Source organism: Pseudomonas sp. App30, from assembly GCF_047947025.1.
Taxonomy (GTDB): domain Bacteria; phylum Pseudomonadota; class Gammaproteobacteria; order Pseudomonadales; family Pseudomonadaceae; genus Aquipseudomonas.
In genome coordinates this window covers 4,290,530-4,347,024 of the sequence record NZ_CP133165.1, presented here as the reverse complement: position 1 = coordinate 4,347,024, position 56,495 = coordinate 4,290,530, and the positions used below count along the sequence as shown (strand labels likewise).

The window sequence follows — 56,495 nt, the reverse complement described above, 5'->3', positions numbered from 1 at the left end:
CACCGAAGGCCGCAGCGAATTCCCGCGCACCTTCAACAGCCAGTTCATCAAGGCCCAGGAAATGCGCTACGGCGAGAACCCGCACCAGAGCGCGGCGTTCTACAAGGAAGCCAAGCCGGCCGAAGTGGGCATCGCCACCGCCACCCAGCTGCAGGGCAAGGAACTGTCCTACAACAACGTCGCCGATACCGACGCTGCGCTGGAATGCGTGAAGAGCTTCGTCAAGCCTGCCTGCGTCATCGTCAAGCACGCCAACCCGTGCGGCGTGGCCGTCAGCCCTGACGCCGAAGGCGGCATCCGCCAGGCCTACGAGCTGGCCTACGCCACCGACACCGAATCCGCGTTCGGCGGCATCATCGCCTTCAACCGCGAGCTGGACGCCGAGACCGCCAAGGCCATCGTCGACCGTCAGTTCGTGGAAGTGATCATCGCCCCGTCGGTCAGCGACGAGGCCCGCGCCATCGTTGCCGCCAAGGCCAACGTGCGCCTGCTGGCCTGCGGCGAGTGGTCGGCTGACCGCGCCGCTGCCTGGGACTACAAGCGCGTCAACGGCGGCCTGCTGGTGCAGAGCCGTGACATCGGCATGATCAGCGCCGACGACCTGAAGGTCGTGACCAAGCGCGCGCCTAGCGAGCAAGAGATCCACGACCTGATCTTCGCCTGGAAAGTGGCCAAGTACGTGAAGTCCAACGCCATCGTCTACGCCAAGAACCGTCAGACCATCGGCGTCGGCGCCGGCCAGATGAGCCGCGTCAACTCCGCGCGCATCGCCGCCATCAAGGCCGAGCACGCTGGCCTGCAGGTGCAGGGTTCGGTCATGGCCTCGGACGCGTTCTTCCCGTTCCGTGACGGCATCGACAACGCCGCCAAAGTGGGTATCACTGCCGTTATCCAGCCAGGCGGCTCGATGCGCGACGCTGAAGTCATTGCGGCTGCCGACGAAGCCGGCATCGCGATGGTGTTCACCGGCATGCGCCACTTCCGCCACTGATCGAAAGCAGGCGGTTGACGCTGCACTGAATGTGGGAGCTGGCTTGCCAGCGAGCTTTTGAGGCCCTGAAAAGCTCGCTGGCAAGCCAGCTCCCACAGTACAAGTGGAACCGCCCCACACAGAATTCGAGGTTTAGCTATGAACGTATTGATCATCGGCAGCGGCGGCCGTGAACACGCCCTGGCCTGGAAAGTCGCCCAGGACCCACGCGTCGAGAAAGTCTTCGTGGCCCCCGGCAACGCCGGCACTGCCATTGAAGCCAAGTGCGAAAACGTCGCCATCGACGTGCAGGCCATCGAGCAACTGGCCGACTTCGCCGAGAAGAACGTTGCCCTGACCATCGTCGGCCCGGAAGTGCCGCTGGTGGCTGGCGTGGTCGACCTGTTCCGCTCGCGCGGCCTGGACTGCTTCGGCCCGACCAAGGGCGCGGCCCAGCTGGAAGGCTCCAAGGCGTTCGCCAAGGACTTCCTGGCCCGTCACAAGATCCCGACTGCCGAATACCAGAACTTCACCGAGATCGAGCCAGCGCTGGCGTACCTGCGCGAGAAAGGCGCGCCGATCGTGATCAAGGCCGATGGCCTGGCCGCCGGCAAGGGCGTTATCGTCGCCATGACCCTGGCCGAAGCCGAGGACGCGGTGCGTGACATGCTGGCAGGCAACGCCTTCGGCGACGCTGGTTCGCGCGTGGTCATCGAAGAGTTCCTGGACGGCGAGGAAGCCAGCTTCATCGTCATGGTGGACGGCAAGAACGTCCTGCCAATGGCCACCAGCCAGGACCACAAGCGCGTCGGCAACGGCGACAGCGGCCCGAACACCGGCGGCATGGGTGCCTACTCCCCGGCCCCCGTGGTGACTGCCGATGTGCACCAGAAGGTCATGGACCAGGTGATCTGGCCGACCGTCAACGGCATGGCGGCCGAAGGCAACGTCTACACCGGCTTCCTGTACGCAGGCCTGATGATCGACAAGGCCGGCAACCCGAAAGTCATCGAGTTCAACTGCCGCTTCGGCGACCCGGAAACCCAGCCGGTAATGCTGCGCCTGCAATCGAGCCTGGTGCTGCTGGTGGAAGCCGCCATGGCCCAGGCCCTGGACAAGGTCGAGGCCCAGTGGGACTCGCGCCCGAGCATGGGCGTGGTGCTGGCGGCTGGCGGCTACCCGGGCGACTACGCCAAGGGCGCCGTCATCGGTGGCCTGGACGCCGCAGCCCAACTGCCTGGCAAGGTGTTCCACGCCGGCACCGCACTGAAGGACGGCCAGGTAGTGACCGCTGGCGGCCGCGTGCTGTGCGCCACCGCCCTGGGCAATACCGTGGGTGAAGCCCAGCAGCAGGCCTACGCCCTGGCCGGCAAGATCGACTGGGACGGCTGCTTCTACCGCACCGACATTGGCTACCGCGCCATTGCCCGCGAAAAAGGCGAGTAAAACCCCCTGCCCTCCCCCCTGAAGTACCGGGTTTTCCCCGGTACTTCAGGCCGTTCGACCACTAGCCCTACGCTTTCTCCGCCGCGCATAGTTATACTCAGTCATTAACCTTCGAAGGGATTTCGCTGTGCGCTGGCTCAGGATCGCCATTTCATCGATAGTCAGTGTGCTGACACTGCTCTGCGCGTACCCGGCTTTTGCCGAGTCCAGCAGTGGCTGGTCAGTATTGCTCGATGAACACGCGCGCCTGCAACTGAGCGACGTGCGCTCGGACCGCTACCAGAACCAGTTCAGCCCCCTCGAGCTCAGCCAGCTGGTGCCCAGCGGCCCCAATGCCGCCCAGTGGCTGCACTACCATTTGCCCCCCGCAGCCCATGAACAGGTGCTGCGCATCTACGCCCCCGACCTTGCCGACCTGGACTTCTACGTGCTGGACGGCGACACCGTCATCCGCCAGCAACGCAACGACGCCGGGCGGCCCGGAGGCGAGCCGTCGTTCGCCAACACCGACATCCTGCTGCCCGTGCCGGTCAGCCAGAAGCCGCTGGACCTGTACCTGCGCCTGGCCTCCGAGCACCAGCTGCGCCCCAGCGTCAGCATGATGCCCGCCGTCAGCGCCGCCGCCGACCAGCGCCAGACCCTGATCATGGGCCTGCTGTTCGGCTGCCTGGGCATGCTGGTCATCCACAACCTCGCCCGCTACACCTACAGCCGCTCCAGCAGCAGCCTGTGGCTGGCCGGCGCCGAGACCCTGCTGACCCTGAGCGCCGCCATCCTGCTCAACTTCAGCGGCCCCTGGTTCGACACCTGGCATTCGCTGCGCACCACCGGCAGCTTCGTCACCCTGATGCTGGCGGCCATCTGCTGCCTGATGTTCACCCAGCGTTTCTTCGCCCCGCGCTCCACGCCACTGATCGACCGCCTGCTGACCGCCGCCAAGCTGCTGATCGGCCTGAGCGGGCTGATGGTGCTGCTGATGGACGGCCTGCCGATCAACTCCATCACCTACGCCATGATGGTGGTCGGCGGCCTGGGCATGTTGCTCACCTCCGGCTACCACTGGCAGCAAGGCTACCGCCCGGCACGGCTGTTCACCTGCGCCATGCTGTTGCTCAACCTGGGCGTGCTGATCGTGTTGCCGGCCCTGCTGGTGCTCACGCGCACCCCGCCGCAGTGGCTGGTGCTGGGGCTGATGGCGGTGGGCGCGCTGACCGGGCTGATGCTCAACACCGCCCTCAGCGAGCGCCTGCGCTTCATCAGCGAGGACCGCTTCAGCGCCAGCCGCGAGCTGGCGGCCAGCAACGCCGAGGTCAACGCCAAGTCCGAGTTCCTGGCGCGCATCAGCCACGAGATCCGCACGCCGATGAACGGCGTGCTGGGCATGACCGAGCTGCTGCTGGGCACGCCGTTGTCGGTCAAGCAGCGCGACTATGTGCAAACGATTCACAGCGCCGGCAACGAGCTGCTGACCCTGATCAACGAGATCCTCGACATCTCCAAGATCGAGTCCGGGCAGATCGAACTGGACGACGTGCAGTTCGACCTCAGCGCGCTGATCGAGGACTGCCTGAACATCTTCCGCGCCAAGGCCGAGCAGCAAAACGTCGAGCTGATCAGCTTCACCCAGCCCCAGGTGCCGCAGGTCATCAGCGGCGACCCCACGCGCCTGCGCCAGACCCTGCTGGCCCTGCTCGATCACGCCCTGAAGAAGACCGACGAGGGCGAGATCCTGCTGGTAGTGGCCCTGGACCAGCGCAGCGGCGAACCACGCCTGCGCATCGCCGTGCAGGACAGCGGCGTGCCTATCCCGCGTGACGAGCGCGAGGCGTTGCTGCACAGCGAGCTGCACAGCAAGAACCTGCTGTCGGGCAACGAGGTGGGCGGCCACCTGGGCCTGGTCATCGCCCGCCAGCTGATCCTGCTGATGAAGGGCGAGTTCGGCATCAAGAGCGGCAGCCAGCAGGGCAGCACCCTGTGGCTGACCCTGCCGCTGGACCCCGAGCGCCTGGAACACCCGACCCTGGACCTGGACAGCCCCCTGCGCGGCGCCCGCGTGCTGGTGGTGGACGACAACGACACCTGCCGCAAGGTGCTGGTGCAGCAGTGCGGCGCCTGGGGCCTGAACGTAAGCTCGGTGCCGTCGGGCAAGGAAGCCCTGGCCCTGCTGCGCACCAAGGCCCACCTGCGCGACTATTTCGACGTGGTGCTGCTGGACCAGAACATGCCCGGCATGACCGGCATGCAGTTGGCGGCGAAGATCAAGGAAGACCCCAGCCTGAACCACGATATCCTGATCATCATGCTCACCGGCATCAGCAACGCGCCGAGCAAGATCATCGCCCGCAACGCCGGGGTCAAGCGGATCCTGGCCAAGCCGGTGGCCGGCTACACGCTCAAGACCACCCTGGCCGACGAACTGGCCCAGCGCGGCCAGCACCCGGCCCAACCAGCGCCGCCGCCGTCGGTGGCGGCGACGGCGATTTCCGTGCCGGCGGACTTTCGCATCCTGGTGGCCGAGGACAACAGCATTTCCACCAAGGTGATCCGCGGCATGCTGGGCAAGCTCAACCTGTCGCCCGACACCGCCAGCAACGGCGAGGAGGCGCTGCGTGCCATGAAGGCCCAGCGCTACGACCTGGTGCTGATGGACTGCGAAATGCCGATCCTCGACGGCTTCTCCGCCACCCAGCAGCTGCGCGACTGGGAGCTGGGCACCCAGCGCGAGCGCACGCCGGTGGTAGCGCTGACCGCGCACATCCTCACCGAACACAAGGAACGCGCCCGCCAGGCCGGCATGGACGGCCACATGGCCAAGCCCATCGAACTGTCGCAGCTGCGCGAGCTGATCGAGCACTGGGTAGCCCAGCGCGAGATGGGCCAGGACCAGGCCAGCAATTCCTGAAACATTCCCCCCGTAGCAGCGGCCGCCAGGCCGCGTCCCAGGGACCGAGCTGAACCCGGGGACGCAGCCTTCGGCAGCTGCTACGGGAAATACGCGAGGGTGGTGGCTGGGCGGCCCGCGCTATAGACTTTGCCATCGCCCACCCCTGCACGAGCCCGGCCCATGCTTCAGACGTTGTTCAGCGTTTACCTCAAGATGCTGGTGCTCTACAGCCCGTTCTTCGTGCTCTCGTGCTTCATCGGCCTGTCACGCGGTTATTCGCTCAAGGAGCGCAAGCGCCTGGCGTGGAAGGTGGCGTTGGGGGTGCTGGTCTCCAGCGTGCTGCTGTACCTGTTCGGCCGGGTGATTTTCAGCGTGTTCGGCATCACCGCCGATGCCTTCCGCATCGGCGCCGGCAGTGTGCTGTTCATCTCGGCGCTGGGCATGGCCCAGGGCAAGTCAGGGGTGCAGACCGACAACGTGCAGCAGGACGTGACCATCGTGCCGCTGACCATCCCCATCACTGTCGGCCCCGGCACCATCGGCGCCCTGCTGGTGATGGGCGTCAGCCAGCCGCACTGGGACGACAAGCTGATGGCCATCCTCAGCATCGCCCTGGCCAGCGCCACCGTGGGCCTGGTGCTGTACCTGTCCAACCGCATCGAACGGCTGCTGGGTGAGCAGGGCCTGCAGATTGTCAGCCGGTTGATGGGGCTGTTCGTCTGCGCACTGGCGGCGCAGATCATTTTTACCGGGATCAAGGGCTACCTGGTGTCGTGAACGCACACTAAAGCTCGACGCACCCCAGCTTGCGCAAGGCAATGCCTTTGAGCCTGGCGCGCATTGCCTCTCTGTGCGGGGCGTAAGCTACCGGATCAAACCCGTAGATGCCGCCACTGAAGCGCATCACCAGTTCCGGCTTTTGCTGGGTGGTGAGCGGCCGTCCCTTGACCTGGATACCGAAGGTCGTGACATTTATTCCCCCCTGATCATTGATCTGGCAAGGCACGATCACCCATGACAGGAGGCGCGCTTCACCCGTGCCGTCACCCGCCAGCCAGCTGGCAACGAACTCCCGAATCCCCATGCCACCCATCACCCGCTGGGCCAGGTCAAACAGCGCCTTGGGTTCACTGTAGCCCTTGATGTTGAGCTCCAGCGAATCAAGATCCCGCTCCTTGGAAATGAACAACGGCTGCGTCGTGACCGAAGCCAGCCAACTGCACCCATGCCGCTCCAGGCAGTTGTTGTAGTACAGCCGCCAGGCATCCCAGAAGGTTTCCCGATCATGAATGCTACTGGCAGCGCGATCGCTGTCCTGCAGCAACGCCCGGATATCCGAGCGCTCCGTTGGGCCGATTCTCTGATCAAAGGCAACGACATGGTCGGCGTTATCCATCTCACTCCCCCCCGTTGCCCACACGCAGCTCCGGCCTGTCGATACGCACCAGCTCTCCTGTGGTGCGTGCCTGCAGGCGTGCAGTCATGACCTCCTGGTATTCCGGAAACTGCCAGGGATCTGGACGAGCGCTCAACCACACGGCTGCCACCTCACCCTGCAGGCTCGAACATTTGAAGATGGCCCGGGTGATGTCACCGCTCACCACCTGGCGGGTCTTGAAATGAATCAGCAGTCCATGCATGCACGCATCCGCACGAGCCACGCTCAGGAAGATGGCAACCTGATGCAACGGGCCATCGCTATTGTTCAACACCCCGAACGAGTGCTGGAAAAAATGCTCAAGGCCCAGGCTGGTCAGGGCCGAGCCGCCAGCAGGAAGCACCTGCTGAAGGTCGCCCAACTCAATGGGCAGCCCGCTGCGTACCAGGGCCTGCACTACATCGCTCAAGGTGAAGGCCAGCAGGTGCGGATAACGTTCCTGCACCTGCCCATCCCGGAGCACTTTCCAGCCCAGCCCGCGCAAGCAATTCTGATAAGCATCAAACCAGCGTTCGACGTGCTGGAGCTTGTTTACTTTTTTCGACGCTGCGAGCTGGAAGTAAAGCGTGGATTGCAGGATGTCCTGCTTGTCCGTAGCAGGAAGTGTTGAATCCAGACACACCAATTGCCCATCATCAAGCCAGGTTTCATAGTTACCAGGTGACATGTCGTACTCCTTGTACAAGCCAACAGACAACCTGCGCAAGCGCCCGCCCGGGCGCCTGCGCACGTCTCATCAAATGGAGAGTTCAGCCATTTTGCGTTGGCGGGCCTCGGCAATGCTCGCCCTGATCAGGTCGCGGGCATCTTCCACACCGTTCTCATCCATCCAGAACACGGTCTTGGCCTGGTAGATGTTCAGGCTGGAACTGTCCCAGTTGGTGAACAACACACTGGTTTTGGTCTCATGGCCGGTGTACTGGACCATGCCCAGGGCCACGCAGACGTCGCCGTCTTCTTCCACGACGCTGCCGATGCCAAAGTTCGCGCCGCTATCAGTCTTGGCGCTGCGGTCGAAGAGTTTGAGTGCGGCGTCGTCCTTGGCAACCACGGCAACGGCCTTGTACGCGGCATCCAGTGCTTCCAGGGTACCTGCCGGCCCCATCGCAGCACTGATGATTGCGCCCCTGAGAATCTCAATGGCGACCTTTTCCATGCTCAGGTGTTTTTCCTGGGTGGTGTGGGCACGATAAGAGGTCTCCTTGGCGACCCAGCCCGCCAGGGCCATCACTTGGCAAAATGTCTTGTACCAGTCTTCGCCGGCAGCGTAGGAGCCATGCTTCTTGTCGGCCGCCATAGTGGCGTACAGGTAGGCATTCTTGACGTCCTGCCGAAAAGCGCGGCTGACGCCCTTGGTGAACGTCAACAGCCCATTGGCAACAACCGTTGCGGTCGCCTCCTCGTTCCCCAGGATCCGTGGCCCGACAACATTCTGGTGGTGAAAAGCCTGCAGCTTCTCGAGGCGTTCGGATTTGGACAGCGTGGTGATGTTATCCATGACAATTCCCTTTTCATGAAGCAAGTTCGACATGAACCTGTTGCACGGCACATTAGTCAGGGAGTGGACTGCAAGGAATGGGGAAAGGCCGCGCAGGGGGCGCCGGTGACCTGCACGCACAGGTCGCCGGGGCAGGCTTCAGGGCTTGTTGCCATACCAGCGCGGGGTGTACACCCAGCTGCCGCCTTCCGCACGGGGGAAGGCACAGGTGGTGGAGGAGCCCACCAGCACCATGGTGCGCATGTCCACCTGCTCAGGCGTCAGCTCACCCAGGGTGATGTTGCGCAGGGTCTGCCCGGGGCGGCCGATGTCGCGGCCCAGCACCACCGGGGTGGCCGGGGTGCGGTGCAGGCGCACGATTTCCAGGGCGCGGCCCAGTTGCCAGGGGCGCGAGCGCGAGATGGGGTTGTAGAACGCCAGCGCCAGGTCGGCCTGGCAGGCCAGGTCCAGGCGCTTCTCGATGATGTCCCACGGTTTGAGGTTGTCCGACAGCGACATCACGCAGAAGTCATGCCCCAGCGGCGCGCCGGCCTGGGCGGCGGTGGCCAGACTGGCCGAGACGCCCGGCAGGATCTCCAGCTCGACGTTGTGCCAGGCGCTGTCGCTGGACTCGTGCAGCGCTTCCAGCACGGCCGCCGCCATGGCGAACACGCCCGGGTCACCGGACGACACCACCACCACCGAACGGCCTTGGGCCGCCAGTTCGAAGGCATGGCGGGCGCGCTGCATTTCCTCGCGGTTGTCGGTGCAGTGCATCACCTGGTCAGGGCGGAACGGGCCGGCCATGCGCACGTAGGTCTCGTAGCCGAGAACGTCGTTGGCACGCGCCAGCTCGGCCTTCACCGCCGGCACCATCAGCTCGGCAGCGCCAGGGCCCAGGCCGATCACGGCCAGGCGGCCACGCACGCGGCCAATGCTGGCCACGTCCAGCGGCTGCTTGGCCACGGCGATGGCCAGCTGCGGGTTGACGCTGAGCGCCGGCAGCAGTTGCGGCACGGCCTGTTCGGCCAGGGCGCTGACGCTGGTTGCCGGCGCAGCGAAGCGCAGGGCCACGCCCAGTTCATTGGCGGCGTCACGCAGGGCGGCGCTGGCCATCTGCGTGTCGCTGGCCAGCAGGCAGGCCAGCGACGGTAGCGCGATGCGCGCCTGCTGTAGCGCGGCGCGCACGCTGGCGGCTATGTCCGCCAACTCGGCGTCGACGGCCACCAGCACGTTTTTCGGGTAGATCAGCAGCTCGTTGGCCGCCGGCTCACGGGCGGTGCAGCCCACGTGAATGGCCAGCTGCGCGTGCTCGTCCTCAGGCAGGTGGGCCTGGGCCAGCCACGGCGCGGCGCCTTCGATGCGCACGCTTTCGCCGGCCAGCAGGTCGCTGACGAAGCGCTTGCCCAGCTCCAGGTCCGCCAGGGCGTAGCCGGCGGGCGGGTTGAGCAGGCAGGTGCCGAAACGCAGCTCGCCGCTGGTGGTGATGGCTGCGGCCACCCCCAGCCCGGCGCCCAGCTGCCGGGCGATGACGTTGACGCCGCCCAGGCCACCGAGCAGCGGTACCACGGCGCTGCCGTCCTCGGCCACGGCCAGTACCGGCGGCTCGGCGCCCTTGTCGAGCAGCACGCTGGCCAGGCAGCGAATGACGATACCGGCAGCGCACAGGGCGATGATCGGCGTGTCCTGCTGGTACAGCTGGCGCAGGGTGTCGCCAAAGTCGTGGTAGTCACGGTCCGCGCCTTCCACCCGCGCGGCCAGGCCGTGGATCAGGGCGTCAGGGTAGATCTGCTGGATGCGGCGCGCAGTGGCCAGGCTGCCATTGCCGAGGATGACGATGGCCGGTGCATTGGAATTCATCAGCCCTGCCACCTTTCGCCTGGAACAATGATCAGCGAGAAGTACGGCGACGACGTCGGGTCCACCTCACTGATGGGCACGATCTTCTGGTTGGCCATGGTCGCGCGTTCCACGTACAGCGCGCGCTCGGCCAGGCCCAGCTCGGCCAGCACCTCGCGCACCTTGGGGAAGTTGCGCCCCAGTTTCATGATTACCGCGGCGTCGGCGTCGGCCAGGCGGCGCTTGAGCTCGTCGGCCGGCAGCACCCCGGACAGCACCGACAGGCTCTGGTTGCGGTACACCAGCGGCGCGCCCAGCACCGAGGCGCCACCGAGCATGGAGCACACGCCAGGAATGACCTGGGCCTCGTACCGGTCGGCCAGGCGGTCGTGCAGGTACATGTACGAGCCGTAGAACATCGGGTCGCCTTCGCAGATCACCGCCACGTCGCGACCGGCGTCCAGGTGCGCGGCCACGTCCAGGCTGGCAGTGTCGTAGAAGTCGCTGATCACCTGTTCATAGGACAGCGGCGCCGGCAGCACCTCGGTAGTCACCGGGTACACCAGCGGCAGCAGGGTCTGCGCCTGTTGCAGGTGCGCCTCGATGATGCCGAAGGCGTTGCCCTTCTTGCCCTTGGCGACGAAATAGGCCACCACCGGCGATTCACGCAGCAGGCGCAGGGCCTTGACCGTGATCAGTTCCGGGTCGCCCGGGCCTACGCCCAGGCCCAGCAAACGTCCGCGAGCCTGCATCATTCGACCTCCGTGGCCAGGGCGTTGACCGCGGCCGAGGCCATGGCGCTGCCGCCGCGGCGGCCTTCGACGATCACGAACGGAATGCCACGGCTGTCAGCGGCGAGCATGGCCTTGGATTCGGCGGCGCCGACGAAGCCCACCGGGAAGCCGAGGATCAACGCTGGCTTCGGCGCACCGGCGTCGATCATTTCCAGCAGGTAAAACAGTGCGGTCGGCGCGTTGCCGATCACCACCACCGCGCCTTCCAGGTGCGGGCGCCACAGCTCCAGGGCCACCGCCGAGCGGGTGTTGCCCAGCTCCTGGGCCAGGGCCGGCACGCTTTCGTCGCGCAAGGTGCAAATCACTTCGTTGTTGGCGGGCAGGCGCGCGCGGGTAATGCCCTCGGCCACCATGCGCGCGTCGCAGAGGATCGGCGCGCCCTTGGCCAGCGCGTCACGGCCGGCCTTGCCGGCACCGGGCGAGAAGCGCAGGTACTGCACCACGTCCACCAGGCCGCAGGCGTGGATGACCCGCACGGCGAGTTTCTCCAGGTCTGCGGGGATGCCGCTCAGGTCCGCCTCCGCGCGAATAATGGCGAAGGAGTTGCGATAGATCTCCTGACCGTCGCGGATGTAATCAATCATGGTGTTGCTCCGTGGGCAGGCGTGCCAGCAGTTCGCTGACGGCGTGCAGGTCTAGATTGCGCGCGCGCAGGGCACCGAAGCCCGGTTGCCCGGCGTCACGCAGATACAGGTCGTAATGGCCGGCCGAGGTGGCCAGCAGGGTGGCCGGCGCCACATGGGCGGCGGCGCAGGATCGGGAACAGCCACTCAGGTGCACGGCTTGCGGGCCAGGCAGCAGGGTGGCCAGCAGGCGAGCGTCGGCCTTGGTATCGGCCAGGCCCTTCTTGCAGCCGTCGCTGCCGGTGCAGGCGATCAGTTGCGCCAGCGGCTCGCTGGCGCTGCACAGCAGGCCCAGCGCCCGCAGGTCGGCAGTCAACGCCGGGGCGTTTTCCACGTTGGGGATGACCAGGCTTTGCCAGGGCGTCAGGCGCAGGCTGCCGTCGCCATATTGCTCGGCCAGCCGGGCCAGCCCGCGCAGCATCGGCGGATCAAGGCGGCCCAGGGCTGGCGCAGCGCCGACGAACAGCTTGCCCGCCTGGCGCTGTGGATAAGTGCCCAGGCAGTCGCTGCCGGCCTTGGGCACCGGGAACGGCCCCAGGCGCATCGTGACGGCCAGCGGCGCAATGAACGCCTGGGCGCTGACGTGCTCCAGCACATGGCGCATGCGCGTCTGCTCGGGGCTGGCAAGGTCGAGGAAGCGCTCCAGCACGGCCATCACCAAGTCATGGCCCTGGTGCAGCGGCACCGCCGCCACCGCCTGGCCTGGGCAACCCGCCAGGCCGAAGCCGAGCCAGGTGTCGCCATCCAGCTGCACCGGCGCCAGCCACAGGTCATGGGCGTGCTCGTGCATGGCCAGGGCCTCGCCGCCGTCCAGCAGCACGGCGAACTTGGCCGACAGCTCATGCAGGCGCTCGCGCTGTTGCAGGCTGTCGAGGATCTGCGCGGCCAGCGGGCGGGTGTCGAACAGCATCTGCGGGTCGATGCCGGCGCTGGGGCTGAGCATCAGGTTGCGCACGTCGTCGCCACCACTGCTGCCGCTGTTGCGTGGCCCTAGCCCTGCGGCCAGCAGGCCTTCGAGCATGGCCGGGTGTGAGCCGCGAATGCCGCGGATCTGCAGGTTGGCGCGGTTGGTGGCCTCGATCACGCCGCCGGCGAAGCGCTCGGCGGCATCGGCCACGGCGCGCGCCTGCGCGGCACTCAGTTCACCACCTGCCAGCTTGATGCGGCAGATGCCGCCATCCAGCGCCTGGACGATGCGCAACAACCCCGGGCAGGCCGAGGGGCGGATCGAGGCAGCGGGCTGGGGTGGGCTCAAGAGGGGCATCCGGCAATCGTGAAAAGGCGTTGTCAGTGTAGAAGGCGCGGTATTATGCCTGCTTTGTCCGAGCGCATGAAAAGCCTGCCGGTCGGATTAGCTGGTTATGAGGAAGATTCATGTCACCCTGGCTGACTATCGTGGGGATTGGCGAGGACGGTTACCCCGGCCTCGGCAAGGCCGCGCGCCACGCCCTGTTGAACGCCACACGTGTTTTCGGTAGCCCGCGCCAGCTCGAATTGCTGCCCCACTGCATCCGCGCCGAGCGCCAGCAGTGGCCTAGCCCATTCTCCCTGGCACCGGTGCTGGCGTTGCGTGGCAGCCCCGTGTGCGTGCTGGCCAGCGGCGACCCGATGCTGTTCGGCGTGGGCGCCAGCCTGGCGCGCCAGGTGGCCGAAGACGAACTGCTGATTCACCCGGCGCCCTCGTCGCTGTCCCTGGCCGCCGCCCGCCTGGGCTGGCCGTTGCAGGACGTGGTGACGTTGTCGGTGGTCGCGCGCCCGGTGGCGGCGCTGAACGCACAACTGGCCAACGGCGTGCGCCTGCTGGTGCTGAGCAACGACGGCAGCAGCCCTGCCGCCATCGCCAGCCTGCTGCGCGAGCGCGGCTACGGCGCCAGCCTGATGACCGTGCTGGAACACCTGGGCGGCCCGGCTGAACGCCGCGTGGCCTTTGCCGCCAACGACTGCCCCGAGGCGCCCGTGGCCGACCTCAACGTGGTAGCCATCGACTGCCGCGCCGCCCTCGACGCCCCGCGCCTGTCGCGCCTGGCTGGCCTGCCCGACAGCGCCTTCCGTCACGACGGCCAACTCACCAAGCGCGACGTGCGCGCCATCACCCTCGCCCGCCTGGCGCCGCAGCCCGGCGAACTGTTGTGGGACGTGGGCGCCGGCAGCGGCTCCATCGGCATCGAGTGGATGCGCGCACACCCCAGCTGCCGCACCTTGGCAGTCGAGAGCGACGACGGCCGCCAGCAGTTGATCGAGCACAACCGCGACGCCCTGGGCGTGCCCGGCCTGCAACTGGTCCGTGGCCGCGCGCCCCAGGCGCTGGAAGGCCTGGAACGCCCGGACGCGATCTTCATCGGCGGCGGCGTCACCCGCGAGGGCGTATTCGACGCCTGCTGGCAGCAACTCAAGCCCGGCGGCCGCCTGGTGGCTAACGCCGTCACCCTGCAAAGCGAGCTGGCCCTGGCCCACTGGCGCGAGCAGCACGGCGGCGACCTCACCCGCATCCACGTGGCCCAGGCGCAGCCGCTGGGCGCGTTCGACACCTGGCGCCAAGCGCTGCCCATCACCCTGCTGGAACTGGTCAAACCCCTCGATGCGTGACGAAACCGCCGAACAACCCGCGCCCCTGCGCAGCGGCCTGACCACCGGCAGCTGCGCCACCGCCACCAGCCTTGCCGCCGCGCGGCTGCTGTTGACCGGCCAGGCACTGGACGCCGCGCAAATCACCTTGCCCAAGGGCAAGCAGGTGGAAATGCGCCTGGAGTTCTGCCGGCTGCTGGATGGCGGCGCCGAAGCCGGCACCTTGAAAGACGCTGGCGACGACCCGGACGTGACCCACGGCGCCCTGCTGTACTCACAGGTACGCCTGATCGACGCGGGCATCCGCTTCGTCGCCGGTGACGGCGTGGGCACCGTCACCCGCCCCGGCCTGGTGCTGGGCGTGGGCGAGCCGGCGATCAACCCGGTGCCACGGCGCATGATCACCGAGCATCTGACCGCCCTCGCGACGGAATGCGGCTACACCGGCGGCTTCGAAGTGACGGTCAACGTGCAGGACGGCGCCGCCCTGGCGCTGAAGACCATGAACCCGCGCCTGGGCATCCTCGGCGGTCTGTCCATCCTGGGCACCAGCGGCATCGTCCGGCCGTTCTCCTGCGCGGCCTACATCGCCTCGATCCACCAGGGCATCGACGTCGCCACCACCAATGGCTACATGCACATCGCCGCCTGCACCGGCAACGCCAGCGAAGACACCATGCGCCGGGTGTACAACCTGCCGGAAATAGCCCTGATCGAGATGGGCGACTTCGTCGGCGCGGTGCTCAAGCACCTGCGCAAGGTGCCTGTGGATAAGCTCAGCCTGTGCGGCGGCTTCGGCAAGATCAGCAAGCTGGCGGCCGGGCACATGGACCTGCACAGCCGCCATTCGAGCATCAACTTGGAGCAGTTGGCACAGTGGGCGGCCGATATCGGCGCCGATGCCGACCTGCAGGCCGCCATCCGCGCCGCCAACACCAGCCAGCAAGCCTTGGCCATGGCCAGCGCGGTCGGGGTCAAGCTGGGTGATGAAGTGTGCCGCCATGCCTTGGCCTTCGCCCGCAGCGTGGTGCCGGCGCAGGTGCAGGTCGAAGTCTTCGCCATCGACCGAGTCGGTGGCATCGTCGGGGAAGCGCGTTGAAACGAATTTTGCTGCTGGGCGGCGTCACCGAGGCGCTGGCGATTGCCCGCACGCTGGGGCCTGAACATATCTACAGCCTGGCGGGCGTGGGCCGCGTGCCCACGGACCTGCGCTGCCAGGTGCGAGTGGGTGGTTACGGCGGAGCCGAGGGGCTGGCGGCGTTCATTCGCGCCGAAGGCATTGAACTGCTGATTGATGCCACCCACCCCTATGCCGCGCAAATCAGTACCAATGCCGTATCGGCCGCGGCGCTTGCCGGGGTGCCCTGCTGGGCCTTGCGCCGCCCGGCCTGGCAGGCACAGGCCGGCGATGACTGGCGCGAGTTCGACGGTTGGCCGGCGTTGATCGAGGCGTTGAAGCCATTCGAACGCCCCTTGTTCACCTTGGGCCGCGAACCGCTGCAGCATTTGCACGAGATTCCCGAGCATCAATTCTGGACCCTGCGCGCGCTGGAAAGCTGCCCCGGCAACGAACGCTGCGAAGTGATCGGCGCGCGCGGGCCGTTCCATCTCGAGGATGAGCGGGCGTTGTTCGAGCGGCGGCAGATTGATGTGTTGATCAGCAAAAACAGTGGTAGCGGTGCCACCGAGCCGAAGCTTGAGGTGGCGAGGGAAAGAGGCGTACCGGTGCTGGTCCTGGGGCGCCCGCTGTTGCCCGCCACAGACCGGGAGTTTTATTCAGTTACAGATCTGCTGCAGGCCCTGTAGGAGCCGACCTTGGTCGCGATGCAGGCACCGCAAATCGGCGGTGATGCCATCGCGGCCAAGGCCGGCTCCTACACTTGAACACGCCTATCGTGGATAATCCCCCGCTGCCGTCATCCCACACGCTGCTCATGGAAAGCCACCATGCTCAAGAAAGTGCTGTTAGCGTTGACCCTGCTGTTGCCCGCCTTCATGGCCCAGGCCAAGGACATCCAGGTGCTGCAACCCTGGTCCCAGGAACTGCCACCCAACGCCCCCACCGTGGCGGCGTATTTCACCCTTCGCAACGACGGCAACAGCGCCGACCGCCTGCTGGGGGCCGACAGCCCGATTGCCGGCAGCGCCGAGATCCATCAGCACATGGACAGCGACGGCATGATGAAAATGGCCCCCGTGGAAGCCGTGAACATCGGCGCCGGCGAGCAGGCCACCTTCCAGCCCATGGGCTACCACGTGATGCTGCTCAACCTCAGCGACCGCAGCCAATTGCAGGATGGCGGGCACTTCCCGCTGACACTACACTTCAAGCAAGCCGGTGATATCACCGTGCAAGTAGTGGTCATGAAGCAGCCTCCGGTAGCCAACCCCTAAGCCATGAGCCGCGCGCACCACCACAGGCCCCATGCCCCGTCCAAGCGGCGGGCGACCTGGCTGAGCCTGTTCGCCATGCTGATGATGTTCATCGGCCCGCTGGTTTCCCAGTCGATGCCGATGGACCACGACCGCGCCATGCCCATGGAAATGTCCATGGACATGCCGGGCATGGACATGGGCGGCCATCATGGCGACCCCTCGCTGCACCCCATCTGGGAAAAGTGCGGCTATTGCAGCCTGTTCTTCCACACCCCGGCCCTGCCCCAGGCGCCCGGCTACCTGCCACTGGCCAAGCCACTGCCGGTGGCCGGCCTCATCGCCCCCACCCGCCAGGGCCACGCCGCCCAGGCCGTGTTCCCCGGCGCCCGTACCCGCGCCCCGCCTGCCATCCGCTTCGCCTAGCCCCTGCTCACGTCGTGTTTCCCACGCTGCCCTCGCGGCGGCTGGCGTGCACCCGTGCCTTTGTGACTGATCGAAGTTGGATAAACCATGTCCAGGTCTACTGCTACCTTGTTGCTGTCCCGCAAACGGACGGCCGCCGCGCTGTGCGGCACACTTTTCTGCCCTGCGGCCTTCGCCGCGGAATTGATTGACGCCACCGAGCTGAGCCCCACGGTGATCACCGCCGTGGCGCCCAGCTCGCCCCTGACCGTGGTCACCAACCCCAAGGACCCGCGCCAGCCGGTGCCGGCCAGCGATGGCGCCGACTACCTGAAAACCATTCCCGGCTTCTCGGCCATCCGCAGCGGCGGCACCAATGGCGACCCGGTGCTGCGCGGCATGTTCGGCTCGCGGCTGAACATCCTCACCAACGGCGGCAACGTGCTGGGCGCCTGCCCCAACCGCATGGACGCGCCCACCTCGTATATCGCCCCGGAAACCTTCGACCGCCTGACCGTGATCAAGGGCCCGCAAACCGTGCAATGGGGCCCCGGTGCTTCGGCAGGCACCATCCTGTTCGAGCGCGAGCCCGAGCACTTCGGCACGCTGGGCAGCCGCTTCAATGCCAGCGTGCTGGCCGGCTCCAACGGCCGCTTCGATAAAGTGGTGGATACCGCCGTGGGCAATGCCGACGGCTACGCCCGCTTCGTCGGCAACACCTCCCAGGCCGATGACTACAAGGATGGCAACGGCGCCACCGTGCCCTCGCGCTGGGACAAATGGAACGGCGACGTCGCCCTGGGCTGGACGCCCGACGCCGACACCCTGCTGGAGCTGACCGCCGGCAAGGGCGATGGCGAATCGCGCTACGCCGGGCGCGGCATGGACGGCACCCAGTTCAAGCGTGAAAGCCTGGGCCTGCGCTTCGAGAAATCGAACATCGGCGAGGTGCTGGACAAGGTCGAGGCCCAGGTCTACTACAACTACGCCGACCACGTGATGGACAACTACACCCTGCGCACGCCCTCCGGCACCGGCATGATGGGCGGCGCGATGGCCAGCAACCCCGACCGCCGCACCCTGGGCGCACGCATCAAGGCGACCTGGAAGTGGGCCGACTGGCAACTGCTGAGCGGCATCGACGCGCAGACCAGCCAGCACCGCAAGCGCAGCGCCATGGGCGTGGACGCCTACAAGGACGTGCCGCGCAGCAAGGATGCCGACATGCAGGACGTCGGCGTGTTCAGCGAGCTGACCTGGTACGCCAGCGGCAACGACCGCGTCATCGGCGGCGCCCGCGTGGACCGCGCCCAGGCGCGCGACTATCGGCAAACCACCGGCTCAGGCATGAGCGCCATCGCCAACCCCACCGCCGATCAGACCCGTGAGCAAACCCTGCCCAGCGGTTTCCTGCGCTACGAGCACGACCTGGCTGCTCTCCCCGCCACCACCTACATTGGCCTGGGCCACGTACAGCGCTTCCCGGATTACTGGGAGCTGTTCTCGCCCACCTCCGGCCCCGGCGCGGTCAACGCCTTCCACGACCTGAAACCGGAAAAAACCACGCAACTGGACTTCGGCGTGCAGTACAAGACCGAACGGCTGGATGCCTGGGCGTCCGGCTACGTCGGCCAGGTGCGCGACTTCATCCTGTTCGACTACAGCGGCATGAGCTCCCAGGCCCGCAACATCGACGCCCGCATCATGGGCGGCGAACTGGGCGCCGCCTACCGGCTCACCGAGCGCTGGAAAGCCGACGCCACCCTGGCCTACGCCTGGGGCAAGAACAGCAGCGACGGCCGCGCCCTGGCGCAAATGCCGCCGCTGGAATCACGCCTGGGCCTGACCTACGCCCAGGACAACTGGAGCGCCGGCGCCCTGTGGCGCCTGGTGGCTGCGCAGGACCGCGTCGACATCGGCGCCGGCAACGTCGTCGGCAAGGACTACGAAAAAAGCCCCGGCTTCGGCGTGTTCTCGCTCAACGGCGCCTACCGCATCAACCCGCACCTGAAGGTCAGCGCCGGCGTCGACAACCTGCTCGACAAAACCTATTCCGAGCACCTGAACCTGGCGGGCAACGCCGGCTTCGGCTACCCGGCCAGCGACCCGCAGGCGGTCAACGAAACCGGCCGCACGCTGTGGACCAAGGTCGATTTCAGCTTCTGAACCCTTTCGGCGGCGCGCCTGGATCGCGCCGCCTTTTTGCTACCGTGGAGCGCTCCGTGATGAGCAAGCCAACTACTAATTTCTACAACCTGGCCTGGCGCTGGCACTTCTACGCCGGGCTGTTCGTCGCCCCCTTCATGATCCTGCTGGCGATCACCGGGATCATCTACCTGTTCAAGCCGCAGCTCGACCCGCTGATGTATCGCTCGCTGATGATCGTCGCCCCCGCCGAGCACGCGCTCAGCGCCGATGAACTGATGCAACGCGTGCACAGCCGTTATCCACAGGACGGCATCACCCAATACCTGCCGGCCACCGCCGCCGACCGCAGCGCGCAGTTCGTGCTGACCGCCAAGGGCCGCGAGCTGAACGTGTTCATCAACCCCTACACCGGCGCAGTGCTGGGCGACCAGGACGCCAAACTCAACCTGCAGGCCATCGCCCGTGCCCTGCATGGCGAGCTGATGATCGGCACCGTCGGCGACCGCCTCGTCGAACTGGCCGCTGGCTGGGGCATTGTGCTGGTGGTGTCGGGCCTGTACCTGTGGTGGCCGCGCGGCAAGGCCGGCGCCGGCGTGCTGTGGCCGCGCCTTAACGCGCGCGGCCGACTGTTCTGGCGCGACCTGCATGGCGTGCTGGGCTTCTGGGGCTCGGCGTTCCTGCTGCTGATGCTGCTCAGCGGCATGACCTGGACCGGCCTGTGGGGCAAGCAATTCGCCCAGGTGTGGAACACCTTCCCCGCCGCCATGTGGGACAACGTGCCCACGTCCGACGTGCAGGCCGGGCAGTTGAACCAGGCCAACCGCCAGACCGTGCCCTGGGCGCTGGAAAACACGCCCATGCCCATGTCCGGCGGCGCCCATGCCGAGCACATGGCCCATGGTGGGCACATGCAGATGCCAGCCGATCCGTTGATCAGCCTGCAGCAGGTGGTCGACCTGGCCACCGCGCATCGCGTCGAGCCGGGCTACAGCATCACCCTGCCCACCACCGATACCGGTGTGTTCACCGTCTCGGTGTTCGCCGACGACCCGCGCAACGACGCCACCCTGCACGTCGACCAATACACCGGGCAAGTACTGGCCAACGTCGGCTGGAAAGACTACGGCCCCGTCGCCCGCGCCACCGAAGCCGGGGTGATGCTGCATGAAGGGAAAATGTTCGGGCCGTTCAACCAGATCGTGATTCTGCTGGTGTGTTTGATGATCCTGCTGGGCTCGGCGAGCGGCCTGATCATGTGGTGGAAACGCCGCCCCGTGGGGCAACTGGGGGTGCCGCCGTTGCGGCATGATTTGCCGAAATGGAAAGTGGCGATCGGCATCATGGTTGCGCTGGGGGTGGTGTTTCCGCTGGTGGGGGTGTCGTTGGCGGTGGTGTGGGTAATCGAGTGGGGCTTGGCGCGCATTTCAAGGCCGAGCGCGGTGCACTCGTAGCAACCCAATCTGGAGACCTGCGAACAAGGCTGGCAGCGCGGTTCTCACAGGCCATGGCCTGTGGGATTCGCGCTGCCGGCCTTGTTTGCACCGCATCAGAACGCGTTGCTGCGAAAACGTCCTACAAGGTAACGTCATTTTCAGAAATGTCTGACTTGAGGCATGAGGTATCCATGGATAGCCTCGTACGGGTGTACACGACTGCCGCCTGCGACAGCAACATCCGGACACAAGGAAAGCCTTCAAAAGCCATGGAATCCCATCATTGCGTATTGACCCAACGGCCGCTTCAGGCCCATCATTTACCTAACGCATGGGTTCATACCCGTGCCTACCTTCCGAGGCCCGCTGGAGAGAAATCTCAGCGGGCTTTCGTGTTTCTGGAGCAAGGACTTCGCTCTCAGTGACGCATTATATTGTTTACCTCGACGAATTCGGGCACGTCGGCCAGTACGTGTCCCGCATCCATCCAAAATTCAAGACCAGTCCCGTATTTGGCCTTGGCGGCCTTCTACTACCCGCTACGCAGGTGCGTGAATTCGCTATTTATTTCTACCGAATGAAGTGCCAGTTGCTTGCTTGGGATCTACTGAACCACAACCCGCAAAACCTTCCGGCGTACCAATGGGAAAAGAAGGGGTCGCAACTCTACTCGCTTCGAAATGTTGTCCAATATAAGGCACTGAGACGCGCGACATTTCGACTCCTCCAACACATCAGCAAGCTTGGCGGGCATGTGTTCTACACAGGCGAGGAAAAGACAACCGATCCTGCGACGCATGATTCAACGGAAACGTTTAAACGCCAATTACTGCAATCTGTACGTAAAGTCGACCGTTTCTGCAGCTCGCAGGGAGCCACATTCATTCTGGTTCTCGATGAACAAAAAGCGGGTAACGAATGGCGGGAAAAAAATGTTGAGGCCTGCACGTTAGCGATGTTTGAGGACGCCTCTGAAAAATGCAGAACGATGATTGAACCGCCCCTTCAAGGCGAAAGTTACTTGTTTCAGACGCTCCAGTGCGCAGATTGGATCTGCGGTTTGATCGGTCGCATTACCGCGCTAGCCGTAGCCCCAGCTGAGTTCGAAGACTGGCAGCCATTCGACAAATACTTTTCCACACGCATTTGCGAGGTAGCCACGCCATGCAGCGGATTGGAAAGCCTAGGGATAAGACAGGTTTCGCTGATGGATTCCGAGCGCCTTTTGGCGTGAAAAAGCGTTTACGTCCTACAAGGTAACGTCATTTTCGGAAACGTCTGACTTGAGGTCATGGGGCACCAGGGATAGCCTCCCCGGGTCGCTGAAATCAGCGGCCAGGCGTGCAAGCCTGAACCACATCAACAGCAACTGTTAGAATCGTCGCTGGCGTATTCGTACGCCACGATGATGCTCATGGTAGCTGTTCGCGGGAGGGGTCAACCCTGCCGGAAGTGGTGTGGTCCGGTCTTGCACACCTGCGAACAGCTGCCACCCAACCGTGTGCAAGCGGCAGGGTGGGCCATCCACATCATTGAGTTTTTTACCATGAGCTTCGATTCACCCACCACGCGCCTCCACCACTTCGGCCCCCTGGACCGAAACAACCAACGCCTCTTCTCCGTCCTTACAGGCACGAACGCCGACGACGCGCTTGCCCATGCCTCGCTGTTGCTCGGCTACGCCGGGGCCATTGCCTATGAAGCCGCCGACTGCGATGGCGTGGACGGCAAGTTGCTGGCCCGCGGCGTCATTCCATTGATTGATGCCGCCAAGGCGCTGGTGGACGCCTGCACCGCAGGCTGATCGCGGCGGGGCCGGACGCCGCCTGGCGGCAGCTGCTACGAACCGTGTGGCAGCAACTGTCTTGAAACGGCGTCGTCTGCATCGCGACTAAAGTCGGCTCCTACGCCGCCCGTGGTAGGAGCCGGCCTTGGCCGCGATGCAGGCGACGCGATAGACAAGGTACACGGGGCCCGTAGGCCGCGTCCGCAGGCGCCGCGCATTCCCTGCCATACCGCGCGGCAGCTGCTATGCGAGTTCGGTGTAGCCGCTGCCGAAGGCTGCGCTGGCCCTTCTTCACGCTGAAAATCTTCAGTGCACGCCGGGGCCAGCGCAGCCTGGCGGCAGCGGCCGCAGGCCGCGTCCGTGAATGTTCAGCAATACCGCTAGCAATGCACCAGCAACGCTCAACCCCACGCACCACCGCGCCAAACGCGCACCAGCCCGGTGCAGGCCTACGACCTCCACGGCCCTCAAAGCGCCATCCCACGGCCCCGCACCACTTCGGCACACCCCTTGCAATCTCCCTGGCAGAAGTCGCCATCTGCCCCACTAAAAAATCAAATCATTTGGAGATTGCACCATGAAGCGTCGTAGCTTGATCAAGGCGTTTACCCTCACGGCGTCCATCGCCGCCATGGGCATGAGCTGGACTATCCAGGCCGCCGAGACCATCAAGGTCGGTATCCTGCATTCGCTGTCGGGCACCATGGCAATTTCCGAAACCTCGTTGAAAGACGTGGCGCTGATGACCATCGACGAGATCAACGCCAAGGGCGGCGTCAACGGCAAGAAGCTGGAACCGGTGGTAGTGGACCCTGCGTCCAATTGGCCGCTGTTCGCCGAAAAGGCCCGCCAGCTGCTGACCCAGGACAAAGTGGCCGTGGTGTTCGGCTGCTGGACTTCGGTGTCGCGCAAGTCGGTGCTGCCGGTGTTCGAAGAGCTCAACGGCCTGCTGTTCTACCCGGTGCAGTATGAAGGCGAAGAAATGTCGCCGAACGTGTTCTACACCGGCGCGGCGCCGAACCAGCAGGCCATTCCTGCCGTGGAATACCTGATGAGCGAAGACGGCGGCAGCGCCAAGCGCTTCTTCCTGCTGGGCACCGACTACGTCTACCCGCGCACCACCAACAAGATCCTGCGCGCCTTCCTGCACTCCAAGGGCGTGAAGGACAGCGACATCGAAGAGGTCTACACCCCGTTCGGCCACGCCGATTACCAGACCATCGTCGCCAACATCAAGAAGTTCTCGGCCGGCGGCAAGACCGCGGTGATCTCCACCGTCAACGGCGACTCCAACGTGCCGTTCTACAAGGAATTGGCCAACCAGGGCCTGAAGGCTACCGACGTACCGGTGGTGGCGTTCTCGGTAGGCGAGGAAGAACTACGCGGCATCGACACCAAGCCTTTGGTGGGCAACCTGGCCGCCTGGAACTATTTCGAGTCTGTGGATAACCCGGTCAACACCAAGTTCGTCGCCGACTGGAAAGCCTACGCCAAGGCGCACAACCTGCCGGGCGCCGACAAGGCGGTGACCAATGACCCGATGGAAGCCACCTACGTGGGCATCCACATGTGGGCCCAGGCCGCCGAGAAAGCCAAGTCCACCGATGTGGATAAAGTGCGCGAAGCCATGGCCGGCCAGACCTTCGCCGCGCCGTCGGGCTTCACCCTGACCATGGACAAGACCAACCACCACCTGCACAAGCCGGTGATGATCGGCGAGATCCAGGACGACGGTCAGTTCAACGTGGTGTGGCAGACCAAGGAGCCGATCCGCGCCGAGCCGTGGAGCCCGTTCATTCCAGGTAACGACAAGAAGCCGGACTACGCAGTGAAGAGCAACTAACCCCCCCAACGTAGCCGCTGCCGAAGGCTGCGCTGGCCCTGCGCCCCGCTGGAGATTTTCAGCGTACTCAAGGGCCAGCGCAGCCTGGCGGCAGCGGCTACGGGTGTGAAGCCGCCGTTTTTTTCCGCTTTTCAGGACGCTGCCATGTCCCTTTATCGCCTTCTGCTCTCCCTCATCCTGCTGCTGCCCCTGGCCGCCCACGCCAGCGACGGCGACGATTTCGTCGCCGGTGACTCTGCGCAGCAAGCACAACTGCTGGAAACCTGGGCTGCCCAGCCCATCCCCGAACGCCTTGAGCTGCTGCAGGCCCTGCAGGACGGCCGCGTGGCCATGGACGCCGACAAGCACGCCGTCATCGAAAAGGCCAACGCCCCCAGCGACAGCAACCTGCGCAAAGTGCGCCTGAACAACCGCCTGCGCGGCCTGGTGGACAACGCCATGGCCAGCCAGCAACTGCTCAACAACGACAAGGCCACGCGCCTGGCCGCCGCCCAACAGCTGCAGAAAAGCGCCCAGCCCGCCCAGCTGAAACTGCTGGACCACGTGGTGGCCGGCGAGCAGGACAGCACGGTCAAGACCGCCCTGAGCCTGGCCCTGGCCAACCTGCAGCTGGTAGACCCGGATCCGGCCGTGCGCCTGGCTGCCGTGCGCCTGCTGGGCGACACCGGCGAGCCCATGGCCCGAACCCGCCTGGAAAACCTGCTGCAACCCGACGTGGAAAAAGACCCCGGCGTGCGCACCGCCGCCGAAACCAGCCTGGTGCAGGTGAAACGCAAGCTGATGATCGGCGACCTGCTGGGCCAGGCCTTCAGCGGCATGTCCCTGGGCTCGATCCTGCTGCTGGCGGCGCTGGGCCTGGCCATCACCTTCGGCCTGCTGGGCGTGATCAACATGGCCCACGGCGAGATGCTGATGATCGGCGCCTACTCCACCTACGCCGTACAGTTGCTGTTCCAGCGCCTGGCCCCTGGCGCCATTGAGTTCTACCCGCTGGTGGCGCTGCCGGTGGCGTTCTTCGTTACCGCCTGCATCGGCATGGCCCTGGAACGCACCATCATCCGCCACCTGTACGGCCGCCCGCTGGAAACCCTGTTGGCCACCTGGGGCATCAGCCTGATCCTGATCCAGGCCGTGCGCCTGATCTTCGGCGCGCAGAACGTGGAAGTGGCCAACCCCGAATGGCTGAGCGGGGGCATCCAGGTGCTGCCCAACCTGGTACTGCCCTATAACCGCATCGTCATCATCGCCTTCGCGCTGTTCGTGGTGGTGCTGACCTGGCTGCTGCTGAACAAGACCCGCCTGGGCCTGAACGTGCGCGCCGTCACCCAGAACCGCAACATGGCCGCCTGCTGCGGCGTACCCACCGGGCGCATCGACATGCTGGCCTTCGGCCTGGGCTCGGGCATCGCCGGCCTTGGCGGCGTGGCCTTGAGCCAGATCGGCAACGTCGGCCCCGAACTGGGCCAGGGCTACATCATCGACTCGTTCCTGGTGGTGGTGCTGGGCGGCGTCGGCCAACTGGCCGGCAGCGTCTCGGCGGCGTTCGGCCTGGGCATCGCCAACAAAATCCTGGAACCGCAGATTGGCGCGGTGCTGGGCAAGATCCTGATCCTGGCGCTGATCATTCTGTTTATCCAGAAACGTCCGCAGGGCCTCTTTGCATTGAAAGGACGGGTGATCGACTGATGAACCAACCATTGATGGTAACCGCCGCGCAAAAGGCCGGCCCCAAGGCCGCTATCGCCATCGGCGCCCTGGTGGTGCTGGGGTTGGTGGCCCTGGCGCTGATGTCGCTGCTGCCTGACACCAGCAGCCTGCAGGTGTCGGCCTACACCCTGACCCTGGTGGGCAAGATCCTCTGCTACGCCATCGTCGCCCTGGCCCTGGACCTGGTGTGGGGCTACGCCGGGCTGCTGTCCCTGGGCCATGGCCTGTTCTTCGCCCTGGGCGGCTACGCGATGGGCATGTACCTGATGCGCGAGTCGGCCGGCGACAGCCTGCCGGCGTTCATGACCTTCCTGTCGTGGACCGAGCTGCCGTGGTACTGGACCGGTACCCAGCATTTCCTCTGGGCCCTGTGCCTGGTGGTGCTGGCGCCGGGGCTGCTGGCCCTGGTGTTCGGTTTCTTCGCCTTCCGCTCGCGGATCAAGGGCGTGTACTTCTCGATCATGACCCAGGCGCTGACCTTCGCCGGCATGCTGCTGTTCTTCCGCAACGAGACCGGCTTTGGCGGCAACAACGGTTTCACCAACTTCCGCACCCTGCTGGGCTTCGACATCACCTCGCAGGGCACCCGCGCGGTGCTGTTCCTGCTCACCGTGGCGTTGCTGGTGGGCAGCCTGTTGCTGGGCTGGCGCCTGGCACAGAGCAAGTTCGGCCGCGTGCTGACCGCCCTGCGCGACGCCGAGAACCGCCTGATGTTCTGCGGCTACGACCCGCGCGGCTTCAAGCTGTTCATCTGGGTGCTGAGCGCGGTGCTGTGCGGCCTGGCCGGCGCGCTGTACGTGCCCCAGGTGGGCATCATCAACCCCAGCGAAATGTCGCCCACCAATTCCATCGAAGCCGCCGTGTGGGTGGCCCTGGGCGGCCGCGGCACGCTGATCGGCCCGCTGCTGGGCGCAGGCCTGGTGAACGGCATGAAAAGCTGGTTCACCGTGGCTTTCCCTGAATACTGGCTGTTCTTCCTCGGCGCGTTGTTCATCATCGTCACCCTGTACCTGCCCAAGGGTGTCATCGGCCTGATCAAGCAAAGGGGCGAACAATGAAGACCACGCCGACTCCCGAGTTCATGCTCGAACCCATCCTGGAACCCAACCGCGACGCCGGCACCAGCCGTGACGCCATCGGCCTGGGCCAGCGCGTGGACGGTGCGCTCAGCGCCCGCCACGGCACCATCCTGACCCTGGAAGACATCAGCGTCAGCTTCGATGGTTTCAAGGCGCTGAACAACCTCAACCTGTACATCGGCGTCGGCGAGCTGCGCTGCATCATCGGCCCCAACGGCGCGGGCAAGACCACACTGATGGACGTGATCACCGGCAAGACCCGCCCCAGCCACGGCAAGGCATGGTTCGGCGAAACCCTGGACCTGACCAAGATGAGCGAGGTGCAGATCGCCCAGGCCGGCATTGGCCGCAAGTTCCAGAAGCCGACGGTGTTCGAGGCGCTGAGCGTGTTCGAGAACCTGGAGCTGGCGCAGAAGACCGACAAGTCGGTGTGGGCCAGCCTGCGTGCGCGCCTGACGGGCGAGCAGAAAGACGGCATCGACGAGGTGCTCGACACCATCCGCCTGACCACCTCGGTGCACCGCCCCGCCGGCCTGCTGTCCCACGGCCAGAAGCAGTTCCTGGAGATCGGCATGTTGCTGGTGCAGGACCCGCAACTGTTGCTGCTGGACGAACCGGTGGCGGGCATGACCGACGCCGAGACCGAATTCACCGCCGAACTGTTCAAGCGCCTGGCCGGCAAGCACTCGCTGTTGGTGGTGGAACATGACATGGGCTTCGTCGACACCATCGCCGACTACGTCACCGTGCTGCACCAGGGCAGCGTGCTGGCCGAAGGGTCGCTGCAGCAGGTGCAGGCGGATGAGCGGGTGATCGAGGTTTACCTGGGCCGCTGACCCTGCCCTTTTTTGATGGAAACACTGCTGTTGTGGGAGCTGGCTTGCCAGCGAGCTTTCAGGGCCTCAAAAGCTCGCTGGCAAGCCAGCTCCCACAAGGTCCATATGCGGAGAGTTTGAACCATGCTCCAGGTCGAAAAGCTTCACCAATACTACGGCGGCAGCCACATCCTGCGCGGCCTGTCCTTTGACGTGAAGGTCGGCGAGGTCACCTGCCTGCTGGGCCGCAACGGCGTGGGCAAGACCACCTTGCTCAAGTGCCTGATGGGCCTGATCCCGTCCAAGGAAGGCAGCGTGCAGTGGGAAGGCAAGCCCATCACCGGCTTCAAGCCGCACCAGCGCGTGCACGCCGGCATCGCCTACGTGCCCCAGGGCCGGGAGATTTTTGGCCGGCTTACGGTGGAAGAAAACTTGCTGATGGGCCTGTCGCGCTTCAGCGCCAGCGAGGCCAAGGAGGTGCCGGGGTTCATCTACGAGCTGTTCCCGGTGCTGCTGCAGATGAAACACCGGCGCGGCGGCGACCTGTCCGGCGGCCAGCAGCAACAGTTGGCCATCGGCCGCGCCCTGGCCAGCCGCCCGCGCCTGCTGATTCTCGACGAGCCTACCGAGGGCATCCAGCCGTCGGTGATCAAGGAAATCGGCGCGGTGATCAAGAAGCTTGCCGCCCGCGGCGACATGGCGATTCTGCTGGTGGAACAGTTCTACGATTTCGCCGCAGAATTGGCTGATCAGTACATCGTCATGTCCCGGGGCGAAATCGTGCAGCACGGCCGCGGTGAAAATATGGAGGCCGAGGGTGTACGCGGCCTGGTAACCATTTAATCTGCACACAAACCAATAACGAACACGCCTATGAACCTGCCCGCTTCCACCGCCCTGTACACGCCGAGCTGGCAAGCCGAGCTCGAGCTGGGCTACGGCCGTTTCGGCGACACCACCCGGCCCACTCAGCGCCGCCACCTGGGCCCGCTGCGGGTGCAGAAGCACCTGTACGCCGAAGGCCCCGAGGTGTGCCAGCACATCATCGTGCACCCACCGGGTGGCATTGCCGGCGGCGACCGCCTGGATATCAGTGTCGCTGTCGGCACCGGTGCCTGGGCGCAGCTGACCAGCCCCGGCGCCGCCAAGTGGTACCGCGCGGCCGGGCCCGCCTACCAGACCCTGAACCTCACTGTGGCCCCCGGCGCGACCCTGGAGTGGCTGCCCCAGGAAACCATCGTCTACAGCGCCGCCCAGGCAGAACTGCAGACGACTGTCGAGCTGCAAGGCGACGCGCGCCTGGTGTACTGGGACATGGTCGCCCTGGGCCGCCCGGCGGCGGACGAGCGCTTCGAGCGCGGGCATTTCCAGAGCCGCGTGGACATTCGCCGCGACGGCCAGCTGCTGTGGCATGAGCGCCAGCGCGTGTTGGGCAACGACGGACTGCTGGACTCGCCCATGGGCCTGGACGGCCACACCGTGTTCGCCACCTTGCTGGTGACGGCCGACATCAGCCCCGAGTTGCTTGAACAATGCCGGGCCGTGGAAGGCCAGGTGCGTGGCGACCTCAGCCAGCTGCCCGGCCTGCTGGTAGCCCGCTGCCTGGCCCATGAAGGCCTGCACGCCCGCGACTGGCTGATTGGCCTGTGGAAAATATTGCGCCCCGAAGTGCTGGGCAAAGAAGCCCTGCCCCCAAGAATCTGGAGCACCTGATATTTTGTGGGAGCTGGCTTGCCAGCGAGCTGTTTGGGGCCCCAAAAGCTCGCTGGCAAGCCAGCTCCCACAAATGAAATGCGTGTTCGAATCCTGTTTTGTTACTGCCCACGAATGGACACACCATGGACCTGACACCCCGCGAAAAAGACAAGCTGCTGATCTTCACCGCCGGCCTCGTGGCCGAGCGCCGCCTGGCCCGGGGCGTGAAGCTCAACTACCCGGAAACCATGGCCTACATCTCGGCAGCGCTGCTCGAAGGCGCCCGCGACGGCCAGACCGTGGCCCAGCTGATGCACTTCGGCACCACCCTGCTCACCCGCGACCAGGTGATGGAAGGCATCCCGGAAATGATCCCCGAGATCCAGGTGGAAGCCACCTTCCCCGACGGCACCAAGCTGGTCACCGTCCACCAACCCATCGCCTGAGGCCTGCCATGACCTTCCGCATTCGCGACGCCGTACACGCCGACCTGCCCGGCATCCGCGACATCTACAACGATGCCGTGGCCAACACCACGGCCATCTGGAACGAGCAACCGGTGGACCTGGGCAACCGCCAGGCCTGGTACAGCGCCCGGCAGTCCCAGCACTACCCCATCCTGGTGGCGGTGGACGCCAATGATGCCGTGCTGGGCTACGCTTCATTTGGTGACTGGCGTCCCTTCCAGGGTTTCCGCCAGACCGTCGAACACTCGGTCTACGTGCGCAACGATCAACAAGGCAAGGGCCTGGGGCCCGCACTGATGAAAGCCCTGATCGAACGCGCACGCGGCTGCGACAAACACGTGATGGTGGCTGCCATCGAAAGTGGCAACGTGGCCTCCATCCGTCTGCACGAGCGACTCGGTTTCACGATCACGGGGCAGATGCCACAAGTGGGCAGCAAGTTCGGCCGCTGGCTGGACCTGACCTTCATGCAACTGATCCTGAACCCGGGCGCCGAACCTTCCCCGACTCCCGTGGAGTAAGCCGCCATGAATGCCGCCCAATTGCGCCGCGTCACCGTTGAAAGCTTCGCCCACTACCGCCAGGGCCTGGTCGAGTTGCTGCTGGACTCGGTCAAGCAAGGCGCCTCCATCGGCTTCCTCGCCGACGTGGACGCCCATGAAGCCAACAGTTTTCTAGACGAAGTGAAGAACCGCATCGCCATCAATGACCTGGTGCTGTGGGTGGTAGTACGTGACGAGCAGGTGCTGGCCAGCGCGCAATTGGTGTTCTGCAAGCGCGTGAACGGCTTGAACCGTGCCGAGGTGCAGAAGCTGATGGTGCGCAGCGACGCCCAGCGCCGCGGCATGGGCCAGCAGCTGATGGAAGCGGTGGAAGTCGCCGCCCGCCAGTACAAGCGCGGCCTGCTGCACCTGGACACCGAGGCCGGCTCGCCCGCCGAGGCGTTCTACCTGTCCCAGGGCTACAAGCGCGCGGGGCAGATCCCCGGCTTTGCCTGCCGCCCGGACGGCGAATACACCGCCACGGCGTTTTTCTACAAGACTCTTTGAAGGAAGCCTGAATGATCCCCGGCCAATACCAGATCCAACCTGGCGACATCGAACTCAACGTCGGCCGCCGCACCCTCAGCCTGACGGTGGCCAACAGCGGCGACCGGCCCATCCAGGTGGGCTCGCACTACCACTTCTTCGAAACCAACGACGCCCTCACCTTCGACCGCGCCGCCAGCCGCGGCATGCGCCTGAACATCCCGGCCGGCACCGCCGTGCGCTTCGAGCCGGGCCAGAGCCGCGAGGTGGAACTGGTGGACCTGGCCGGCCACCGCCGCGTGTTCGGTTTCGCCGGCCGCGTCATGGGCGATTTGTAAGGCCCCCGCGGGGTCATGAAATTGGAATTCAAAGGCAGACAATGAAAATCTCGAGACAAGCCTACGCCGACATGTTCGGCCCCACCGTCGGCGACAAGGTGCGCCTGGCCGACACCGACCTGTGGATCGAAGTGGAAAAGGACTTCACCACCTACGGTGAAGAAGTGAAATTCGGTGGCGGCAAGGTGATCCGCGACGGCATGGGCCAGGGCCAGCTGCTGGCCGCCGAGGTGGTGGACACGCTGATCACCAACGCGTTGATCATCGACCACTGGGGCATCGTCAAGGCTGACGTGGGCCTGAAGGACGGCCGCATCGCCGCCATCGGCAAGGCCGGCAACCCGGACATCCAGCCCGATGTGACCATCGCCATCGGCGCCAGCACCGAAGTCATCGCCGGCGAAGGCATGATTCTCACCGCCGGCGGCATCGACACCCACATCCACTTCATCTGCCCGCAGCAGATCGAAGAAGCGCTGATGAGCGGCGTCACCACCATGATCGGCGGCGGCACCGGCCCGGCCACCGGCACCAACGCCACCACCTGCACCTCAGGCCCGTGGCACATGGCGCGCATGCTGCAGGCGGCCGACTCGTTCCCGATGAACATCGGCTTCACCGGCAAGGGCAACGCCAGCCTGCCCGAGCCGCTGATCGAGCAGGTAAAGGCCGGCGCCATCGGCCTCAAGCTGCACGAAGACTGGGGCACCACCCCAGCCTCCATCGACAACTGCCTGAGCGTGGCCGACCAGTACGACGTGCAGGTGGCCATCCACACCGACACCCTTAACGAGTCGGGCTTCGTGGAAACCACCCTGGGCGCGTTCAAGGGCCGCACCATCCACACCTACCACACCGAAGGCGCCGGCGGCGGCCACGCCCCCGACATCATCAAGGCCTGCGGCTTCCCCAACGTGCTGCCCAGCTCCACCAACCCGACCCGGCCGTTCACCCGCAACACCATCGACGAACACCTGGACATGCTGATGGTGTGCCACCACCTGGACCCCAGCATCGCCGAGGACGTGGCCTTCGCCGAAAGCCGCATCCGCCGCGAGACCATCGCCGCCGAGGACATCCTCCACGACCTGGGCGCCTTCTCGATGATCAGCTCCGACAGCCAGGCCATGGGCCGCGTCGGCGAGGTGGTGACGCGCACCTGGCAGACCGCCGACAAGATGAAAAAGCAGCGCGGCCCGCTGGCCGAGGACGCGCCGGGCAACGACAACTTCCGCGCCAAGCGCTACATCGCCAAGTACACCATCAACCCCGCCATCACCCACGGCATCAGCCATGAGGTGGGCTCCATCGAAATTGGCAAATGGGCCGACCTGGTGCTGTGGCGCCCGGCGTTCTTCGGCGTGAAGCCGACGCTGATCCTCAAGGGCGGTGCCATCGCGGCCAGCCTGATGGGCGACGCCAACGCCTCGATTCCCACCCCGCAGCCCGTGCACTACCGGCCGATGTTCGCCAGCTACGGCGGCTCGCGCCATGCCACCAGCATTACCTTCATCAGCCAGGCAGCACTGGACGCCGGCGTGCCGGAGCAGCTGGGTTTGAAGAAGCAGATTGGCGTGGTAAAGGGCTGCCGCACGCTGAAGAAGACCGACCTGATTCACAACGGCTACCTGCCGGCGATCGACGTCGACCCGCAGACCTACCAGGTAAAGGCCGACGGGGTGCTGCTGTGGTGTGAACCGGCGGAGACGTTGCCGATGGCGCAGCGGTATTTCCTGTTCTAGACACAAACCCTGTGGGAGCTGGTTTCCAGGGCCTCAAAAGCTCGCTGGCAAGCCAGCTCCCACAGTTATATCAGCCTTGCACAAAGCGCCCCAGGCGCTGGCGCAGCCGGGCGTTTTCGGCGCGCAGGTCGCGGACTTCTTCCAGCAGCTCCAGCGCCAGTGCCACGCCTTCCCATTCCAGGTCCAGGTCGTGGTGCAACTTCGCCGCGCGCCGCGCGATCAGTGGGGAAAAGTCGTCGAACAACCATTCCTCCGGGGACCGTCCCGTGGGTTCCACTATGCCGTGCTCGACGATTTCAATCACATAGGCCGCCGACATCTCGGTGGCCTGACAGAACGCTTGCATGTCCAGTTGAACGTAGCGGGACGTTTCCATGATCAACGACTCCAGTTGGCTCGGGGGTCGAATGCCGCCTTCTCCGACAGGGTTTTCCACAGCGCTTGCGTGGCTTCGTCGGCGTGCGGGGGCATTACCACTTTCAGTTGTGCGTAGAGGTCACCGCGCTCGCCCTGCTTGCGTTGCAGGCCGTTGCCCTTCACGCGCAGGCGCTGGCCGCTCTGGCTGTCGGGGCGGATGGTGAGGTTGATGCGCCCGGTGAGGGTAGGCACCGCCACCTTGGTGCCCAGCGCCGCTTCCCACGGCGCCAGCGGCACGGTGATGATCAGGTCGTGGTCTTCCACGTCGAACATCGGGTGCGGGGCGAACCGCACGATCAGGTACAGGTCGCCGTTCGCACCACCACCCACGCCCGGCGCGCCCTGGCCCTTGAGGCGGATGCGCTCGCCATCGGTGACGCCGGCCGGGATCTTCACGTTGAGGGTCTTGGTGGTGTGCCCGGTCTGCTGGCCGGCAGCGTTGTGCTGCGGCACCTGGAAGCTGATCTGCTTCGACTCGTTGGCCAGGGTTTCCTCGAGGAATACTGCAAGTTCCATTTCCACGTCTTGTCCTCGCCGCCCGGCGCTGCGTTGCTGGCCACGGCCAAAGGGGTTGCCATTGCCACCACGCCCGGCCGAGCCGAAGATGGAGCTGAAGAAATCGGAAAAATCGCCGGCGCTTTCCTCGAAGCCGCCGCCACCGCGGCCCTGCCAGCCTGGCGGGCCCTGGAACGGACGGCCGTGCTGGCCGTACTTGCGAATCTCGTCGTACTCGGCACGCTTATCGGCGTTACTCAGCGCTTCATAGGCCTCGGAGGCCTCCTTGAATTTGTCCTCGGCGTCCTTTTCCTTGCTGACGTCGGGGTGATATTTGCGTGCCAGCTTGCGGTAGGCGGTCTTGATCGCCTTCTCGTCCGCGGTCGGCTCCACGCCCAATATCTTGTAGTAGTCTTTGAAGTCCATCGAAGGATCACCATCCGTTTATCGGGATCGCGCGGTCAGTCCACTTAGTGTAGAGACCTGGCAATGGGGTGTAAGTTTATCGACTGCCGGTACGCTTTGCTGAAGGCGCAGCGGCGCAGTCGTAGGGGATGACTGCAAGATTGGGGGGCCGAGGCGCGCTTTCAAGGTGCGACCGTGTGGCAATTAAACGCCCCATGGCCTTGATTATCGCTACCACTGGCATAAACTGCGCGGCCGTTTTTTGCACAGAATCCGGCAACGACATGACCAACCAAACCCCGGCCCGCGCCTGCGGCATCGACTTCGGCACCTCCAACTCTACCGTCGGCTGGCACCGGCCGGACGTCGAGACCCTGATTGCGCTGGAAGACGGCAAGATCACCCTGCCGTCGGTGGTGTTCTTCAATATCGAGGAGCGTCGGCCGGTGTACGGCCGCCTGGCGCTGCACGAATACCTTGAAGGCTACGAAGGCCGCCTGATGCGCTCGCTCAAGAGCCTGCTGGGCTCCAAGCTGATCAAGCACGACACCAGCGTGCTGGGCACCGCCCTGCCGTTCAAGGACCTGCTGGGCATGTTCATCGGCGAGCTGAAGAAGCGCGCCGAAGCCAACGCCGGCCGTGCCTTCGATGAAGTGGTGCTGGGCCGCCCGGTGCATTTCGTCGACGACGACAAGGCTGCCGACCAGGAAGCCCAGGACACCCTGGAAGAAGTGGCGAAGAAAATCGGCTTCAAGGACGTGTCGTTCCAGTTCGAGCCCATTGCCGCGGCGTTCGACTACGAGTCCACCATCCAGCGCGAAGAGCTGGTGCTGATCGTCGACATCGGCGGTGGTACCTCGGACTTCTCGCTGATTCGCCTGGCTCCCGAGCGCCACACCATCGACGACCGTCATAGCGACATCCTCGCCACAGGCGGCGTGCACATCGGCGGTACCGACTTCGACAAGCAGCTGAGCCTGCAGGGCGTGATGCCGCTGTTCGGCTACGGCAGCCGCATGAAAAGCGGGGCGTTCATGCCTACCAGCCACCACATGAACCTGGCCACCTGGCACACCATCAACTCGGTGTACTCGCAGAAATCCCAGCTGGCCCTGGGCAGCATGCGCTACGACATCGAAGACACCGCCGGCATCGACCGCCTGTTCAAGCTGATCGACCAGCGCGCCGGCCACTGGCTGGCCATGGAAGTGGAAGAGACCAAGATCCAGCTGACCCACGCCGACAACCGCCTGGTGCCGCTGGACCGCATCGAGCCGGGCCTGAGCGTGGACATGAGCCGCGCGCTGTTCGAAGCGTCCATCGACACCCTGCTGGAGCGGGTGCGCGGCAGCGTCACGGCGCTGCTGAACGATGCCGGCGTGGGCGTGGCCCAGGTCGACACCGTATTCTTCACCGGTGGTTCCAGCGGCATCCCGGCGCTGCGCAACAGCGTGGCGGCCATGCTGCCCAACGCCCGGCACGTGGAAGGCAACATCTTCGGCAGCATTGGCAGCGGCCTGGCCATCGAGGCGCGCAAGCGCTACGGCTAAACACCGCGCCGCGACCATCGCGGGCAAGCCCGGCTCCTACGCATTCGGTAGGAGCCGGGCTTGCCCGCGATGGGCCATCACACCAACTCGGCGCGGCGCAGCTCGCTTTTCAGATACGCGTAGTAGATCGGCCCCGCCACCACCCCCGGCAGCCCGAAAGCCGCCTCGAAGATCAGCATCGCCAGCAGCAACTCCCACGACTTGGCGCGGATCTGGCTGCCCACGATGCGGGCGTTGAGGAAGTATTCCAGCTTGTGGATCAGCATCAGCCAGCCCAGCGCCGCCACCGCCACCCAGAGCGACACCGACAGGCCGATGATGGTGATCAGGGTGTTGGAGATCAGGTTGCCGATCACCGGTAGCAGGCCGAGGATGAAGGTCAGCACCACCATGGTCTTGTGCAGCGGCAGCTTGATGCCGCACAAGGGCAGGATGATCAGCAGGAATACCGCAGTGAACACGGTGTTCAAGGCGGCAATCTTGATCTGCGCGAAGACGATATTGCGGAACGCCTGCACCAGCAGGGTCAGGCGGGTCAGCAAGGCGCCCGCCAACGGCTTGTGCTCAGCCTCGGGCGGAATGCGGTTCAACGCCACGATAGCGCCCAGCACCATGCCAATCAGCAGGGTGACGAAGGTGCGCACCGCGTCCTTGCCCACCAGTTGCAGCTCGGCCAGGTGCTTGCTGACCCAGTCGCTGATGGCCGAGCGGAACTCGGTGACGTTGGCCGGCAGGTAGGCATCGATGGACGGCGGCAGTTGCCCGCGGGCGCGGTTGAGCACGTCCATGAACTTGTCGAGGAAGGCCCCCGGGTTCTCCGCCTCGTGCATCAGGAAACTGATGGCCAGGGCGAAGATCACCGCCAGCAGGCTGACGATCACCGTGCCCAGCAACGCCACCGCCACCCAGCGCGCGCGCGGCCCGGAGATCAGGTGCTCGAGCTTGGGCGTGAGCATATTGACCAGTTCATACACCAGCAAACCCGCCAGCAGGCTGGGCAGCAGGCGCAAAGGCATCACCAGCAGCAGACCACAGAACATAATGATCAGGCTGGCCCATAACACGTGACGCTGGGAAAACGTTGGCATACAGCCTCGAACACGTACGACATGGAAGGACCCGGCAGTCTGCCAGCCTTCGCCTGGCAGAGCCAGTGGCGGCCTGTGGGAGCTGGCTTGCCAGCGAGCTGTTGAGGCCTGAAAAGCTCGCTGGCAAGCCAGCTCCCACAGGGATCGTTGTGCGCGAGACTATTTCTTCAGGCAACTGCTCATGAAGGTCTTGCGCGCATCGCCGCTCAGGTTCTGGGTCTTGGCGGTGGCGTTGCAGGTGGTCATTTTCTGCTGCTGCGGGGTCAGGGTCTTGGTGGTGCTCGCCACTGGGGCGGCTTTCAGGCACGTGCTCATGTAGGTCTTGCGCTCATCGCCCTTGAGGCCCTTGGTGGTGGCGTCGGCGTTGCAGGTGGTCATCTTGTTCTGTTGCGCAGTGGCGGCGAAGCCTTGTGAACACAGGAGCAGGCCGAGCACCAGCAGGGGCGCGTGCAGCATTTTCATGGAGTTTTCTCCTTGTCGCCGCGCTGGGCCGCGCGGCCTCGCCTGAAGTGTAGACAAACTTTGCAACAGCCCCTGGCGGCGCAGATTGTCGGATTCGCACGGTCGGTTGACGGCTTGGCGGTAGGTGCGCGCGGCGCAAAGCGGGGATAATCGCGCCTTATCGACTGACAGGCGTTCCCCATGCAATACGCGTTTCCGTTGCTGGCCATTCTGATCTGGGCCGGCAACACCGTAATCAACAAGATGGCCGTGGGCGCCATCTTCCCCGCCGAAATCGGCTTCTACCGCTGGCTGCTCGCCGGCCTGCTGTTCACCCCGTTCCTGCTGCCCAAGGTGTGGGCCAACCGCGCGGCGATCCGCCCGCACCTGGGCAAGGTGTTCGTGCTGGGCCTGCTGGGCATGGCGGTGTACCAGAGCCTGGCGTACTTCGCCGCGGCGCTGACCAGCGCCACCAACATGGGCATCATCCTCTCGCTGATGCCGCTGATGTCCCTGGCCATGGCCATCGTCGCCTTGGGCCAGCGCCTCACTGCCGGCGCGCTGTTCGGCGCGGTGCTGTCGCTGGGCGGGGTGCTGGTGGTGGTCTCGGCCGGGCAGCTGGGCAGCCTGCTGGCCCACGGCCTGAACCGTGGCGACGCGATGATGCTGCTGGCCACCCTGGCCTACGCGGTGTACAGCACGTTGCTGAAGAAATGGCAGCTGCGCCTGCCAGCGTTGCAACTGCTGTACCTGCAGGTGCTAGTGGCGATCATCGTGCTGCTGCCGCTGTTCGTGCTGTCGCCCAAGGTAGGCCTGGGCCTGGGCAACATCGGCCTGGTGCTGTACGCCTGCCTGCTGGCCTCCATGGTCGCGCCGCTGGCATGGATGCAGGCCGTCAGCCGCCTGGGCCCCAGCCGTACAACGCTGTTCTTCAACCTGCTGCCATTGATCACCGCGCTGATTGCCGCCGCCGTGCTGCATGAGCAACTGGCGCTGTACCACCTGGTGGGCGGCCTGCTGACCCTGGGCGGGGTGATCATGGCGGAACGCTGGACCACGCCGCTGGGCCGCGTCCGCGCCTGCGCCTAAAGCCCGGCCTGCGCCAGCCGGGCGGCGTGTTCGGTGAACAACCGCACCGGCTCCACCCCCTTGCCCACCAGGCCCAGGGACTGGTTGACGATGTCCAGGTGGTCCATGGGGTAGTCATCGCCAATCACCTGGCCCAGGTGCGAGCTGAAGCGCCCGACCATCCCGTCGCACTGCCCCGCCTCGCGCACGAAGGTGCGGGCGAACAGCTTGCAGCTGCGGTGCGAGCCGTCCAGGCGGTTGCCACCGCCGTCGGCCAACGGGTGCTGCAACACCCCCGACCATGAGTAGTAATGCACGCCATTGACCACCGGCTCGCCCTGCCCGCCCCACGTGGCGGGCAGGCCCTGTGGATACGCCTGGTTGAAGCGCGCCACCCCGGCGCAGGTCAGGGAATTGTGCGACCCGTGCACGTCGATGGGCAGCAGCGGCCCGCGCCAGCCGGTTTCCAGCACGCCCATCAACAGCCCCAGCAGGTACAGGACGACATGCAGCAGGCGCCCGCCCACCGAGTTGTGCGGGTAGCGGCGCTCCAGGTAGTCGGCCAGCTCCGAGCCATGGTTGGGCCCGGCCACCGAGGTCACCGACGCCACCCAGTCCGGGCGTTTGGCCGCGGCATAGCGGGCGGTCAGCGCGCCCTGGCTGTGGCCGATCAGGTTGACCTTGGCAGCACCCGTCTCGTGGCGAATGCGCTGGATGATCAGCAACAGCTGCTCGCCGCGCACCTCGGTGCTGTTGATCGGCGACACCTGCACCGGAAATACCTGCGCGCCGCCACGGCGCAGCGCCCGGACGATGCCGAACCAGTAGGGGTACAGCAGCAGCCGGACAAAGCCGAGCATGCCGGGCACCAGGATGATGGGGTAGCGGGTAGCGCCGGGCTTGGCCATGGCGTGGGCATCCTTGGGGAGCAAGCCAACATACTAGCGCACTGACATCGAACTCCTGCGTGGCGCCGTTGCCACAGTATTACGGGGCCACTATTGGCTCATTCGAAGGAGCGACACCTATGTACAAGCAAACCCTGGCTGCAGTGTGCGTACTGGCTTCGCTGGCGGGCTGCGCCAACACCAAGGTCGAAAACCCCGTGGACTTTGTCACCTACCGCAACGAGCCGCTGGTCAAGCAGGTGGACACCGGCATGACCATGCAGCAGGTCATCGCCATCGGCGGTACCCCCTCCAGCGTCGTGGATGGCAACGGCAAGACCGCCGCCGGCACCTGCAATAACTACGTGCTCAACACCGACGGCAAGCAGCAGGCCTACTACGTGAGCTTCGACGGCACCGGCCACGTGGACAGCAAGGGCTTCATGACCTGCGCCCAGCACAAGGGCAACGTCAAGGCGATGCCCTGATGTCGCGCGGATAAAACTTTCCGGCACCTCGCGCACTCACACCCTCTGTACCGATCGAGCCGGGCGCCCGTCAGCCAATGACGGGCGCGATAGAGCCTGACGGCCCCAACCGTATAGCCTGGAGAATGTCATGACCATTGCACTGACCGACAAGAACACCCTGCGTGAAACCGCTCGCAAGAATGTTGACCAAGGCGCCGTGACCGAAGGCTATGACGCCGACCGCCAGGAGGTGCTGCGCCTGCTCAACGACTCGCTGGCCACGGAGCTGGTGTGCGTGCTGCGCTACAAACGCCATTACTACATGGCCAAGGGCGTGAAGGCCCACGTGGCCGCCGAGGAGTTCCTGGAGCACGCCGGCCAGGAAGCCGAGCACGCCGACAAGCTGGCCGAACGCATCGTGCAGTTGGGCGGCGAGCCGGACTTCAACCCCGACAGCCTCAGCAGCCGCTCCCACGCCGAATACAAGCCGGGCAGCAACCTCAAGGAAATGGTGTACGAGGACCTGGTGGCCGAGCGCATCGCCATCGACAGCTACCGCGAGATCATCCAGTACATCGGCGACAAGGACCCTACCTCGCGCCGCCTGTTCGAGGAGATCCTGGCCCAGGAAGAAGAACACGCCGATGACATGGCGGATATTCTCGAAGGGCTGTAAGTAGCGTTACATCCAACCAGTGGGAGCGGGCTCTGCCCGCGAAAAGGCCCCCGCGCTTTGTCTGATCAAGCGCGGGGGCCTTTTCGCGGGCAGAGCCCGCTCCCACATGGGTAGCACTCAACGAGTGCTTGGCACTGTCTTCGGCGCCTTGCCCGCCTTCATCTGCTCCAGCAACGGCGTGCACTGGTTAGGCTCGCCACCGCTGGGTGCCACCAGCGCCAACAGGCCTGCCGCCGGCGCCGCTACCACGCCCAGGGCAATCATCCCCGCGCCGCGCAGCAGCAACGGCACCGCTTGCACGCCGGCGCTGGGCTTGGCAAACGGCCCGCGCACGTACAGCGGCGAACGCAGCGACAGCAGGCGGAAGCCCTTGGATTCGGGGGTGATCTTCAGGTCCAGCTGTTCGGTCTTGAAGTTCACCGTGCCATCGATGTAGATAATCGCGTTCTCGGTGTCGAACACGAACAGCCGTGGTGCCGCCAGGCCATCCTTGATGCCCAGGTCGGCGGCGGCGCAGTTGATCTTCACTTCCTTGTCGCCAAAGATCTTGCCCATCACGTAGTTACCCACGTTCAGCCCGGCAATCTCCATCAGGCTGCGGCTGACCGCGCCATCGTTGATCAACAGCTTCAGGTCGCCGTTGGCGCTGCCCAGCAAGGCCGCCACCGAGTTGCCGGTGCCGGCGATGTCGGCGTCACCGTTGAGCTGGCCGAAGCTGGTCTTCATCGGTTCGAAGGTGGGGAACAGCTGTTTCAGCTTGAAGCCGCGCGCGGTCAGCTTGGCCCGGCCCTGCAACGGCGTGCTGCGGCCGTTGAGGCCGATCTGCGCGTCGAGGTTGCCGCCCGCCACGCCAAAGCGCAGGGGTTGCAGGTTCAGCTGGCCGTCATCGAGCACCAGGTGCGTGTAGAGGTCGGTGAACGGCAGCTCCTTGCTCTGTACGATCTTCTTGCCAGTGAACTCGACGTCGGCGTCCATGGTGCGCCAGCGCTCGGTGCGGAACTCTTCCACCGGCAGCACCTTGCCCGCCGGTTGCTTGCTTTCGCTGCCGCGCGCGGCCTGCTTGGCGTTGGAGTCGGCGCCGATCAACGGTGCCAGGTCGGTGAATAGCAGCTGGTTGGACACCAGTTTGCCGGTCAGCTTGGGCCGCGGCTGGCTGGCGACGAAGCTCAGGTCGCCGTGAATGTCGCTGTTGCCGATCTTGCCGTTGAAGCCCTGGTATTCGAAGGTGGCACCGGTGGGCTCATGGAGCTTGGCCTGCAGGTGGCCGTCGGTGGAATACGGCGGCGAGTCGGGCAGCGTCACCCCGGTCAGCGGGTACAGCTTGCTCAGGCTGGCGCCTTCCAGCTTCAGGCGCAGGTCCAGGGCGCCGAGGTTGCGCGGGTCGGTCAGGGTACCGGCGACGGCCACGTGGGTGTCGGCAATGCGCACGTCGGCCTGCACCGGGAACGGCTTGGCCGCGTCCTGCAGGGCCAGCAGGCCGCCGATCTTGCCGGTGCCGTTGACGGGCTGGTCCTTGTAGCGGCCAGTGACCTTGAAGCCGAAGGCGTAGTCCTGGGCGCTGCCGCCTTGGTCGCTGACCTTCTTCGCCGCGCCGCTGCCGACGATGTCACTGAACGGAATCGGCTTGCCCAGCGGGTCGATCAGCACGTCGGCGTGGGCTTTCAGGGTCACGTCGTCATACACCACGTGGCCCTTGTCGAAGCCGATGGCGCCGATGTCCATCACCCATTTCGACGGTTCGGCGTTAGGGTCCTTGGGCCCGAAGTCGAAGGTCCAGTTGGCGCGGCCGTCGGCCAGGCGTTGCAGGTTGGCGTCCGGCTGGGTCAGGTCGATGCGCGGGATGACAATGCGCTCGGCCAGCAAAGGCAGCGGCGACAGGCGGAACGCCACGCGCTTGAGGCCGACCATCTGCGGCTCTTTCGACCATTCGGGGTTGCCCAGGGTCAGGTCCTCGGCCTCGAAGTGCGGCCACGGCACCCAGGCGCGCCAGCCGCCCTCGTCGGGCTCGCGGCCCCAGTGCACGGCCAGGTTGCCGTTGATGGCGAACGGGCGGTGCAGGGCTTCGGACACCTTCGCGTTGAGCGTCGGCTTCACCCGGTTCCAGTCAAAGGTGGCAATGACCACCACCAGTACGACGATCAGCAGCACCAGGGTGCCAACTGTCCAGGCCAGGATCTTGCGGGGGCGCGTCATGCACGAATCTCCAAGTGACAGCGAGCCGGAAAACGGCGGCCCGCCTGGTTGCAGCAATTACCTTAGGACTGGCAAACCGCCCGGGGGTTTAACCCGATTGATGAAATCGCCGAACACTTTCATCGATGCACGTTCCATGAAAGCGCGGGCGCCGTGGGAAATCCCCGCGACGGTGCAGGCGAAACCCGCGTAAGGCCTTGATTAGACAGCCCCAAGGCAAACAATCAATTCCGTTGATTGTTACCATTGTCCTTATGAACTTTTATATCTAATTCTCAAGAGTAGCATTGGCTTCGTACCCACTTTTCAGCCCTCCAAAGGAGCGCCAAATCATGAAACGCCAATTGCTGCTGACCCTGACCCTCTCTGTACTGGCCGCCAACGTGTTCGCCGCCAGCAACGTTCAACCTGCCGTTACCCAGCACAGCGCTGCGGTGATCGTGGCGCAGGATGGTTCGGACCGTACGCTGAACCGCGTTGCCCAGGACGGTTTTGACCGCACCCTGAACCGCGTTGCCCAGGACGGTTCTGACCGCACTCTGAACCGCGTCGCTCAAGACGGCTCCGACCGCACCCTGAACCGCGTTGCCCAAGACGGCTCGGACCGCACCCTGAACCGCGTCGCTCAAGACGGCTCTGACCGCACCCTGAACCGCGTTGCTCAAGACGGCTCGGACCGCACCCTGAACCGCGTTGCCCAGGACGGCTCCGACCGCACCCTGAACCGCGTCGCTCAAGACGGCTCGGACCGCACCCTGATGCGCGTCGCCCAGGACGGCTCCGACCGTACCCTGAACCGCGCGAGCTGAACCTTGGCTGCCCTGGAAAAAGCCCGGTCCCCGTACCGGGCTTTGATTTTTCCGCCGATTTGCTAGAGTGCTGCGCTGCCCTTCACAGAATCCCGCACCATGCTGCCCCGCGCCGAACAGAAACAGCAGACCCGCCACGCCCTCCTCGATGCCGCCCGGCAATTGATCGATGCCGGCCGTGGGTTCGGCAGCATCAGCCTGCGTGAAGTGGCCAAGGCCGCGGGCATCGTGCCCACCGGCTTCTACCGCCATTTCGACGACATGGACCAGCTGGGCCTGGCCCTGGTCAATGAAGTGGGCGAAACCTTCCGCGAAACCATCCGCCGCGTGCGCCGCAACGAGTTCGAGCTCAAGGGCCTGACCGACGCCTCTGTGCGCATCTTCCTCGACAGCGTGGCCGCGCACCGCTCGCAGTTCCTGTTCCTGGCCCGCGAGCAGTACGGCGACTCGCGCCCAGTACGCCAGGCGCTGACCTGCCTGCGCGACGGCATCAGCTCGGACCTGGCCGCAGACCTGGCGCTGATGCCCAAGTGGCAGCACCTGGACAGCGCCGCCCTGGCGGTGATGGCGGACCTGGTGGTGAAGACCGTGTTCGCCACCCTGCCCGAGCTCATCGACCCGCCCGCCGAGGCTCTACCCCGGCAGTTGTCGCCCCAGGCGAAGATCACCCAGCAGCTGCGCTTCATCTTCATGGGCGCCAAGCACTGGCACGGTTTGAGCAGTATTGACGACTGACCCAGCTTGGTGCCATACAGGCTGAAGCGCACCAATATGTAACATTTTGTTGCCCCAAGTTCTGGCGCAAGGCCGGCATTCGCAGCGCTCGCATGTTGGCAAGATGCTTGCTGTCAGCAAACTATCGCACTCAGCCGGATGCCTGAAAATGCTGGTGATCCACCGCAGAACCGAGCCAAAACCTGACTGGTCGGCCGAATTACACCTGAATTTCGAAGCGCGCAGCAAAAGCCGCCTGCGCTGTTTTAGTGCCGACGGCGAAGACGTCGGGTTGTTTCTGGAGCGCGGCCAGCCGCCGCTGCACGACGGCGAATTCCTCGAAGCCCAGGACGGCCGCGTGGTGAAAGTCGTGGCCCGCCCCGAAACCCTGCTGCACGTCACCTGCGCCAGCGCCTTCGAGCTGACCCGCGCCGCCTACCACCTGGGCAACCGCCACGTGGCCCTGCAAGTGGGCGATGGCTGGCTGCGCCTGCTGGACGACTATGTGCTGAAAGCCATGCTCGACCAGTTGGGCGCCACCACCGAAGTCATCGAAGCGCCCTTCCAGCCCGAGCATGGCGCCTATGGCGGCGGCCACCATCACTCGCGCCATGGCGAGGAAGATTTCAACTACGCGCCCAAGCTCCACCAGTTCGGCGTGCGCACGTGAACCCGGCCTGGGCCCTGCTGCGCCTGGCCAGCCCGCAACTGCCGATTGGCGGCTACAGCTACTCCCAGGGGCTGGAGATGGCCGTGGAACAAGGCACGGTCAAGCAGGCCGACGACGCGCGCCGGTGGATCAGCGATCAGTTGCTGCTCAACCTGGCACGCTTCGAGGCGCCGTTGCTGTTGGCCCACTGTAACGCCGCGGCTGCGGAAGACTGGCCTGCCTTGCGCCAGTTGAGCGACGAGCACCGCGCCAGCCGCGAAACCCGCGAGCTGGCCCAGGAAAGCCGGCAGATGGGCTATTCGCTCAAGCAGTTGCTCGACGGCCTGCCCGAGCTGGACAGCCCCGCCCGCGACTTCCTGGCTGCCACGCCCGAACCGCACCTGGCCCTGGGCTGGGCGCTGGCCGCGCGCGCCTGGAATATCAGCCCCGCCGACGCCCTGGCCGCCTGGCTGTGGAGCTGGCTGGAAAACCAATTGGCGGTGCTGATGAAAACCCTGCCGCTGGGCCAGCAAGCCGCCCAGCGCCTGACCAGCGAGCTGCTGCCCTTGCTGCAGCAGGCTCAGCAGCACGCCAGCGAACTCGACCCCCACCACTACGGCAGCGCCGCCTTCGGCCTGTCCCTGGCGAGCATGGCCCATGAGCGCCAGTACAGCCGCCTGTTCCGTTCCTAGGAGATGACAATAATGAATACCCAGCCCCTGCGTGTCGGTATCGGCGGCCCGGTCGGTTCCGGCAAGACCGCCCTTACCCTGGCCCTGTGCCTGGCCCTGCGCGAGCGCTACAACCTGGCCGTGGTCACCAACGACATCTACACCCGCGAAGACGCCGACTTCCTGGTACGCAACGAGGCCCTGGCGCCCGAGCGCATCATTGGCGTGGAAACCGGCGGCTGCCCGCACACCGCCATCCGCGAGGACGCCTCCATCAACCTGGAAGCCGTGGACCAGCTCAACCGCCGCTTCCCGGGCCTGGACCTGATCCTGGTGGAATCGGGTGGCGACAACCTCTCGGCCACCTTCAGCCCCGAGCTGTCGGACCTGACCATCTACGTGATCGACGTGTCGGCCGGCGACAAGCTGCCACGCAAGGGCGGCCCGGGCATCTGCAAGTCGGACCTGCTGGTGATCAACAAGATCGACCTGGCACCGCTGGTGGGCGCTTCGCTGGAAATGATGGATGGCGACACCAAGCGCATGCGCAACGGCAAGCCGTTCGTGTTCAGCAACCAGAAGACCGGCCAGGGCCTTGAAGAGATCATCGCCTTCATCGAACGCCAGGGGCTGCTGACTGCCGCCTGAGCCACCACAACCCCGTAGCCGCTGCCGACAGGCTGCGCTGGCCCTGAGCCACGCTTGAGATTTCCAGTGTACTCAGGGGCCAGCGCAGCCTTCGGCAGCGGCTACACACCTACCAAGGAAGCCACCCATGACCCTGAAAAAACTCTTCGGCGCCGCCGCCCTGCTGCTCACCCCGGCCCTGGCCTTCGCCCACCCCGGCCACGGCGAACATGGCATCGTCGCCGGCGTGCTGCACCCGCTGACCGGCATCGACCACCTGCTGGCCATGCTGGCCGTGGGCCTGTGGGCCGCGCAGCAGACCGGCAAGGCGCGCTGGGCGCTGCCCGCCACCTTCGTCGGCACCATGCTGCTGGGCGGCGTGCTGGGCTTTGAAGGCCTGCAGTTGCCAGGCCTGGAAAGCGGCATCGCTGCCTCGGTGCTGGCCCTGGGCCTGGCCGTGGCCCTGGCCATTCGCCCACCGGTAGCCCTGGCCGTTGGCGCCACCGCGCTGTTCGCCCTGTTCCACGGCGTGGCCCACGGCCTGGAGCTGCCGGAGATGTCCAGCCCATGGGCCTACGCCGCCGGCTTCGTCGCCGCCACCGCCGCGCTGCACGCGGTGGGCTATGCCGTGGTTCGCGTGCTGCCGCAAGCCGCCAGCCCGCTGGTGCGCATCGCCGGCGCCCTGTCCGCCCTGACCGGCGCGTGGCTGCTGGCTGGTTGATCGATCACCCCCTGTGGGAGCTGGCTTGCCAGCGAGCTGTTGAGGCCGAACAACTCGCTGGCAAGCCAGCTCCCACAAAAACAGTTGCAGCAACGGGGCGCTTCATCCCTGTTACCATGTCGCTCAAACAGCCGCTTTGACGACACCTTTCATGCTCGATCACTCCCCGCAAGCCGCCTTCACCGCCGTGCATGAGCACTTCCTGAAGACCATCGTGCCCCTGTGGCAAGGCCCCGGCTGGAACGCCGACCTGGCGCTGCCCTACGAAGCGCTGGCGCCCAACCACACGCCCATGCCGGTGCAACGCTACCGGGCCATGGCCTGCGCGCGGCAGCTGTACCTGTTCGCCGGGCTGATCGAGCAACCGGGCGCGCGCGAGCACGCAGCAGCGCTGTTCCGCTCGCTGCAGAAGCATTTCCACGACGCCGAGCACGGCGGCTGGTTCTACAGCATCGACGCCCAGGCGCGGCCGCTGGACCGCACCAAGGACCTGTACACCCACGCCTTCATCATCTTCGCCTGCGCCCACTACTGGCGGCAGTCCCGCGACCCGCTGGCCGAGTCGGTGCTCAACGCCGCGCTCAACGTGGTAGCCACGCGGTTCGCCAGCGGCGATGGCCTGTACGAGGCCGCGCTGGCCGAAGACTGGGCGCCACTGGGCAGCGGGCCGCTGCAGAACCCGCTGATGCACCTGGCCGAGGCCTTCCTGGCGACCCTGGCAGTGCGTGACGACGAAGCGGTGAGCGAGGCGCTGCTGGCCCTGTGCGCGGCCATGCAGGCGCGCTTTGTAGATGGTGCTTCGGGCTTCCTGATGGAGAAACCGTGCGGCGCTGTGGATAACTGGTGGGAGCCAGGCCATCAGTTCGAATGGTTCTACCTGCTGGAATCATCCGAGCTGCTGCGCGGTGGTGCGCTGCACGGCTCGCTGGACAAGGCGTTCGCCCCTTCCGAGCGCATGGGCGTGAAGCAGGGCGGCGTGCTGGCGATGCTCGACGTCGACGGCGGCGTGCGCGATGCCACCCAACGCATCTGGGCCCAGGCTGAATACCTGCGGGCCCTGACCCTGCGCCCCGGCGCCGATGTGGCCGGGCAGCTGCAAGTGCTGCAAGCGCGCTTCCTGCATGCCGGCGGCTGGCACGAGTGCCGCGATGCCAGCGGGGCGGTGAGCCGGCCGGATATGCCGTCCACCACCCCGTACCACCTGGCTACGTGCTACGAGAGCCTGGCCCAGGCTTAGCTACATGTGTGGGAGCTGGCTTGCCAGCGAGCTTTTCAGTGCCATCAAAAGCTCGCCGGCAAGCCGGCTCCCACAAAGACGCCTTACGCCTTGTGCGGGCGCTCGATGGCGAAGCCGGCCCAGCTCTGGGTCACTGGCATCAGCTCCAGGCTGTTGATGTTGACGTGCGCCGGGGTGTTCAGGATCCAGAAGATGGTGTCGGCAATGTCCTGTGGCTGGATCGGCTCGGCGCCCGCGTAGGTGGCGTCGTAGCGCGCCTGGTCGCCGTTGAAGCGCACCAGCGAGAACTCGCTTTCGCACAGGCCCGGCTCCAGGTTGGTGACGCGCACGCCAGTGCCCTGCAGGTCGCAACGCAGGTTCAGCGAGAACTGTTTGACGAACGCCTTGGTGGCGCCATACACGTGGCTGCCCGGGTACGGGTAGTTGCCCGCCACCGAACCGAGGTTGACGATGCTGGCGCCGCGGCCCTGGGCAATCAGGCGTGGCAGCAGCAGGCGGGTGCTGTACATCAGGCCTTTGACGTTGGTGTCGACCATGGTGTCCCAGTCGTCCAGGTCGCACTTGGGCGCAGGGTCCACGCCCAGGGCCAGGCCGGCGTTGTTGATCAGGCCGGTGAGCTTGTCGAACTCCGGCGGCAGGCCGGCGATGGCAGCTTCCATGGCCTTGCGGTCACGCACGTCCAGCACCAGGGCGTGCACCTTGGTCTGCTTGGAGAGTTCCTCGGCCAGGGCGTTCAGGCGCTCTTCACGGCGACCGGTCAGCACCAGCGACCAGCCGGCCTCGGCAAAACGGCGGGCACAAGCTTCGCCAAACCCGGAAGTGGCGCCAGTGATAAACACGGTGGAAGTCATTGCATGCTCCTGGAAGGCTGTGGGTAAAGTCAGTTTCAAAGCATGCCCGCGCGGCTGCGCGACGGCAAGTAAAAGGCGCACCTGATCAGAAAATGATCGCCGGCCGCAAACCCTTGTGCCAGCTGGGCCGCCGCCACTTTTGCGCACGTTATCCACAGGCCCTTGCACAGTATCCGTGGGCAACTGTGCTGTGCACAAAGCCTTGAATGGCGGGGCTTGTAGCGGGGTGCAGCGGCTTTTCGGCTTGACCTTGACCGCGCAGTCAGGTAGCCCCACCGGCCGCCACGCGTGAGGGATAACCACGGGGATGGCGCCAGGCCAGTAACTACGCCGCTCCGGGCAGTCTTTCCAAGGCTTGCCCACAGAGTTATCCACAGGCTTTCAGGCCCCGGACGAGCGGTATTGGCCGGTGGATAAGGGCTTGACAAACACCCCACTAGCAAGCTGGAAAAACGCTGATCAAAAAACAACCACAACCCTGCAGGCCACGCCGTTAAAGGGCTTGGGCAATGTACACCCAAGTTACCCACAGCCAGCTCCACAATAACCGGGGACAACTGCTTTACATGACAAAACAATGAATTGGAGTGGTTTTATGTCGCAGTGGGCGAGCAAGCAAAAAGGGTTTTCCACAATTCTGTGGAAAACCCTTTTTCCAAAACCCGAATCAATGATTTCGCTTCTGTGGGAGCTGGCTTGCCAGCGAGTTGTTGAGCGCCCGAAAAGCTCGCTGGCAAGCCAGCTCCCACAAAAAAAGGTCAGTGGCCGCCGAGATAAGCGTTACGCACCTCATCGTTACTCAGCAGCTCCGCCCCCGTGCCCGTCAACCGAATCTCGCCGTTGACCATCACATACGCCCTGTCCGACAGCTTCAGCGCATGGTTGGCGTTCTGCTCCACCAAAAAGATCGTCATCCCCGACTTCGCCAGCTCGCGCAGGGTGCTGAAGATCTGCTTCACGACGATGGGCGCCAGGCCCAGCGATGGCTCGTCCAGCAGCAACAGCTTGGGCCGGCTCATCAGGGCGCGGGCGATAGCGAGCATCTGCTGCTCGCCGCCCGACATGGTCATGGCGCGCTGGTTGCGGCGCTCCTTGAGGCGCGGGAACAGCTCGAACATGCGCTGCATGTCTTCGCTGGCGAACTTGTCGCCGATGGGGATGGTGCCCATCAGCAGGTTCTCTTCCACCGACATGTCCGGGAACACCCGCCGGCCTTCCGGCGACTGGGCGATGCCGTTGGAGGCGATGTAGTGCGAGGACTTCTTGGTGATGTCGGTGCCGCGGTAGATGATCTGGCCGTTGGCGGCGCGCGGCTGGCCGAAGATGGACATCAGCAGGGTCGACTTGCCGGCGCCGTTGGAGCCGATCAGGCTCACGGTCTCGCCCTCGTTGATGTGCATCGAGACCTTTTTCAGGGCCTGGATAGGCCCGTAGAACACGTCGAGTTCCTTCAGTTCGAGGATCGGGGTACTCATACCAGCTCCTCTTCATCCGCGCCCAGGTAGGCGGCGATCACTTTCGGGTCGTGGCGAATCTGCTCCGGGCCGCCTTCGGCGATCACGTTGCCGTGGTCCAGCACCACGATGTGGTCGGAAATGCCCATGACCATGCCCATGTCGTGCTCGATCAGCACGATGGTCATGTCATGCTCGTCGCGCAGCAGGCGGATCATGCCGCTCAGCGCCTCGGTTTCCTGCGGGTTGAGGCCGGCAGCGGGTTCGTCCAGGCAAATCACCTGGGGCCGCGTGCACATGGCCCGGGCGATTTCCAGCCGGCGTTGCTGGCCGTAGGACAGCTCGCCGGCCAGGCGATTGGCGCAATCCACCAGGTCCACCACTTCCAGCCAATAGAACGCGGTGTTGAGCGCGTCTTCCTCGGCCTTGCGGTAGCCCCGGGTGTTGAGGATGCCGGCCACCATGTTGCGGTTCACCCACATGTGCTGGGCTACCAGCAGGTTTTCCACCACCGACATTTCCCGGAACAGGCGAATGTTCTGGAAGGTCCGGGCCAGGCCTGCGCGGTTGACCAGGTGGGTGCCGCCGAACATCTTGTAGTACAGGCGGCTGGCGAAGCTGCGCGGCGAGACGAAGTCGGTGGGCTGGAAGGGCTCGCCCAGCAGCTTGATGACGTTGGTCTTGATGCCACGGGTCTGCAGCTCGATGCGCCCGCCGGTGGCCTTGTAGAAGCCGGTCAGGCAGTTGAACACGGTGGTCTTGCCGGCGCCGTTGGGGCCGATCAGGGCGAAGATCGAATTGCGCTTCACCTTCAGGCTGACATCGCTGAGCGCCTTGATGCCACCGAAGTGCATCATCAGGTTTTCAACCGTGAGTACATATTCACTCATGGCGCCACTCCTTTACGCGGGACCACACCGGTACGGCTGATGCGAATCAGGCCGCGCGGTCTCCAGATCATCATCAACACCATCAACACGCCGAACAGCAGCACGCGGTACTCGGCGAACGAGCGCAGCAGTTCGGGGGCCACGGTGAGCACGAAGGCGGCGATCACCACCCCGACGGTGGAACCCATGCCGCCCAGCACCACGATGGCCAAAATCAGCGCCGACTCGAAGAAGGTGAACGAGGTGGGGTTGACGAAGCCCTGGTAGCTGGCGAAGAACACCCCCGCCAGGCCCGCCGTGGAGGCGCCCAGGGTGAAGGCCGAGAGCTTGACCAGCACGTGGTTCAGGCCCATGGCGCGGCAGGCGATCTCGTCTTCGCGCAGGGCTTCCCAGGCGCGGCCCACCGGCATGCGGGTAAGGCGGTGCTTGATGTACAGCACGCCGATCACCACCAGGAACAGCACCGCGTAAATGAACACGAATTTCAGGTCGGGGTTGTAGTCGATGTGCAGGAACTCATGGATCGGGATGCCGCCCTCCTTCGCCTTGCGCCCGAACTCCAGGCCCAGGAAGGTCGGCGATGGCACCGGCACGCCGTTGGGACCGCCGGTGAACGACAGCCAGTTGTTCAGCACCAGGCGGATGATCTCGCCGAAGCCCAGGGTGACGATGGCCAGGTAGTCACCGTGCATGCGCAACACCGGGAAGCCCAGTATGCAGCCGGCGAACGCTGCGGCCAGGGCCGCCAGCGGCAGCGCCGACCAGAAGCCCAGGCCCAGGTACTGGTAGCCCAGCGCCAGGCCGTAGGCACCGATGGCGTAGAACGCCACGTAGCCCAGGTCGAGCAGGCCGGCCAGGCCCACCACGATGTTCAGGCCCAGGCCCAGCAGCACGTAGATCAGGCCGAGGATGACGATGGTCAGCACGTACTTGTTGGCGAACGCCGGGAAGACGATGGCCAGCACGATCACCAGCGGGATCACCCAGCGCAGCGCCGACTTGTGGCCGGGGGCAAGCACGTGCACGCCCGAGCCGCCGCGCTCCATGCCCTGGGAAATGCGCAGCCCACGGGGCGTCTGCAGGAACAGGCTGATCAGGAACCGGCCGATGACCACGGCCAGCACCAGCCAGGCCACGCGGGTGGGTTCCAGGTTGAAGCTGTAGCCTTGCAGCACCACGCCGACGATCGGGCCGAAGACGATCAGCGCCAGCAGGCCGGCGATCACCGCGTCGATCACGCTTTGCTTGATATCGATGGGTTTGATTGGGGCACCAGACATAAATTACACCTTCGCCACGAGTGGTCGACCCAGCAGGCCCTGGGGTCGGAAGATCAGGATCAGCACCAGCAGGGCGAAGCTGAACACGTCTTTGTAGTCCGAGTTGATCAGCCCGGAGAACTGCGACTCGGCAACCCCCAGGATCAACCCGCCGAGCATGGCCCCCGGCAGCGAGCCGATGCCGCCCAGCACCGCGGCGGTGAAGGCCTTGATGCCGATGATGAAGCCGGCATAGAAGTCGAAGGTGCCGTAGTTCACGGTGATCAGCACGCCCGCCAGCGCCGCCATGGCCGCGCCGATGATGAACACGTAGGAAATCACCCGGTCGGTGTTGATGCCCAGGATCGAGGCCATCTTGCGGTCTTGCTGGGTGGCCCGGCACATGCGGCCCAGCTTGGTGTACTGGATGATGTAGGTCAGCACGGCCATGCCGGCGAACGCTGCCACCAGGATGAACAGCTTGGTGTAGGTGATCTGCACGAAGCCGGTGCCGATGTCGAAGCGCCAGCCGCCGCTGAGCAGGGTGGGCACGCCTTGCTGGTTGGGGCCCTGGGCGATCTGCGCGTAGTTCTGCAGGATCAGCGAGATGCCGATGGCGCTGATCAGCGGCGCCAGTCGCGTGGAGTTGCGCAGGGGCTTGTAGGCCACCCGCTCGATGACGAAACCGTAGACCCCGGTGACGACGATGGTGAACACCAGCGTGCCGAGAATCAGGAAAGGGAAGGACTCGACGCCAAAGAACGACAACACCGCCAGGCCGATGGCCGCCAGGTAGGCAGAGATCATGTACACATCGCCGTGGGCGAAGTTGATCATGCCAATGATGCCGTAGACCATGGTGTAGCCGATGGCGATCAGCCCGTAGACCGACCCGAGGGTCAGGCCGTTGACCATTTGTTGCAGGAAAATACCATCCATCATGCACGCTCACGAACTTCTGGGCCGCACGGGTCCGCGCGGGCAAGCCGGGCCTGCCCACTCAAGACGCGAGCGGTGGTAAGAGAACTGACGGGCCTGGCCACAAGCGGCCGGGCCCTGTTTGACCCGGCCCGGGGCTAAACCCCGGGCCAGGTCGACGTCATGTCATTTCTGCTTGTCGAGCTGGTGGTATTTGCCGTCCTTGTCCCACTGGTACACCACGTAGTCGGAGACTTTCAGGTCGCCCTTGCTGTCCCAGGTCTTGGTGCCCATCACGGTGTGGACAGGGTTGGCCTTCAGCCATTTGGCAGCGTCTTCGCCCTTGTCGGACTTGGCGCCGTTGAAGCCTGCGGCCAGGGCCTGGATCGAGGCGTAGGCGTACAGGGTGTAGCCTTCAGGCTCGTAGCCGGCCTTGCGGAACTGGTCCACCACGGCCTTGCTGTCTGGCAGCAGGCGCGGGTCGGCGCCGAAGGTCATGTACACGCCGTCCACGTACTGGGCGCCACCGGCGGTGGTCACCAGTTCGTCGGTGACCACGCCGTCGTCGGACATGAACTTCACGTCTTTCAGGCCTTGCTCGCGCAGTTGGTGCACCAGCGGGCCGGCCTCGGGGTGCAGGCCACCGAAGTAGACCACGTCGGCGCCAGCGGCGCGGATCTTGGTCACCAGGGCGCTGAAGTCTTTCTCGCCGCGGGTCAGGCCCTCTTCCAGCACCGGCTTCACGCCACGGGCGGTCAGCTGCTTGGCGGTGGCGTCGGCCAGGCCCTTGCCGTAGGTGTCCTTGTCGTTGATGACCGCGACTTTCTTGCCTTTGAGCACGTCGACGATGTAGTCACCGGCCACCACGCCCTGTTGGTCGTCACGGCCGCACATGCGGAACATGGCGGTCAGGCCACGCTCGGTAACCTGTGGGTTGGTGGAGCCTGGGGTGATGGCGATGATGCCAGCATCCCCGTAAACCTCAGAAGCAGGAATGGTGGACGAGGAGCAGAAGTGACCGACCACGCCGGCGACCTTGTCCTGGTCAGCCAGCTTGTTGGCCACCGCCACGGCCTGTTTCGGCTCACAGGCGTCGTCGCCCTGCACCAGGATGATCTTGCCGCCGTTCACGCCGCCGTGGGCGTTGATCTCGTCGGCCGCCGCCTGGGCACCTTTCATGTATTGCAGACCGAAGGATGCGTTGGCACCGGTCATGGGGCCTGCCACGCCGATCTTGATGTCGGCTGCCTGTACAAACGAAGAAACACCCAACGCAGTAGCCACTGCGAGAGCCAGAAAACCTTTCCTGTAAAACGTCTGCGACATGAGGTGGTGCTCCTGAGTTTTTTTGGTTGGCACTACAACTTCAGCAATAGCTCTGAGCAAGCGCCGTGCCATCCCATTTTCCAATGTGGGACGCCAGGCGCCGTTTTACGCGCGCAGGCCCTGCGCCCGCCTTTTTGCGGCTCGTGCAACCGTCTGGCTCGGGCCTGGTAACACCGGGTTGCAAAAAAGGCGCAACCACAAAGTGCCATCATTGCAACCTGCTAGCACTTGCGCGTGCAACCGACCTGTAACAGGCTGCGTAACCGAAGTGCACATCAGCGGTGCGCAATTGCTACGCGACGCACCATTACAGGCTAGCTGGTGCCTGGAAAAACACAGAGTTAGTTAGGAAACTACTTATAGTGGCGGCGAAAAGGCGATGCCAGAGGCTTTCGCGCCAGCCTCAAGCATTCGGCGGCCAGCACAAAAGACTGGCAGAATGAGCCTTTACTGTGCGCCACTATCGATTCCGTCATGCCGCCAGGCCCAGTTGGAGCCCTCAATGAGCGAGAGCGTATTCGCTGATCGCATCGTGCAGAACCTGCTCGACACCGATTTGTACAAGCTGACCATGATGCAGGCCGTCCTGCACAACTACCCCAACGTCGAGGTGGAGTGGGAGTTCCGCTGCCGCAACGGTGAAGACCTGCGCCCGTACCTGGCCGAAATCCGCTACCAGATCGAGCGCCTCTGCGAACTGAGCCTGAGCAGCGACCAGCTGGGGTTCCTGGAGCGCATCAACTTCATGAAGCCGGACTTCCTGCGCTTCCTGGGCCTGTTCCGCTTCAACCTGCGCTATATCCAGACCAGCATCGAGAACGACCAACTGAGCATCAAGCTACGCGGGCCGTGGCTGCACGTGATCCTGTTCGAAGTGCCGCTGCTGGCCATCGTCAGTGAAGTGCGCAACCGCGTGCGTTACCGCGAGGTCACCCTGGGCCAGGCCCGCGAGCAGCTGTACCGCAAGTTCGACTGGCTGGCGGCCAACGCCTCGGCCGACGAACTGGCCGAATTGCAGGTAGCCGATTTCGGCACCCGCCGGCGCTTTTCCTACAAGGTGCAGGAAGAAGTGGTGTCGGTGCTCAAGCACGATTTCCCCGGGCGCTTCGTCGGCACCAGCAACGTGCACCTGGCGCGGGAAATGGACATCAAGCCGTTGGGCACCATGGCCCATGAATGGATCATGGCCCACCAGCAACTGGGCCCGCGGCTGATCGACAGCCAGAGCGCGGCGCTGGATTGCTGGGTGCGTGAATACCGTGGGCTGCTGGGCATTGCCCTGACGGATTGCATCACCATGGACGCTTTCCTCAGCGATTTCGACCTGTACTTCGCCAAGCTGTTCGACGGCCTGCGCCACGACTCGGGCGACCCGGTGCAGTGGGCGGAAAAAGCCATCGCCCATTACCAGAAGCTGGGCATCGACCCCATGAGCAAGACGCTGGTGTTCTCCGACGGGCTCAACCTGCCCAAGTCGCTGGACATCTTCCGCGCACTGCGTGGGCGCATCAACGTCAGCTTCGGCATTGGCACCAACCTGACCTGCGATATCCCGGGGGTGGAACCGATGAGCATCGTGCTGAAGATGACCGACTGCAATGGCCAGCCGGTGGCGAAGATCTCGGACGAGGCGGCGAAGACCCAGTGCCGCGACGAGAACTTCGTGGCGTACCTGCGCCATGTGTTCAAGGTAAAACCGTAGCGCACTGTAGCCGCTGCCGCCAGGCTGCGCTGGCCCTGTGCCTCACTGAGAATCTGCAGTGAACTCAAGGGCCAGCGCAGCC

The 56,495-nt window shown here is 65.1% G+C and carries 54 protein-coding genes and 2 pseudogenes (1 of these 56 cut by a window edge); 37 read left to right on the top strand and 19 right to left on the bottom strand.

The window, feature by feature from the left end; translation table 11 throughout:
* The 4 genes from purH to RAM80_RS20255 form a co-directional block, all read left to right on the top strand.
* On the top strand, positions 1 to 991 hold the 3' portion of the coding sequence (gene purH / locus RAM80_RS20270; protein ID WP_416422224.1) for a bifunctional phosphoribosylaminoimidazolecarboxamide formyltransferase/IMP cyclohydrolase. It extends 617 nt beyond the left edge of the window; only the last 991 of its 1,608 coding nucleotides appear in the window; the start codon falls outside the window, past its left edge; it ends in the stop codon at positions 989 to 991.
* Between the two features lie 138 nt (positions 992 to 1,129).
* Positions 1,130 to 2,416: a phosphoribosylamine--glycine ligase gene (gene purD, locus RAM80_RS20265; protein ID WP_416422223.1), complete on the top strand. Its 1,287-nt coding sequence runs from the start codon at positions 1,130 to 1,132 to the stop codon at positions 2,414 to 2,416.
* A gap of 127 nt (positions 2,417 to 2,543) precedes the next feature.
* Complete coding sequence (locus tag RAM80_RS20260) at positions 2,544 to 5,318, top strand: response regulator (protein ID WP_416422222.1); 2,775 nt, start codon at positions 2,544 to 2,546, stop codon at positions 5,316 to 5,318.
* A 162-nt stretch (positions 5,319 to 5,480) separates the two neighbouring features.
* Positions 5,481 to 6,077 (top strand): MarC family protein, encoded by a 597-nt coding sequence (locus RAM80_RS20255; protein WP_416422221.1) that lies wholly within the window; start codon positions 5,481 to 5,483, stop codon positions 6,075 to 6,077.
* Positions 6,078 to 6,084: 7 nt separating this feature from the next.
* On the opposite strand, the gene RAM80_RS20250 is transcribed toward RAM80_RS20255, so the two are convergent.
* The 7 genes from RAM80_RS20250 to cobG form a co-directional block, all read right to left on the bottom strand.
* Positions 6,085 to 6,696 carry a hypothetical protein gene (locus tag RAM80_RS20250; protein WP_416422220.1) on the bottom strand — a complete coding sequence of 204 codons (612 nt, stop codon included), beginning with the start codon at positions 6,694 to 6,696 and terminating at the stop codon, positions 6,085 to 6,087.
* Between the two features lies 1 nt (position 6,697).
* Complete coding sequence (locus RAM80_RS20245) at positions 6,698 to 7,405, bottom strand: hypothetical protein (RefSeq protein ID WP_416422219.1); 708 nt, start codon at positions 7,403 to 7,405, stop codon at positions 6,698 to 6,700.
* A gap of 69 nt (positions 7,406 to 7,474) precedes the next feature.
* On the bottom strand, positions 7,475 to 8,236 hold the full coding sequence (locus RAM80_RS20240) for a hypothetical protein (protein WP_416422218.1): 762 nt from the start codon (positions 8,234 to 8,236) through the stop codon (positions 7,475 to 7,477).
* A gap of 138 nt (positions 8,237 to 8,374) precedes the next feature.
* Positions 8,375 to 10,075: a precorrin-3B C(17)-methyltransferase gene (gene cobJ / locus RAM80_RS20235; protein ID WP_416422217.1), complete on the bottom strand. Its 1,701-nt coding sequence runs from the start codon at positions 10,073 to 10,075 to the stop codon at positions 8,375 to 8,377.
* A complete protein-coding gene (locus tag RAM80_RS20230; RefSeq protein ID WP_416422216.1) occupies positions 10,075 to 10,809 on the bottom strand; it encodes a precorrin-2 C(20)-methyltransferase in 735 nt (244 codons plus the stop codon). Before RAM80_RS20230 ends, cobJ begins: the two co-directional genes overlap by 1 nt.
* Positions 10,806 to 11,432 carry a precorrin-8X methylmutase gene (locus tag RAM80_RS20225; protein ID WP_027979650.1) on the bottom strand — a complete coding sequence of 209 codons (627 nt, stop codon included), beginning with the start codon at positions 11,430 to 11,432 and terminating at the stop codon, positions 10,806 to 10,808. The genes RAM80_RS20230 and RAM80_RS20225 overlap by 4 nt, the downstream gene beginning before the upstream one ends.
* Complete coding sequence (cobG, locus tag RAM80_RS20220; RefSeq protein WP_416422215.1) at positions 11,425 to 12,726, bottom strand: precorrin-3B synthase; 1,302 nt, start codon at positions 12,724 to 12,726, stop codon at positions 11,425 to 11,427. The genes RAM80_RS20225 and cobG overlap by 8 nt, the downstream gene beginning before the upstream one ends.
* Before the next feature lie 119 nt (positions 12,727 to 12,845).
* Between cobG and cbiE the strand changes: the two genes are divergently transcribed.
* From cbiE to ureC, 21 genes and pseudogenes are all read left to right on the top strand, one after another.
* Positions 12,846 to 14,057 carry a precorrin-6y C5,15-methyltransferase (decarboxylating) subunit CbiE gene (gene cbiE / locus RAM80_RS20215; protein ID WP_416422214.1) on the top strand — a complete coding sequence of 404 codons (1,212 nt, stop codon included), beginning with the start codon at positions 12,846 to 12,848 and terminating at the stop codon, positions 14,055 to 14,057.
* Positions 14,050 to 15,135 carry a cobalt-precorrin-5B (C(1))-methyltransferase gene (locus RAM80_RS20210; RefSeq protein WP_416422213.1) on the top strand — a complete coding sequence of 362 codons (1,086 nt, stop codon included), beginning with the start codon at positions 14,050 to 14,052 and terminating at the stop codon, positions 15,133 to 15,135. Before cbiE ends, RAM80_RS20210 begins: the two co-directional genes overlap by 8 nt.
* The gene (locus RAM80_RS20205; RefSeq protein WP_416422212.1) at positions 15,132 to 15,842 is read left to right on the top strand and encodes a cobalt-precorrin-6A reductase; all 711 of its coding nucleotides are present in this window, start codon (positions 15,132 to 15,134) and stop codon (positions 15,840 to 15,842) included. Before RAM80_RS20210 ends, RAM80_RS20205 begins: the two co-directional genes overlap by 4 nt.
* Before the next feature lie 141 nt (positions 15,843 to 15,983).
* Complete coding sequence (locus RAM80_RS20200; protein ID WP_416422211.1) at positions 15,984 to 16,430, top strand: copper chaperone PCu(A)C; 447 nt, start codon at positions 15,984 to 15,986, stop codon at positions 16,428 to 16,430.
* A 3-nt stretch (positions 16,431 to 16,433) separates the two neighbouring features.
* Positions 16,434 to 16,835, top strand: coding sequence for a DUF2946 domain-containing protein (locus tag RAM80_RS20195; RefSeq protein WP_416422210.1), 402 nt, complete (start codon positions 16,434 to 16,436; stop codon positions 16,833 to 16,835).
* An 87-nt stretch (positions 16,836 to 16,922) separates the two neighbouring features.
* Positions 16,923 to 18,980, top strand: a complete 2,058-nt coding sequence (locus tag RAM80_RS20190; protein ID WP_416422209.1) for a TonB-dependent copper receptor — start codon at positions 16,923 to 16,925, stop codon at positions 18,978 to 18,980.
* Positions 18,981 to 19,039: 59 nt separating this feature from the next.
* Complete coding sequence (locus tag RAM80_RS20185; protein ID WP_416422208.1) at positions 19,040 to 20,413, top strand: PepSY-associated TM helix domain-containing protein; 1,374 nt, start codon at positions 19,040 to 19,042, stop codon at positions 20,411 to 20,413.
* 403 nt (positions 20,414 to 20,816) lie between these two features.
* Positions 20,817 to 21,629 carry a DUF3800 domain-containing protein gene (locus RAM80_RS20180; RefSeq protein ID WP_416422207.1) on the top strand — a complete coding sequence of 271 codons (813 nt, stop codon included), beginning with the start codon at positions 20,817 to 20,819 and terminating at the stop codon, positions 21,627 to 21,629.
* A 312-nt stretch (positions 21,630 to 21,941) separates the two neighbouring features.
* Positions 21,942 to 22,199: a DUF3077 domain-containing protein gene (locus RAM80_RS20175; RefSeq protein WP_416422206.1), complete on the top strand. Its 258-nt coding sequence runs from the start codon at positions 21,942 to 21,944 to the stop codon at positions 22,197 to 22,199.
* Between the two features lie 559 nt (positions 22,200 to 22,758).
* Positions 22,759 to 24,024: an urea ABC transporter substrate-binding protein gene (urtA, locus tag RAM80_RS20170; RefSeq protein ID WP_416422205.1), complete on the top strand. Its 1,266-nt coding sequence runs from the start codon at positions 22,759 to 22,761 to the stop codon at positions 24,022 to 24,024.
* 144 nt (positions 24,025 to 24,168) lie between these two features.
* Positions 24,169 to 24,361 (top strand): annotated as a pseudogene (locus RAM80_RS20165) (urea ABC transporter permease subunit UrtB); the annotation flags it as partial.
* 53 nt (positions 24,362 to 24,414) lie between these two features.
* Positions 24,415 to 25,710: pseudogene (gene urtB / locus RAM80_RS20160) on the top strand (urea ABC transporter permease subunit UrtB); the annotation flags it as partial.
* Entirely contained in the window at positions 25,710 to 26,789 is a 1,080-nt protein-coding gene (gene urtC, locus RAM80_RS20155; RefSeq protein ID WP_416422204.1) for an urea ABC transporter permease subunit UrtC, read from the top strand. The pseudogene urtB and the gene urtC, both read left to right, overlap by 1 nt.
* Entirely contained in the window at positions 26,786 to 27,646 is an 861-nt protein-coding gene (gene urtD, locus RAM80_RS20150; protein ID WP_416422203.1) for an urea ABC transporter ATP-binding protein UrtD, read from the top strand. The genes urtC and urtD overlap by 4 nt, the downstream gene beginning before the upstream one ends.
* A 123-nt stretch (positions 27,647 to 27,769) precedes the next feature.
* Positions 27,770 to 28,468 carry an urea ABC transporter ATP-binding subunit UrtE gene (urtE, locus tag RAM80_RS20145; RefSeq protein ID WP_416422202.1) on the top strand — a complete coding sequence of 233 codons (699 nt, stop codon included), beginning with the start codon at positions 27,770 to 27,772 and terminating at the stop codon, positions 28,466 to 28,468.
* Between the two features lie 30 nt (positions 28,469 to 28,498).
* A complete protein-coding gene (locus RAM80_RS20140; RefSeq protein WP_416422201.1) occupies positions 28,499 to 29,338 on the top strand; it encodes an urease accessory protein UreD in 840 nt (279 codons plus the stop codon).
* Positions 29,339 to 29,463: 125 nt separating this feature from the next.
* Positions 29,464 to 29,766: an urease subunit gamma gene (ureA, locus tag RAM80_RS20135; protein WP_416422200.1), complete on the top strand. Its 303-nt coding sequence runs from the start codon at positions 29,464 to 29,466 to the stop codon at positions 29,764 to 29,766.
* Positions 29,767 to 29,774: 8 nt separating this feature from the next.
* Entirely contained in the window at positions 29,775 to 30,308 is a 534-nt protein-coding gene (locus tag RAM80_RS20130) for a GNAT family N-acetyltransferase (protein WP_416422199.1), read from the top strand.
* A gap of 6 nt (positions 30,309 to 30,314) precedes the next feature.
* Positions 30,315 to 30,836, top strand: coding sequence for a GNAT family N-acetyltransferase (locus tag RAM80_RS20125; RefSeq protein WP_027979666.1), 522 nt, complete (start codon positions 30,315 to 30,317; stop codon positions 30,834 to 30,836).
* 11 nt (positions 30,837 to 30,847) lie between these two features.
* Entirely contained in the window at positions 30,848 to 31,153 is a 306-nt protein-coding gene (locus RAM80_RS20120; RefSeq protein ID WP_416422198.1) for an urease subunit beta, read from the top strand.
* Between the two features lie 41 nt (positions 31,154 to 31,194).
* Entirely contained in the window at positions 31,195 to 32,895 is a 1,701-nt protein-coding gene (gene ureC, locus RAM80_RS20115; protein WP_416422197.1) for an urease subunit alpha, read from the top strand.
* Between the two features lie 70 nt (positions 32,896 to 32,965).
* Here the strand turns inward: ureC and RAM80_RS20110 are convergent, their stop codons facing one another.
* Entirely contained in the window at positions 32,966 to 33,271 is a 306-nt protein-coding gene (locus tag RAM80_RS20110; protein ID WP_416422196.1) for a chaperone modulator CbpM, read from the bottom strand.
* 2 nt (positions 33,272 to 33,273) lie between these two features.
* On the bottom strand, positions 33,274 to 34,233 hold the full coding sequence (cbpA, locus tag RAM80_RS20105) for a curved DNA-binding protein (protein ID WP_416422195.1): 960 nt from the start codon (positions 34,231 to 34,233) through the stop codon (positions 33,274 to 33,276).
* A gap of 263 nt (positions 34,234 to 34,496) precedes the next feature.
* On the opposite strand from cbpA, the gene RAM80_RS20100 reads away from it, so the two are divergent.
* Positions 34,497 to 35,762, top strand: coding sequence for an Hsp70 family protein (locus RAM80_RS20100; RefSeq protein WP_416422194.1), 1,266 nt, complete (start codon positions 34,497 to 34,499; stop codon positions 35,760 to 35,762).
* A gap of 77 nt (positions 35,763 to 35,839) precedes the next feature.
* On the opposite strand, the gene RAM80_RS20095 is transcribed toward RAM80_RS20100, so the two are convergent.
* Both RAM80_RS20095 and RAM80_RS20090 read right to left on the bottom strand, forming a co-directional pair.
* A complete protein-coding gene (locus tag RAM80_RS20095; protein ID WP_416422193.1) occupies positions 35,840 to 36,850 on the bottom strand; it encodes an AI-2E family transporter in 1,011 nt (336 codons plus the stop codon).
* Positions 36,851 to 37,009: 159 nt separating this feature from the next.
* Positions 37,010 to 37,312 (bottom strand): PsiF family protein, encoded by a 303-nt coding sequence (locus tag RAM80_RS20090; RefSeq protein ID WP_416422192.1) that lies wholly within the window; start codon positions 37,310 to 37,312, stop codon positions 37,010 to 37,012.
* 180 nt (positions 37,313 to 37,492) lie between these two features.
* Here RAM80_RS20090 and RAM80_RS20085 point away from each other — a divergent pair, with 180 nt between their 5' ends.
* Positions 37,493 to 38,380, top strand: coding sequence for a DMT family transporter (locus tag RAM80_RS20085; RefSeq protein WP_416422191.1), 888 nt, complete (start codon positions 37,493 to 37,495; stop codon positions 38,378 to 38,380).
* Here the strand turns inward: RAM80_RS20085 and RAM80_RS20080 are convergent.
* Positions 38,377 to 39,267, bottom strand: a complete 891-nt coding sequence (locus RAM80_RS20080; protein ID WP_416422190.1) for an esterase/lipase family protein — start codon at positions 39,265 to 39,267, stop codon at positions 38,377 to 38,379. The two genes, RAM80_RS20085 and RAM80_RS20080, sit on opposite strands and share 4 nt — an antisense overlap.
* A 119-nt stretch (positions 39,268 to 39,386) precedes the next feature.
* Between RAM80_RS20080 and osmE the strand changes: the two genes are divergently transcribed.
* Positions 39,387 to 39,734 (top strand): osmotically-inducible lipoprotein OsmE, encoded by a 348-nt coding sequence (osmE, locus tag RAM80_RS20075; protein ID WP_416422189.1) that lies wholly within the window; start codon positions 39,387 to 39,389, stop codon positions 39,732 to 39,734.
* Between the two features lie 130 nt (positions 39,735 to 39,864).
* Positions 39,865 to 40,392, top strand: coding sequence for a ferritin-like domain-containing protein (locus RAM80_RS20070; RefSeq protein WP_416422188.1), 528 nt, complete (start codon positions 39,865 to 39,867; stop codon positions 40,390 to 40,392).
* A 117-nt stretch (positions 40,393 to 40,509) separates the two neighbouring features.
* Here the strand turns inward: RAM80_RS20070 and RAM80_RS20065 are convergent, their stop codons facing one another.
* A complete protein-coding gene (locus RAM80_RS20065) occupies positions 40,510 to 42,585 on the bottom strand; it encodes an AsmA family protein (protein WP_416422187.1) in 2,076 nt (691 codons plus the stop codon).
* Between the two features lie 332 nt (positions 42,586 to 42,917).
* Between RAM80_RS20065 and RAM80_RS20060 the strand changes: the two genes are divergently transcribed.
* From RAM80_RS20060 to RAM80_RS20030, 7 genes are all read left to right on the top strand, one after another.
* Complete coding sequence (locus tag RAM80_RS20060; RefSeq protein ID WP_416422186.1) at positions 42,918 to 43,394, top strand: phage infection protein; 477 nt, start codon at positions 42,918 to 42,920, stop codon at positions 43,392 to 43,394.
* A 99-nt stretch (positions 43,395 to 43,493) separates the two neighbouring features.
* Positions 43,494 to 44,129, top strand: coding sequence for a TetR family transcriptional regulator (locus tag RAM80_RS20055; protein WP_416422185.1), 636 nt, complete (start codon positions 43,494 to 43,496; stop codon positions 44,127 to 44,129).
* Positions 44,130 to 44,277: 148 nt separating this feature from the next.
* Positions 44,278 to 44,778, top strand: coding sequence for an urease accessory protein UreE (gene ureE, locus RAM80_RS20050; RefSeq protein WP_416422184.1), 501 nt, complete (start codon positions 44,278 to 44,280; stop codon positions 44,776 to 44,778).
* On the top strand, positions 44,775 to 45,449 hold the full coding sequence (locus RAM80_RS20045; RefSeq protein WP_416422183.1) for an urease accessory protein UreF: 675 nt from the start codon (positions 44,775 to 44,777) through the stop codon (positions 45,447 to 45,449). Before ureE ends, RAM80_RS20045 begins: the two co-directional genes overlap by 4 nt.
* A 12-nt stretch (positions 45,450 to 45,461) precedes the next feature.
* On the top strand, positions 45,462 to 46,076 hold the full coding sequence (gene ureG / locus RAM80_RS20040; protein ID WP_416422182.1) for an urease accessory protein UreG: 615 nt from the start codon (positions 45,462 to 45,464) through the stop codon (positions 46,074 to 46,076).
* Between the two features lie 127 nt (positions 46,077 to 46,203).
* Positions 46,204 to 46,776, top strand: a complete 573-nt coding sequence (locus RAM80_RS20035; RefSeq protein ID WP_416422181.1) for a HupE/UreJ family protein — start codon at positions 46,204 to 46,206, stop codon at positions 46,774 to 46,776.
* A gap of 151 nt (positions 46,777 to 46,927) precedes the next feature.
* A complete protein-coding gene (locus tag RAM80_RS20030; RefSeq protein ID WP_416422180.1) occupies positions 46,928 to 48,013 on the top strand; it encodes an AGE family epimerase/isomerase in 1,086 nt (361 codons plus the stop codon).
* Between the two features lie 83 nt (positions 48,014 to 48,096).
* Here the strand turns inward: RAM80_RS20030 and RAM80_RS20025 are convergent, their stop codons facing one another.
* From RAM80_RS20025 to RAM80_RS20000, 6 genes are all read right to left on the bottom strand, one after another.
* On the bottom strand, positions 48,097 to 48,864 hold the full coding sequence (locus tag RAM80_RS20025; protein WP_416422179.1) for an SDR family oxidoreductase: 768 nt from the start codon (positions 48,862 to 48,864) through the stop codon (positions 48,097 to 48,099).
* A gap of 758 nt (positions 48,865 to 49,622) precedes the next feature.
* Positions 49,623 to 50,339 (bottom strand): ABC transporter ATP-binding protein, encoded by a 717-nt coding sequence (locus RAM80_RS20020; RefSeq protein ID WP_416422178.1) that lies wholly within the window; start codon positions 50,337 to 50,339, stop codon positions 49,623 to 49,625.
* On the bottom strand, positions 50,336 to 51,208 hold the full coding sequence (locus RAM80_RS20015; RefSeq protein WP_416422177.1) for an ABC transporter ATP-binding protein: 873 nt from the start codon (positions 51,206 to 51,208) through the stop codon (positions 50,336 to 50,338). Before RAM80_RS20015 ends, RAM80_RS20020 begins: the two co-directional genes overlap by 4 nt.
* Complete coding sequence (gene livM / locus RAM80_RS20010; protein ID WP_416422176.1) at positions 51,205 to 52,488, bottom strand: high-affinity branched-chain amino acid ABC transporter permease LivM; 1,284 nt, start codon at positions 52,486 to 52,488, stop codon at positions 51,205 to 51,207. Before livM ends, RAM80_RS20015 begins: the two co-directional genes overlap by 4 nt.
* Before the next feature lie 3 nt (positions 52,489 to 52,491).
* A complete protein-coding gene (locus RAM80_RS20005; RefSeq protein ID WP_416427528.1) occupies positions 52,492 to 53,406 on the bottom strand; it encodes an ABC transporter permease subunit in 915 nt (304 codons plus the stop codon).
* A gap of 165 nt (positions 53,407 to 53,571) precedes the next feature.
* Positions 53,572 to 54,711 (bottom strand): branched-chain amino acid ABC transporter substrate-binding protein, encoded by a 1,140-nt coding sequence (locus RAM80_RS20000; RefSeq protein WP_416422175.1) that lies wholly within the window; start codon positions 54,709 to 54,711, stop codon positions 53,572 to 53,574.
* A 502-nt stretch (positions 54,712 to 55,213) separates the two neighbouring features.
* Here RAM80_RS20000 and pncB point away from each other — a divergent pair.
* Entirely contained in the window at positions 55,214 to 56,413 is a 1,200-nt protein-coding gene (gene pncB / locus RAM80_RS19995) for a nicotinate phosphoribosyltransferase (RefSeq protein WP_416422174.1), read from the top strand.
* Positions 56,414 to 56,495 lie beyond the last annotated feature (82 nt).

Bases quoted from the DNA above. Each gene is read 5' to 3' on its own strand.
- purD (WP_416422223.1), top strand. From the start codon at position 1,130: ATGAACGTATTGATCATCGGCAGCGGCGGCCGTGAACACGCCCTGGCC.
- RAM80_RS20255 (WP_416422221.1), top strand. From the start codon at position 5,481: ATGCTTCAGACGTTGTTCAGCGTTTACCTCAAGATGCTGGTGCTCTAC.
- RAM80_RS20250 (WP_416422220.1), bottom strand. From the start codon at position 6,696: ATGGATAACGCCGACCATGTCGTTGCCTTTGATCAGAGAATCGGCCCA.
- RAM80_RS20245 (WP_416422219.1), bottom strand. From the start codon at position 7,405: ATGTCACCTGGTAACTATGAAACCTGGCTTGATGATGGGCAATTGGTG.
- RAM80_RS20240 (WP_416422218.1), bottom strand. From the start codon at position 8,236: ATGGATAACATCACCACGCTGTCCAAATCCGAACGCCTCGAGAAGCTG.
- cobJ (WP_416422217.1), bottom strand. From the start codon at position 10,075: ATGAATTCCAATGCACCGGCCATCGTCATCCTCGGCAATGGCAGCCTG.
- RAM80_RS20230 (WP_416422216.1), bottom strand. From the start codon at position 10,809: ATGATGCAGGCTCGCGGACGTTTGCTGGGCCTGGGCGTAGGCCCGGGC.
- RAM80_RS20225 (WP_027979650.1), bottom strand. From the start codon at position 11,432: ATGATTGATTACATCCGCGACGGTCAGGAGATCTATCGCAACTCCTTC.
- cbiE (WP_416422214.1), top strand. From the start codon at position 12,846: ATGTCACCCTGGCTGACTATCGTGGGGATTGGCGAGGACGGTTACCCC.
- RAM80_RS20210 (WP_416422213.1), top strand. From the start codon at position 14,050: ATGCGTGACGAAACCGCCGAACAACCCGCGCCCCTGCGCAGCGGCCTG.
- RAM80_RS20200 (WP_416422211.1), top strand. From the start codon at position 15,984: ATGCTCAAGAAAGTGCTGTTAGCGTTGACCCTGCTGTTGCCCGCCTTC.
- RAM80_RS20195 (WP_416422210.1), top strand. From the start codon at position 16,434: ATGAGCCGCGCGCACCACCACAGGCCCCATGCCCCGTCCAAGCGGCGG.
- RAM80_RS20190 (WP_416422209.1), top strand. From the start codon at position 16,923: ATGTCCAGGTCTACTGCTACCTTGTTGCTGTCCCGCAAACGGACGGCC.
- RAM80_RS20185 (WP_416422208.1), top strand. From the start codon at position 19,040: ATGAGCAAGCCAACTACTAATTTCTACAACCTGGCCTGGCGCTGGCAC.
- RAM80_RS20175 (WP_416422206.1), top strand. From the start codon at position 21,942: ATGAGCTTCGATTCACCCACCACGCGCCTCCACCACTTCGGCCCCCTG.
- urtA (WP_416422205.1), top strand. From the start codon at position 22,759: ATGAAGCGTCGTAGCTTGATCAAGGCGTTTACCCTCACGGCGTCCATC.
- urtC (WP_416422204.1), top strand. From the start codon at position 25,710: ATGAACCAACCATTGATGGTAACCGCCGCGCAAAAGGCCGGCCCCAAG.
- urtD (WP_416422203.1), top strand. From the start codon at position 26,786: ATGAAGACCACGCCGACTCCCGAGTTCATGCTCGAACCCATCCTGGAA.
- urtE (WP_416422202.1), top strand. From the start codon at position 27,770: ATGCTCCAGGTCGAAAAGCTTCACCAATACTACGGCGGCAGCCACATC.
- RAM80_RS20140 (WP_416422201.1), top strand. From the start codon at position 28,499: ATGAACCTGCCCGCTTCCACCGCCCTGTACACGCCGAGCTGGCAAGCC.
- ureA (WP_416422200.1), top strand. From the start codon at position 29,464: ATGGACCTGACACCCCGCGAAAAAGACAAGCTGCTGATCTTCACCGCC.
- RAM80_RS20130 (WP_416422199.1), top strand. From the start codon at position 29,775: ATGACCTTCCGCATTCGCGACGCCGTACACGCCGACCTGCCCGGCATC.
- RAM80_RS20125 (WP_027979666.1), top strand. From the start codon at position 30,315: ATGAATGCCGCCCAATTGCGCCGCGTCACCGTTGAAAGCTTCGCCCAC.
- RAM80_RS20120 (WP_416422198.1), top strand. From the start codon at position 30,848: ATGATCCCCGGCCAATACCAGATCCAACCTGGCGACATCGAACTCAAC.
- ureC (WP_416422197.1), top strand. From the start codon at position 31,195: ATGAAAATCTCGAGACAAGCCTACGCCGACATGTTCGGCCCCACCGTC.
- RAM80_RS20110 (WP_416422196.1), bottom strand. From the start codon at position 33,271: ATGGAAACGTCCCGCTACGTTCAACTGGACATGCAAGCGTTCTGTCAG.
- cbpA (WP_416422195.1), bottom strand. From the start codon at position 34,233: ATGGACTTCAAAGACTACTACAAGATATTGGGCGTGGAGCCGACCGCG.
- RAM80_RS20100 (WP_416422194.1), top strand. From the start codon at position 34,497: ATGACCAACCAAACCCCGGCCCGCGCCTGCGGCATCGACTTCGGCACC.
- RAM80_RS20095 (WP_416422193.1), bottom strand. From the start codon at position 36,850: ATGCCAACGTTTTCCCAGCGTCACGTGTTATGGGCCAGCCTGATCATT.
- RAM80_RS20090 (WP_416422192.1), bottom strand. From the start codon at position 37,312: ATGAAAATGCTGCACGCGCCCCTGCTGGTGCTCGGCCTGCTCCTGTGT.
- RAM80_RS20085 (WP_416422191.1), top strand. From the start codon at position 37,493: ATGCAATACGCGTTTCCGTTGCTGGCCATTCTGATCTGGGCCGGCAAC.
- RAM80_RS20080 (WP_416422190.1), bottom strand. From the start codon at position 39,267: ATGGCCAAGCCCGGCGCTACCCGCTACCCCATCATCCTGGTGCCCGGC.
- osmE (WP_416422189.1), top strand. From the start codon at position 39,387: ATGTACAAGCAAACCCTGGCTGCAGTGTGCGTACTGGCTTCGCTGGCG.
- RAM80_RS20070 (WP_416422188.1), top strand. From the start codon at position 39,865: ATGACCATTGCACTGACCGACAAGAACACCCTGCGTGAAACCGCTCGC.
- RAM80_RS20065 (WP_416422187.1), bottom strand. From the start codon at position 42,585: ATGACGCGCCCCCGCAAGATCCTGGCCTGGACAGTTGGCACCCTGGTG.
- RAM80_RS20060 (WP_416422186.1), top strand. From the start codon at position 42,918: ATGAAACGCCAATTGCTGCTGACCCTGACCCTCTCTGTACTGGCCGCC.
- RAM80_RS20055 (WP_416422185.1), top strand. From the start codon at position 43,494: ATGCTGCCCCGCGCCGAACAGAAACAGCAGACCCGCCACGCCCTCCTC.
- ureE (WP_416422184.1), top strand. From the start codon at position 44,278: ATGCTGGTGATCCACCGCAGAACCGAGCCAAAACCTGACTGGTCGGCC.
- ureG (WP_416422182.1), top strand. From the start codon at position 45,462: ATGAATACCCAGCCCCTGCGTGTCGGTATCGGCGGCCCGGTCGGTTCC.
- RAM80_RS20035 (WP_416422181.1), top strand. From the start codon at position 46,204: ATGACCCTGAAAAAACTCTTCGGCGCCGCCGCCCTGCTGCTCACCCCG.
- RAM80_RS20030 (WP_416422180.1), top strand. From the start codon at position 46,928: ATGCTCGATCACTCCCCGCAAGCCGCCTTCACCGCCGTGCATGAGCAC.
- RAM80_RS20025 (WP_416422179.1), bottom strand. From the start codon at position 48,864: ATGACTTCCACCGTGTTTATCACTGGCGCCACTTCCGGGTTTGGCGAA.
- RAM80_RS20020 (WP_416422178.1), bottom strand. From the start codon at position 50,339: ATGAGTACCCCGATCCTCGAACTGAAGGAACTCGACGTGTTCTACGGG.
- RAM80_RS20015 (WP_416422177.1), bottom strand. From the start codon at position 51,208: ATGAGTGAATATGTACTCACGGTTGAAAACCTGATGATGCACTTCGGT.
- livM (WP_416422176.1), bottom strand. From the start codon at position 52,488: ATGTCTGGTGCCCCAATCAAACCCATCGATATCAAGCAAAGCGTGATC.
- RAM80_RS20005 (WP_416427528.1), bottom strand. From the start codon at position 53,406: ATGGATGGTATTTTCCTGCAACAAATGGTCAACGGCCTGACCCTCGGG.
- RAM80_RS20000 (WP_416422175.1), bottom strand. From the start codon at position 54,711: ATGTCGCAGACGTTTTACAGGAAAGGTTTTCTGGCTCTCGCAGTGGCT.
- pncB (WP_416422174.1), top strand. From the start codon at position 55,214: ATGAGCGAGAGCGTATTCGCTGATCGCATCGTGCAGAACCTGCTCGAC.